The sequence below is a fragment of the Pseudomonas sp. ICMP 8385 genome (assembly GCF_002699915.1).
Classification (GTDB): Bacteria; Pseudomonadota; Gammaproteobacteria; order Pseudomonadales; family Pseudomonadaceae; genus Aquipseudomonas; species Aquipseudomonas gessardii.
The window spans coordinates 1-56,218 of sequence record NZ_LKBY01000110.1 but is presented as its reverse complement, the minus strand read 5'-3'; the positions used below and the strand labels follow the sequence as shown (position 1 = coordinate 56,218).

The 56,218-nt window shown below is 60.0% G+C and carries 53 protein-coding genes (1 of these 53 cut by a window edge); 21 read left to right on the top strand and 32 right to left on the bottom strand.

Annotated features, from left to right (window positions below):
- Positions 1 to 1,761: the 3' portion of a hybrid sensor histidine kinase/response regulator gene (locus tag AO268_RS19800; protein WP_076963859.1), read on the top strand. It extends 369 nt beyond the left edge of the window; the window shows 1,761 of its 2,130 coding nt (coding positions 370-2,130); its start codon lies off the left edge, out of view; the stop codon is at positions 1,759 to 1,761.
- A 150-nt stretch (positions 1,762 to 1,911) separates the two neighbouring features.
- Positions 1,912 to 2,133: a DUF465 domain-containing protein gene (locus AO268_RS19795; protein ID WP_076965357.1), complete on the top strand. Its 222-nt coding sequence runs from the start codon at positions 1,912 to 1,914 to the stop codon at positions 2,131 to 2,133.
- A gap of 78 nt (positions 2,134 to 2,211) precedes the next feature.
- Here AO268_RS19795 and solA read toward each other — a convergent pair whose 3' ends face one another.
- From solA to AO268_RS19765, 6 genes are all read right to left on the bottom strand, one after another.
- A complete protein-coding gene (solA, locus tag AO268_RS19790) occupies positions 2,212 to 3,366 on the bottom strand; it encodes an N-methyl-L-tryptophan oxidase (RefSeq protein WP_076965355.1) in 1,155 nt (384 codons plus the stop codon).
- Between the two features lie 907 nt (positions 3,367 to 4,273).
- The gene (locus AO268_RS19785) at positions 4,274 to 5,143 is read right to left on the bottom strand and encodes a methyltransferase domain-containing protein (protein ID WP_099169579.1); all 870 of its coding nucleotides are present in this window, start codon (positions 5,141 to 5,143) and stop codon (positions 4,274 to 4,276) included.
- Between the two features lie 5 nt (positions 5,144 to 5,148).
- A complete protein-coding gene (locus AO268_RS19780) occupies positions 5,149 to 5,961 on the bottom strand; it encodes a pyrroline-5-carboxylate reductase family protein (protein WP_099169578.1) in 813 nt (270 codons plus the stop codon).
- 460 nt (positions 5,962 to 6,421) lie between these two features.
- Entirely contained in the window at positions 6,422 to 7,792 is a 1,371-nt protein-coding gene (gene hglS / locus AO268_RS19775; RefSeq protein ID WP_076964596.1) for a 2-oxoadipate dioxygenase/decarboxylase HglS, read from the bottom strand.
- Positions 7,793 to 7,970: 178 nt separating this feature from the next.
- Positions 7,971 to 8,285 carry an SCP2 sterol-binding domain-containing protein gene (locus AO268_RS19770; protein ID WP_099169577.1) on the bottom strand — a complete coding sequence of 105 codons (315 nt, stop codon included), beginning with the start codon at positions 8,283 to 8,285 and terminating at the stop codon, positions 7,971 to 7,973.
- 56 nt (positions 8,286 to 8,341) lie between these two features.
- Positions 8,342 to 9,052, bottom strand: a complete 711-nt coding sequence (locus AO268_RS19765; RefSeq protein WP_099169576.1) for a histidine phosphatase family protein — start codon at positions 9,050 to 9,052, stop codon at positions 8,342 to 8,344.
- 261 nt (positions 9,053 to 9,313) lie between these two features.
- On the opposite strand from AO268_RS19765, the gene sohB reads away from it, so the two are divergent.
- Positions 9,314 to 10,336 carry a protease SohB gene (gene sohB / locus AO268_RS19760; RefSeq protein ID WP_076964593.1) on the top strand — a complete coding sequence of 341 codons (1,023 nt, stop codon included), beginning with the start codon at positions 9,314 to 9,316 and terminating at the stop codon, positions 10,334 to 10,336.
- Between the two features lie 70 nt (positions 10,337 to 10,406).
- On the opposite strand, the gene AO268_RS19755 is transcribed toward sohB, so the two are convergent.
- Positions 10,407 to 11,933, bottom strand: coding sequence for an MFS transporter (locus AO268_RS19755; RefSeq protein ID WP_076964592.1), 1,527 nt, complete (start codon positions 11,931 to 11,933; stop codon positions 10,407 to 10,409).
- Positions 11,934 to 12,083: 150 nt separating this feature from the next.
- On the opposite strand from AO268_RS19755, the gene AO268_RS19750 reads away from it, so the two are divergent.
- Positions 12,084 to 12,998: a LysR family transcriptional regulator gene (locus tag AO268_RS19750; protein WP_099169575.1), complete on the top strand. Its 915-nt coding sequence runs from the start codon at positions 12,084 to 12,086 to the stop codon at positions 12,996 to 12,998.
- Here AO268_RS19750 and dhaL read toward each other — a convergent pair.
- The 7 genes from dhaL to AO268_RS19715 all read right to left on the bottom strand — a co-directional run bounded on the left by dhaL (position 12,955) and on the right by AO268_RS19715 (position 20,318).
- Positions 12,955 to 13,602 (bottom strand): dihydroxyacetone kinase subunit DhaL, encoded by a 648-nt coding sequence (gene dhaL, locus AO268_RS19745; RefSeq protein WP_076964590.1) that lies wholly within the window; start codon positions 13,600 to 13,602, stop codon positions 12,955 to 12,957. The two genes, AO268_RS19750 and dhaL, sit on opposite strands and share 44 nt — an antisense overlap.
- A gap of 3 nt (positions 13,603 to 13,605) precedes the next feature.
- Positions 13,606 to 14,607, bottom strand: coding sequence for a dihydroxyacetone kinase subunit DhaK (locus tag AO268_RS19740; protein WP_076964589.1), 1,002 nt, complete (start codon positions 14,605 to 14,607; stop codon positions 13,606 to 13,608).
- A gap of 152 nt (positions 14,608 to 14,759) precedes the next feature.
- Entirely contained in the window at positions 14,760 to 15,875 is a 1,116-nt protein-coding gene (locus AO268_RS19735) for an MDR/zinc-dependent alcohol dehydrogenase-like family protein (RefSeq protein WP_099169574.1), read from the bottom strand.
- Between the two features lie 26 nt (positions 15,876 to 15,901).
- Positions 15,902 to 16,657: an SDR family oxidoreductase gene (locus AO268_RS19730; RefSeq protein ID WP_099169573.1), complete on the bottom strand. Its 756-nt coding sequence runs from the start codon at positions 16,655 to 16,657 to the stop codon at positions 15,902 to 15,904.
- 136 nt (positions 16,658 to 16,793) lie between these two features.
- A complete protein-coding gene (locus tag AO268_RS19725; protein WP_099169572.1) occupies positions 16,794 to 17,801 on the bottom strand; it encodes a substrate-binding domain-containing protein in 1,008 nt (335 codons plus the stop codon).
- Positions 17,802 to 17,856: 55 nt separating this feature from the next.
- Positions 17,857 to 18,834, bottom strand: a complete 978-nt coding sequence (locus AO268_RS19720) for an ABC transporter permease (protein ID WP_076964585.1) — start codon at positions 18,832 to 18,834, stop codon at positions 17,857 to 17,859.
- Positions 18,831 to 20,318, bottom strand: coding sequence for a sugar ABC transporter ATP-binding protein (locus AO268_RS19715; RefSeq protein ID WP_076964584.1), 1,488 nt, complete (start codon positions 20,316 to 20,318; stop codon positions 18,831 to 18,833). Before AO268_RS19715 ends, AO268_RS19720 begins: the two co-directional genes overlap by 4 nt.
- Before the next feature lie 282 nt (positions 20,319 to 20,600).
- On the opposite strand from AO268_RS19715, the gene rpiB reads away from it, so the two are divergent.
- From rpiB to AO268_RS19695, 3 genes are all read left to right on the top strand, one after another.
- Positions 20,601 to 21,062 (top strand): ribose 5-phosphate isomerase B, encoded by a 462-nt coding sequence (rpiB, locus tag AO268_RS19710; protein ID WP_076964583.1) that lies wholly within the window; start codon positions 20,601 to 20,603, stop codon positions 21,060 to 21,062.
- Between the two features lie 63 nt (positions 21,063 to 21,125).
- Complete coding sequence (locus AO268_RS19705) at positions 21,126 to 22,106, top strand: sugar-binding transcriptional regulator (protein WP_029293725.1); 981 nt, start codon at positions 21,126 to 21,128, stop codon at positions 22,104 to 22,106.
- 421 nt (positions 22,107 to 22,527) lie between these two features.
- Positions 22,528 to 24,090, top strand: a complete 1,563-nt coding sequence (locus tag AO268_RS19695; protein ID WP_099169571.1) for a TerC family protein — start codon at positions 22,528 to 22,530, stop codon at positions 24,088 to 24,090.
- Here the strand turns inward: AO268_RS19695 and AO268_RS19690 are convergent.
- Positions 24,087 to 24,449: a thioredoxin family protein gene (locus AO268_RS19690; protein WP_099169570.1), complete on the bottom strand. Its 363-nt coding sequence runs from the start codon at positions 24,447 to 24,449 to the stop codon at positions 24,087 to 24,089. The two genes, AO268_RS19695 and AO268_RS19690, sit on opposite strands and share 4 nt — an antisense overlap.
- Positions 24,450 to 24,754: 305 nt before the next feature.
- Between AO268_RS19690 and AO268_RS19685 the strand changes: the two genes are divergently transcribed.
- From AO268_RS19685 to AO268_RS19650, 8 genes are all read left to right on the top strand, one after another.
- Positions 24,755 to 25,600 carry a transporter substrate-binding domain-containing protein gene (locus tag AO268_RS19685; RefSeq protein WP_099169569.1) on the top strand — a complete coding sequence of 282 codons (846 nt, stop codon included), beginning with the start codon at positions 24,755 to 24,757 and terminating at the stop codon, positions 25,598 to 25,600.
- 52 nt (positions 25,601 to 25,652) lie between these two features.
- Positions 25,653 to 26,315: an amino acid ABC transporter permease gene (locus tag AO268_RS19680; protein WP_057440843.1), complete on the top strand. Its 663-nt coding sequence runs from the start codon at positions 25,653 to 25,655 to the stop codon at positions 26,313 to 26,315.
- 12 nt (positions 26,316 to 26,327) lie between these two features.
- A complete protein-coding gene (locus tag AO268_RS19675; protein WP_076964577.1) occupies positions 26,328 to 26,978 on the top strand; it encodes an amino acid ABC transporter permease in 651 nt (216 codons plus the stop codon).
- A complete protein-coding gene (locus AO268_RS19670) occupies positions 26,975 to 27,742 on the top strand; it encodes an amino acid ABC transporter ATP-binding protein (protein ID WP_076964576.1) in 768 nt (255 codons plus the stop codon). The genes AO268_RS19675 and AO268_RS19670 overlap by 4 nt, the downstream gene beginning before the upstream one ends.
- A gap of 15 nt (positions 27,743 to 27,757) precedes the next feature.
- Entirely contained in the window at positions 27,758 to 28,147 is a 390-nt protein-coding gene (locus AO268_RS19665) for a RidA family protein (protein WP_076964575.1), read from the top strand.
- Positions 28,148 to 28,492: 345 nt separating this feature from the next.
- A complete protein-coding gene (locus tag AO268_RS19660; protein WP_076964599.1) occupies positions 28,493 to 29,257 on the top strand; it encodes an IclR family transcriptional regulator in 765 nt (254 codons plus the stop codon).
- Positions 29,258 to 29,274: 17 nt separating this feature from the next.
- Positions 29,275 to 30,483, top strand: a complete 1,209-nt coding sequence (locus AO268_RS19655; protein WP_076964574.1) for an amino acid deaminase — start codon at positions 29,275 to 29,277, stop codon at positions 30,481 to 30,483.
- A gap of 117 nt (positions 30,484 to 30,600) precedes the next feature.
- The gene (locus AO268_RS19650; RefSeq protein WP_099169568.1) at positions 30,601 to 31,509 is read left to right on the top strand and encodes a sugar kinase; all 909 of its coding nucleotides are present in this window, start codon (positions 30,601 to 30,603) and stop codon (positions 31,507 to 31,509) included.
- Between the two features lie 157 nt (positions 31,510 to 31,666).
- On the opposite strand, the gene AO268_RS19645 is transcribed toward AO268_RS19650, so the two are convergent.
- The 12 genes from AO268_RS19645 to AO268_RS19590 all read right to left on the bottom strand — a co-directional run bounded on the left by AO268_RS19645 (position 31,667) and on the right by AO268_RS19590 (position 47,791).
- Entirely contained in the window at positions 31,667 to 31,942 is a 276-nt protein-coding gene (locus tag AO268_RS19645; RefSeq protein ID WP_029293742.1) for a peptidylprolyl isomerase, read from the bottom strand.
- 41 nt (positions 31,943 to 31,983) lie between these two features.
- Positions 31,984 to 34,533 (bottom strand): PAS domain-containing hybrid sensor histidine kinase/response regulator, encoded by a 2,550-nt coding sequence (locus tag AO268_RS19640; RefSeq protein ID WP_099169567.1) that lies wholly within the window; start codon positions 34,531 to 34,533, stop codon positions 31,984 to 31,986.
- Between the two features lie 145 nt (positions 34,534 to 34,678).
- Positions 34,679 to 36,631 carry an acetoacetate--CoA ligase gene (locus AO268_RS19635; protein ID WP_099169566.1) on the bottom strand — a complete coding sequence of 651 codons (1,953 nt, stop codon included), beginning with the start codon at positions 36,629 to 36,631 and terminating at the stop codon, positions 34,679 to 34,681.
- A 172-nt stretch (positions 36,632 to 36,803) separates the two neighbouring features.
- Positions 36,804 to 37,577 carry a 3-hydroxybutyrate dehydrogenase gene (locus AO268_RS19630; protein ID WP_076964570.1) on the bottom strand — a complete coding sequence of 258 codons (774 nt, stop codon included), beginning with the start codon at positions 37,575 to 37,577 and terminating at the stop codon, positions 36,804 to 36,806.
- Between the two features lie 7 nt (positions 37,578 to 37,584).
- Entirely contained in the window at positions 37,585 to 38,976 is a 1,392-nt protein-coding gene (locus AO268_RS19625; RefSeq protein WP_076964569.1) for a GntP family permease, read from the bottom strand.
- 276 nt (positions 38,977 to 39,252) lie between these two features.
- On the bottom strand, positions 39,253 to 40,659 hold the full coding sequence (locus tag AO268_RS19620; protein WP_076964568.1) for a sigma-54 interaction domain-containing protein: 1,407 nt from the start codon (positions 40,657 to 40,659) through the stop codon (positions 39,253 to 39,255).
- Positions 40,660 to 40,675: 16 nt separating this feature from the next.
- Positions 40,676 to 42,265 carry an ABC transporter ATP-binding protein gene (locus AO268_RS19615; RefSeq protein WP_099169565.1) on the bottom strand — a complete coding sequence of 530 codons (1,590 nt, stop codon included), beginning with the start codon at positions 42,263 to 42,265 and terminating at the stop codon, positions 40,676 to 40,678.
- 14 nt (positions 42,266 to 42,279) lie between these two features.
- Positions 42,280 to 43,302, bottom strand: a complete 1,023-nt coding sequence (locus AO268_RS19610) for an ABC transporter permease (RefSeq protein WP_099169564.1) — start codon at positions 43,300 to 43,302, stop codon at positions 42,280 to 42,282.
- A complete protein-coding gene (locus AO268_RS19605) occupies positions 43,302 to 44,363 on the bottom strand; it encodes a microcin C ABC transporter permease YejB (protein ID WP_099169563.1) in 1,062 nt (353 codons plus the stop codon). Before AO268_RS19605 ends, AO268_RS19610 begins: the two co-directional genes overlap by 1 nt.
- Positions 44,363 to 46,222, bottom strand: coding sequence for an extracellular solute-binding protein (locus AO268_RS19600; RefSeq protein WP_076964564.1), 1,860 nt, complete (start codon positions 46,220 to 46,222; stop codon positions 44,363 to 44,365). The genes AO268_RS19605 and AO268_RS19600 overlap by 1 nt, the downstream gene beginning before the upstream one ends.
- Before the next feature lie 135 nt (positions 46,223 to 46,357).
- Complete coding sequence (locus AO268_RS19595; RefSeq protein ID WP_099169562.1) at positions 46,358 to 46,639, bottom strand: peptidylprolyl isomerase; 282 nt, start codon at positions 46,637 to 46,639, stop codon at positions 46,358 to 46,360.
- 81 nt (positions 46,640 to 46,720) lie between these two features.
- Positions 46,721 to 47,791: a 3-deoxy-7-phosphoheptulonate synthase gene (locus tag AO268_RS19590; protein WP_099169561.1), complete on the bottom strand. Its 1,071-nt coding sequence runs from the start codon at positions 47,789 to 47,791 to the stop codon at positions 46,721 to 46,723.
- A gap of 644 nt (positions 47,792 to 48,435) precedes the next feature.
- On the opposite strand from AO268_RS19590, the gene AO268_RS19585 reads away from it, so the two are divergent.
- A complete protein-coding gene (locus AO268_RS19585; RefSeq protein ID WP_076964562.1) occupies positions 48,436 to 48,885 on the top strand; it encodes a GNAT family N-acetyltransferase in 450 nt (149 codons plus the stop codon).
- Positions 48,886 to 48,921: 36 nt separating this feature from the next.
- On the opposite strand, the gene AO268_RS19580 is transcribed toward AO268_RS19585, so the two are convergent.
- On the bottom strand, positions 48,922 to 49,161 hold the full coding sequence (locus AO268_RS19580) for a DNA-binding protein (protein ID WP_076964561.1): 240 nt from the start codon (positions 49,159 to 49,161) through the stop codon (positions 48,922 to 48,924).
- A gap of 81 nt (positions 49,162 to 49,242) precedes the next feature.
- Here AO268_RS19580 and AO268_RS19575 point away from each other — a divergent pair, with 81 nt between their 5' ends.
- The 4 genes from AO268_RS19575 to pgsA all read left to right on the top strand — a co-directional run bounded on the left by AO268_RS19575 (position 49,243) and on the right by pgsA (position 52,834).
- A complete protein-coding gene (locus tag AO268_RS19575) occupies positions 49,243 to 49,608 on the top strand; it encodes a helix-turn-helix domain-containing protein (protein ID WP_076964560.1) in 366 nt (121 codons plus the stop codon).
- A 151-nt stretch (positions 49,609 to 49,759) separates the two neighbouring features.
- Positions 49,760 to 50,401, top strand: coding sequence for a response regulator transcription factor GacA (gacA, locus tag AO268_RS19570; RefSeq protein WP_029293774.1), 642 nt, complete (start codon positions 49,760 to 49,762; stop codon positions 50,399 to 50,401).
- Positions 50,402 to 50,417: 16 nt separating this feature from the next.
- Positions 50,418 to 52,241, top strand: a complete 1,824-nt coding sequence (gene uvrC, locus AO268_RS19565; RefSeq protein ID WP_076965275.1) for an excinuclease ABC subunit UvrC — start codon at positions 50,418 to 50,420, stop codon at positions 52,239 to 52,241.
- A gap of 32 nt (positions 52,242 to 52,273) precedes the next feature.
- Positions 52,274 to 52,834: a CDP-diacylglycerol--glycerol-3-phosphate 3-phosphatidyltransferase gene (pgsA, locus tag AO268_RS19560; protein WP_029293776.1), complete on the top strand. Its 561-nt coding sequence runs from the start codon at positions 52,274 to 52,276 to the stop codon at positions 52,832 to 52,834.
- Positions 52,835 to 53,485: 651 nt separating this feature from the next.
- Here the strand turns inward: pgsA and AO268_RS33245 are convergent.
- The 4 genes from AO268_RS33245 to AO268_RS19540 form a co-directional block, all read right to left on the bottom strand.
- On the bottom strand, positions 53,486 to 53,869 hold the full coding sequence (locus AO268_RS33245) for an HAD hydrolase-like protein (RefSeq protein WP_242627634.1): 384 nt from the start codon (positions 53,867 to 53,869) through the stop codon (positions 53,486 to 53,488).
- Positions 53,866 to 54,090, bottom strand: coding sequence for an HAD hydrolase-like protein (locus AO268_RS33240; protein WP_257154416.1), 225 nt, complete (start codon positions 54,088 to 54,090; stop codon positions 53,866 to 53,868). The genes AO268_RS33245 and AO268_RS33240 overlap by 4 nt, the downstream gene beginning before the upstream one ends.
- Before the next feature lie 86 nt (positions 54,091 to 54,176).
- Positions 54,177 to 54,506 carry a DUF202 domain-containing protein gene (locus AO268_RS33830; protein ID WP_076965270.1) on the bottom strand — a complete coding sequence of 110 codons (330 nt, stop codon included), beginning with the start codon at positions 54,504 to 54,506 and terminating at the stop codon, positions 54,177 to 54,179.
- A 10-nt stretch (positions 54,507 to 54,516) separates the two neighbouring features.
- The gene (locus tag AO268_RS19540) at positions 54,517 to 54,897 is read right to left on the bottom strand and encodes a YidH family protein (RefSeq protein WP_076965271.1); all 381 of its coding nucleotides are present in this window, start codon (positions 54,895 to 54,897) and stop codon (positions 54,517 to 54,519) included.
- A gap of 383 nt (positions 54,898 to 55,280) precedes the next feature.
- Between AO268_RS19540 and AO268_RS19535 the strand changes: the two genes are divergently transcribed.
- The gene (locus AO268_RS19535; protein WP_083743138.1) at positions 55,281 to 55,706 is read left to right on the top strand and encodes a cupin domain-containing protein; all 426 of its coding nucleotides are present in this window, start codon (positions 55,281 to 55,283) and stop codon (positions 55,704 to 55,706) included.
- The last annotated feature ends 512 nt before the right edge of the window (positions 55,707 to 56,218 follow it).

Genomic DNA, 56,218 nt, shown 5'->3' with positions numbered 1-56,218 from the left:
GGTCGCCCCGAAGACTTGTGGCTGGACCTCTATTACAGCCCAGTGGCCGGTGACGACCAGCAGCCGGCCGGGGTGCTGGCGATTGTGGTGGAGACCACCGAGCACGTACTGTCCGAGCGTTTGCGCCAGGAAGCCGAGGGGGCTTACCGCGTGGCCGACGAGCGCTTGCAACTGGCGCTCAATGCCGGGGCGCTGCTGGGCTCCTTTGTCTGGGATGTGTTGCCCGACCGGCTGTCGGGTGACGAGCGTTTCGCCCGCACCCTGGGCCTGACCATGGCCGACGTGGAGCAAGGCCTGCCCATTGCCGTGGCCACCCAGGTCATCCATCCCGATGACCTGGTGCGGGTCAACCGCCTGATTGCCCGCACCCTGGAAGCCGGTGGCCCGTATAACGTCGAGTTTCGCGTGCGACGCCCCGACGCCAGCTATCTGTGGGTGCTGGCCAGCGGGCGTTGTGAGCTGGATGCGGGCGGGCAGCCGCTGCGCTTTCCCGGGGTGATCATCGATATCCATGTACGCAAGATCGCCGAAGAGTCCCTGCTCAAACTCACCCATAACCTGGAGCAGCGCGTCGCCGCCGAAGTCCAGGCGCGTTCGGCCGCCGAGGACCAATTGCGCCAGTCGCAAAAGCTCGAAGCCATTGGCGGGCTGACCGGGGGCGTGGCCCATGACTTCAATAACCTGCTGCAGGTGATTGCCGGCAACCTGCACCTGCTGGCCCGCCATGAGCGGGACAACCCCCAGGTACAACGGCGCGTCGGTGCCGCCCTGGCTGCCGTCGAGCGCGGCGCCAAGCTGTCCTCGCAACTGCTGGCCTTTGCCCGGCGCCAGCCGCTGTCACCGGCGGTGTTCAACCCCCGGCGCATTTATGAAGGCCTGGGTGAATTGCTGCAGCGGGCCCTGGGGGAAACCATCCAGATCGATGTGCAATTGCCGCAAGACCCCTGGTGCATCCATGTCGATCGCAATCAATTGGAAAACGCCGTGCTCAACCTGGCGATCAATGCCCGGGATGCCATGAAGGGCGAGGGGGTGATCCGCATCACCGGTGAAAACATCAGCCTGTCGCCCGAGGAGGGCTGCCGCAACGGGATTGCCTCCGGCGAATATGTACGCCTGTCGGTCAGCGACACCGGGGCCGGCATGCCGCCGGCGGTGCTGCGGCGGGTCTTCGAGCCGTTCTTCACCACCAAGCCTGACGGCCACGGCACCGGCCTGGGCTTGAGCATGGTGTTTGGTTTCGTCAAGCAAAGTGGCGGGCATGTGCAGATCAGCAGCGAGCCAGGCCAGGGCACCGTGGTGCAGATGTACTTCCCCCACAGCCTTGAACCGGAAAGCCAGGAAGCCCCACCCTGTGAGGCCCTGCAAGAGGGCGGCCGGGAATCCATCCTGGTGGTGGAGGACAACGAAGGCGTACGCGGCGCGGCGGTGGAATTGCTGCAACAGTCCGGCTACACGGTGCTCACCGCCGAGGATGGCGATGACGCCATGCTGATGCTGCGCACCGGCTTGCGGCCCGACCTGATCTTCACCGATGTGGTCATGCCCGGGCGGATCAAAAGCACCGACCTGGCCCAGTGGGCCAAGGCGCAACAGCCGCCGGTTGCGGTGTTGTTCACCTCCGGGCATACCCGCGACATTCTTTCCAGCGACCACCTGTTGGGCAACGACATTCATCTGCTGGGCAAACCCTACCGCCCCGAAGACCTGGCGCAACAGGTACGCTCGGTACTGACCGCACGGGTAAGCCACGGCGATTGAGCATTTGCCAAGGTGCCGGCGATAACCTGGCAAGACCTGAACATTGCCCAGGCGCCGGGCCAGGGGAATTGACCTTGAGCATGACAAGAGGCCCATGGATGGGCTAGCTTCAAGGTGTACCAGTCATTGATTAACTTGCGGAGGTACTTCATGCCAGTGAAACATGATCTTTATCAGGATTTGGGGTTGAGTAAGGAAGATGTCGAAAAACGCCGAGCAGAGAAGCCTCATCTGAATGCGTTATTTGACAAATACAAGACTGTCGATGAATTGGTGTTAAGCGCCGAAAGGGCCGCCGGCAACGATGATGATTTGAAGAAACTGAAGGAAAAACGCTTGTTGATCAAAGACGAAATTACCAAGCTGCTTTGATACACGAAGTGGAGTCAGTCAGGGGGCGAGAACGTCGCTCCTTGACGGCTTAATGTTTTTCAACAGTTGCAGTATTTTTTAGTTCCAAAAACGTGTTGGGGAGAATTCTGAAATTGATACGCTTGGATCCTGTCCGTTGACCAAGTGTGCAAGAGCATCACCTATAGCAGTTGCAAACTTGAATCCATGTCCTGAACATGCGGATGCAAAATACACCGAGTTCAGTTTAGTGGAGGCGCCGATCAAAAAAGATTCATCCTTGCTCATGGTATAGAAGCAGTTTTTTGCTCGTGCTGGTAAACGTTCAAGATCAGGCAATAGGGGGCTGACAATGGTAGATATTTCTTCTATCGATTGCTGCGAGATCTGGACTTCCATCCACGAGGGATGTGTCGGGATCTGTTGCCGATTATGAAATCCTATCTTTACACCAGGTTCATTGCTGACAATTGAGGGCACTCCGTACAGTAGATGACCATGTGAGGACTCATAGAGAAAGACTGGAAAATTTTCAGGAGAAAAAATATTTTCCGATCCTGTTTTTGGAGTGAACCAGTAAACAGGCAGCTTTCTGGTTTCTAGGTAATCCTTTAGCTCGGGTAGCAGCTGTTCAGCAATCCAAGGGCCGGTCGTAACAATTACTGATTTTGCAGTATAAGAATTACCATTCTTGGTTTTCAATGTTGCACCCGCACCATTGTTTTTTACAGACACAACACTTTCGCCGAATAGTGTTACGACGCCTTGATGCACTGCCTCATTTAACATTGTCAATCTGGCGTCACAGGCGGAAATTGCGTAGGCACCTGGTTCGTATAGAGCTTCAAAGTTATGGGGTATATTAAATGCTGGAACATGCCGGCAGACTTTATCTGCGGTCAATAGGCTGTGTTTTATTTGAGAAAGTTTGGCTGTTCTCGTACTTCCTTTCACCACGCGACTGTCGCTGTGTCCAATAAAAATACCGCCGGTTCTAAATAAGAGTTTTCTTTGAGCTACGGCCTCCAACTCATTCCATAGCGTATCTGCATGGTTGAGAAGAGGAAGGTATTTTTCTCCCTCCCAATAAGCGCGGCGAAAAATTCTTGAGCTGCCATGAGACGATCCGAAGCAGTGAGTGGGTCCACCAGCATCGACTCCCAACACACGTTTACCTTTCGATGCCAATCGCCACAGCGCAGACGCCCCAAAAATTCCAAGGCCAACGACTATTACATCATAATAATTTTTCATTTGATCGAGCTCCTTTGTTGAGATCGAGTGTCGGCGCATTCGTAAAGAAATAGAGAAACTAATATTCCAAATGTTACTAAAAATAAAGACAAGGATCCTATTGAAATAGATTGTCTGTAAAAAAATATGGCAACAAAAAATTGTGTGATAGGGAGCATAAACTGAAGAAAGCCAGTCGTTGCAAGGAGGAGTCTTTTTGCTGCGTAAGCGAACATCGCTAAAGGTATGACTGAGACACATCCGGCGAAGAGAATCAACCATCGAAAACGATATGTGGTATTTTCGGGCCACACCAATGACCAGTCAAGTATAATCCATGCCAATAAAATTCCGATACTCAAAAATAGAGTTTCTATTAGAAGCCCACTTATAGAGCTTAATGAGGTGGCTTTTTTTGTACATGTGTATAAGCCCCAAGATATAGCTATTGCTGAATATACCCAGTGATTGAGTTCGCTGTCGTATAAAATTAGCAGTGTGGCTGAGGCAGATATTGTGATAATTGAAAGGATTTGAGTAGATCTAAGTGTTTCATTGTAAATAAGTACACCTATGCCTATTGATAGGAATGGGGCTAATAAGTATCCGAAACCGCTTTCTAAAATATGTCCATTTACTGAAGCCCATATAAACGTCCCCCAGTTTATACTCAGGAGTATGGAGGCGCCGAAGTGTAGGCTTAGAGTTTTTATTTTTAGTTTTTTAAATTCTTGAATTTTTCTTGTCCAGGAAATAATAAGTGCTAGCGTGATTAGGGAAAGCAATATTCGACAAGCAACAAGTGTCAAGGGCGAGAAAACGCTTAGCTCCCGCCAATAGAGTGATGAAAGTCCTAAGAGTATATTTGCAGCGCTAGCACAAAAGAGTGCCCATATGTATGTGGCTAAATAGAGCGATGAGGGGGTGTTCATTTTTCAGATGATCTATGAGAAATTTCAATTATTTCGTACGACCAGTATATTTTCCCTTGTCTGTCAATTGTGTAATTCGCCAAGCCTTTTCTAGACCACTCCTCAAACTCGATTTTTAAATTTTTTTCGAGTTTCTGCCATTGGGCTGAATAGTAAAGTAGAGGGAGTGTGTATCGTTCAATTAGTTTGTATTGTAATAATGGAGTTTTGTTGTTTTTGTCATTGTATTTTTTAAATATGTCATCTATTCCTACTAGAGAGTTGAGACCGATAATGGCTCTGCCGCCAATGCTAAGGTATCTCGGGAGGTCTTCGAGGAAGCGTGTTATGACGTCATCGCCATAAAACATTGCGCGAGCAGAGAGCTCTCCTTTGCGCTCCAAACCCTCTAGAATCTTGATTAGTGAGGTGGATGGTGTACGCCAACCTGGAGGGTTAAAGGCAATAGTTTGAAATTTCTGTTGCGGGATTTTTTCAAAAAGATTACTTATGTGGAATGTAATTTCGCTGGTTTTAAAATTAATTTTTTCATGTGTTTTTGCTTGATTAATAGATGCCTTGCATATGTCCGTTGCAATAATTTTTTTGTTGCCGAGTTTTCTCATCAGTAATGCATGTGCGCCACTTCCCGTTCCAATATCTAGAAAGCTACCATTCAAAGTAATAGCATCTGATGTGCGAACCAGATAGTCACCAAGTTTTAAGCCGGCTAAGCTTATTTTAAATACGTTGAGAGTGTTTAAAAAAATTAGTCTTTGTCCAAGGCCAAAATAGACTTCGTAAGTGGAAGGCTGGCTGTTTAAATAGTGAAATCCGTCACTGGGTTGAGACCATCCAGGTACACCGTGATCAATAAGTCCCAACATGTGTTTTATCTCCCTTCGCCTATTTTTTTGGACTGTGCACAAGCCTTGTTTAGACCTTCGATGACAAGATTGCTTAATTTATTTTTGTCAAAGTATTTAATTGCTTGCTCGGTTGTACCTTTGGCTGTCATTACAAGCTTGCAAATGTTCAGAGGGGAATTTTTGTTTTCAGCTAGTAGAGTGGTGGTGCCTCGAATTATTTGAGTGGTTATAAGTGATGCGCTTTTTTTATCGAAACCATTGCTTGTTGCAAAATTTAATAAGGAAGTTGCGAAATAGGCGACGTAAGCAGGGCCTCCACCGACTAATGCCGTGGCACTATCAATTAAATATTCTTTCTTTAACAGGAGACATTTTCCAAGGCTGGAAAATAATTGGTTGGTCAATGCTCTGTTTGTATTTGTGGTTTTCTTTGAGTAGTAAAGAACAGTCATTCCATCTAGTTTTGCGCAGGAGATGTTTGGCATGGCACGACAAATTTGTGTTGTGTAAGTAGCCTTTTTTAGTGTTGATATGGTAAGTCCAGCCATAACTGAAATTACCAAGCCTGAATAATTTTTAATTTTTTCACAGTTTTCTGTAAAAGAAAAAAATGCTTGAGGAGGAATAGCTAACAATAAGATTTTTGTGTTTTTTAGTTCTGGTATGCTCTCTTGTGTGCATATTCCATTAGCAGTAATACTGGCGCGCCGAATGGGGTTGGGCTCGATTACGATTATAGAGATATTGAGGTTGGAATTTTTTAGTCCGAGTGCGAGTGCACTCCCCATGTGTCCTGCTCCTACGATTACGATGCTTATCTTTGATGGTGTGTTCATAAAAGCCTCCGGTAGTGAATAAGAGCCTCTATGTACTAGCTGGTTTGATGAGCATCGTCTCGGATTGGATTTATATCAAATCAAAAGCGTCCTAAATCGTTGTAGTACTTTTCCGGTCGCGTATATGATCGTTTTAATACATGGCGAATTAGCAGGCGATTATAACCATTACCGTCTTGCGGAGTGTTGTCTGCGTACGATGAGGTATAGATTTCTATAAGGTTTCCCTCGTTGCGGGAAAGCTTGCTCGCGCTGCGCAGCAGTCCCAAAACATTCCAAAGTGCAGGAGGCTGCCTGACGCGGGCAAGGGGGCAGAGTCGATAAGAGAAGGCTCCATATTTCTTCAGAATTGCCCCAAGGACAGCCGCCTCGCCACTGCCTATTATCCCAACCGTTCGCCCGGCCCTGGGGCAAGTTGACTACGCATGGAATGCGTTGTGGTGTCGGGCGAACTCTTTTTCTAGGTGCGCAGCGCCTGTAGGCAGGTGTCGATCGAGCGCTGCTGGGTGTCTGCATACAGCTGCAACTCATCCAGGGTCTGGCGGCCCAGGGCCTGTTCAAACTCAGCCTGGTTGGCGTTGGCCGTGTAGTGATTCTGCGCGGCATCGCCTAGGTTCGACTGGAAAATCCCCGCCGCGCTGACCGGCAGGAAATCCTCATACACCAACGGTTCGATATCGACGTAACCCGCCTCGACCAATGCGTCCAGGCTCTGTGGCGCGCCCTTCCCGGCGGCACGGCCCTTGTCGGTCACCCCGTAGCGAAAGAACGCCAACCCTTGCTCGCGCATGGCTCGGTGATTATCCGGGAAGGCCTGGAAGTGTTGCTCCATCAGGTCGGTGTAGCGCTGGGCGTTGGCTTCATTGGGAAAGGCGCCCAGTTCGTCCCGGGCGGCGTTGAGCAACTGATCATAGAGCGCCCGGCCCTTGGGGGTCAGGGCCACGCCGCGTTGTTCGATCTCGCCAAAGCGTGCGCTGTGGCTGCCCTTGGCATCGGTAAAGGCAATGGCTTCGTCGAGGGCCTTGAAGCTGGTCTGGCGCAGCAGGATCGGGCATTGGCGGCGGGGTGGGCCTTCGATCACGGCTTTGGGGGTGATGCCTTTGCCGGGCATGTCGGCTTGTACGCGGTCGATGTCCAGGGTGCGTGGGGTCAGGTGATTGATGTGCGGGCCCTTGAAGGCCACCACGTCGGCAATCAACCGGTGCTGGTCGCTGAGTTGTTGGTACTGGGCCGCGCTGACCGTGGCGGTGTGGTGCCAGCGAAAGGTTTCCAGGGCTTGTTGGATAAAGGCCTGGGCATCGCTGGCATTGAGGCCGCCGTCGGCTTCGGCCTGCTCGATCAGGGCCAGGGCGCGTGGGGTGAAGATCGAACGCTTGGCCAGGGCGGCTTCGGCAAAGGCCCGCAGTTCAAGGTTTTCGATCAGTTCCAGGCGCAGCAGCGAGGTGAAGACCCGGAACGGGCTGGTCTGCAAGGCGCTTTCATGCACGGCGCGAAAGGCCGTGGCATGCACCGGCACGCCGGCCGGGGTGAGGTCGTAGTAGCCCACCGGCTGCATGCCCATCACCGCAAACAGGCGGCGGATGGTTGCCAGTTCATAGGCGCTGCCCAGGCGGATGGCACCGTGGCGTTCCCTGTCCAGGCGCTGGATTTCGCCGGTGCGTTGCAGTTGCCGCGCCAGGGCGGGGTCGCTTGCCAGCACCCGGGCATTGGTGTCGGCCACCAGTTCCAGCAGTGCGCCATACAGCGGAACTTCCTCGCGGTACATGTCGGACATGGCCCGGGAGAAGTCTTTGCGGATGGCATCGGGGCTGATAAGACGCGGGGTCGGCATAGAGAATTCCTGGCGGCGATAACGGTGGTGTGGGCCGTGAGCCAGATTTTGTTGGGCGTGGCCCGTGGGCGCAAATGAAGATTCCTCTGGACTTCATTCTGCAAATGAATGAGCGCCACCGGCACATACAAAAATCCCGCCTGGGTAGGCGGGATTGGTCAACCCAGATTGCCCTGGATCAGGCCGGGAACAGCTCGCTGAGTTTCATCGCCAGCATCATGTTGCCTTCGGTGCGCAGCTTGCCGCCCATGAAGGCCTGCATGCCGTCGGTTTCGCCGCTGACGATCCCTTTCATAGTTTCAGCGTCCATCACCAGAGTCACCTGGGCGTCAGGGTTCACGCCTTCTTGCAATTCGCAAGTGCTGTCCTTGACGATCAGCGAGAAGTTCTGGGTCTCGTCGATACGGAAACCGAACACCAGGTCCAGGCCGTCGGCAGCGCCTGGGTTGAATTTGGCTTTCATTGCTTCTACGGCTTTAGCTACGTCAGTCATGGTTCGATCCTTTTATGGGTGGTGCCAGTGACCTTGGGGTCACGGTTGGCCGCAATTCATCGGAAAGTGATGAGCTGCGGCGCCTTCAACAGTTGCAAGTGGGTATGGCTGTTGAAGGAAGCCAGCGCCACTTCGCGACCACGGAACTTCAAGTGGTTGAGCGAGGTGTTGACAATCTGCCAGTTCAGCTCGAAAGCCTGGGCGGCAGGCATGCGGGTAATCAGGTGGAGCAGGGCGGTGATGGTGCCGCCGGAGGTAAATACCGCGATCTTGTGGGCATTGTCGGCACTCTCCAGCAGGCGCTGCAAGCCACCCTGGACGCGCTCGACAAACCCCAGCCAGCTTTCCAGGCCGGGGGGGTCGTAGGTGCCGCTCAGCCAGCGCTCGATGATCAGGGCAAAGATACGCTGGAACTCACCCCGGTTCTGCGGGGCGTTGCGCAGGGTTTCCAGGGCTTGCGGCTCGCTGCCGAGCAGGTCTGGGAGCAGGGCGCGGATGATCGCGTCGGCGTCGAATTCGTTGAAGGCGCTGTCGATTTCCAGGGGCGGCACCGGCAGGCCCTGGGCGCCGATGGACTCGAACGTGGCGTTGGCCGTGTGCTGCTGGCGCCGCAGGTCGCCCGACACACAACGGTCGAACGTCAGGCCCAGGTCGGCCAGGTGGCTGCCCAGTACCTGGGCCTGCTGCACACCGACGGGCGACAGGACGTCATAGTCGTCTGCACCGAAGGAGGCCTGGCCATGTCGAATCAAATAGATGCTGCCCACGTCCGTTCACCCGGTACGTTGAAAGTCTGGCGAGGTTATGAGGATGCCGGGAAGCTGTCAATGAAAAAACATACGCTTGTTTTAAAAGCTCGTTAGAGGCTGATATCCCTGTGGGAGCTGTCGAGCGGTGTTTGTTGGATCATTACGCGCGCATGATCCTTTAGAGTCCCGTTTCAAGGGGTTTCAGCTCTGGCCCGCCGGCAGTCCCGCCGGTATGCTGGGGCAATCCGCGCCTGGCGCACCGTTTCTGTAAGGAGTCCCATGGAGTTTCTGGCTGAGTATGCAAGTTTTCTGGCTAAAACCGTTACGTTGGTCGTCGCTATCCTGGTGGTGCTGATCAGTTTTGCAGCGTTGCGCAGCAAGGGCCGGCGCAAGCAGGCCGGGCAGTTGCAGGTCAGCAAGCTCAATGATTTCTACAAGGGCCTGCGCGAGCGCCTGGAGCAGACCCTGCTCGACAAGGACCAGCTCAAGGCGCTGCGCAAGTCCCAAAGCAAATCCGAGAAAAAACAGAAGAAAACCCCCGAGGCCAAACCGCGGGTGTTTGTGCTGGATTTTGACGGGGACATCAAGGCCTCGGCCACCGACAGCCTGCGCCATGAAATCACCGCGCTGCTGAGCCTGGCCACACCCAAGGACGAAGTGGTGCTGCGCCTGGAAAGCGGCGGTGGCATGGTCCACAGCTATGGCCTGGCGTCGTCGCAATTGGCGCGGATCCGCGAGGCGGGTGTGCCGTTGACGGTGTGTATCGACAAGGTCGCGGCCAGCGGCGGCTACATGATGGCGTGCATCGGCGAGAAGATCATCAGTGCGCCATTTGCCATCCTCGGCTCGATTGGCGTGGTGGCCCAGTTGCCCAACGTCAACCGCCTGCTGAAAAAACACGATATCGACTTTGAAGTGCTGACGGCTGGCGAGTACAAGCGCACCCTCACCGTGTTTGGCGAAAACACCGAGAAGGGCCGGGAGAAGTTCCAGGAAGACCTGGATATCACCCATCAGTTGTTCAAGAACTTCGTGTCGCGCTATCGCCCGCAACTGGCGATTGATGAAGTGGCTACCGGCGAAGTCTGGCTGGGCGTCGCGGCGCTGGACAAGCAACTGGTGGACGCGCTGCAGACCAGTGACGAATACCTGGCCACCAGGGCCAAGACCGCCGAGCTGTTCCACCTGCACTATGCCGAGCGTAAAAGCCTGCAAGAGCGGGTGGGCCTGGCGGCCAGCGGCTCGGTGGACCGAGTGTTGCTGGCCTGGTGGAGCCGCCTGACCCAGCAGCGCTTCTGGTAACCCCCGCCCTGTAGGGCACGGCTTGCCGGCAATGACGATCTTCTGCTCGCCATCGCTGGCAAGCCGGCGCCTACAAGGGGTTGCGTTGCTCCGGCAGCAGCGGCACCGGATGCCGCATCAGCAGGCCCACCACCAGCGCCCCCAGCAGCCCCAATAGCCCCGCCACCCATAACACCCTGGCAAACCCACCGACAAACGCCTGCCACGCCAAGGGTTGCACCAGCCCCTGCGCCGACTCCGGCAGCAGCGCCATGGCCGCAGGCATATCCCCAGCCACCACCCGCGAGGCAATCCCCGGCACCTGGGCCTGCCATTGCGTGCCAAGGCTGGTTTGCAGCAGATGCTCGCTATGGCTGGCCAACAGCGCCCCGTATACCCCGACCGCCAACATGATTGCGCTGAAACGCATGGTGGTACTCATGCCCGACGCCATGCCCGCGCGGTCCCTTGGCACGCAGGCCATGATGTTTTTCTGGGTATCGCCATTGAGCAGGCCGGCACCGGCACCGGTCACGGCTATCGCCAGGGCGAACGGCAGGTAACCGCCGGCAGTCACTGCCCAGGCGCTGAGCAGGTTGCCGCTGCCCACCAGGGCCAGGCCGGCCGCCATCATGGTTGCAGGAGCGAAGCGGCTGGCCAGGCGTGCGCCGATACGCGGGCAGATCAGCATGGTCAGGGCAAACGGCAGCATCCCCAGGCCCGAGGCAATCGCGGAAAACCCCAGGCCGTTTTGCAGGTAGAACGGCAGCAGCGTCATCATCACCTGGGCACAACCGGCATAGGCAAACATCCCCAGCAAGGCCCCGATAAATCGCGGGTACTGGAACAGTTGCAGGTCCACCATGGGCCGGCGTTGCAAACGCTCCACCAGCACAAACAGGCCCAGCAGGAACGCGCCGCCGAGCAACCGCGCATAGGTCAACGGGTTGTCCCAGCCGATCCGGTTGGCTTCGATCAGGCCCCAGATCAGGCACAGCAGGCTGGCGCTGAAGGCCAGACTGCCCCAGGGATCGAGGCGTGCCGCTTGGCTGTCGCGCGATTCCGGGATGGCGTGCAGGACCAGCGCCAGCAAGGCCAGGCCCACCGGCAGGTTGAGGTAGAAAATCCAGCGCCAGCCCATGTAGTGGGTAATCAGGCCGCCAAGGGTCGGGGCAGCGGTCATCGCCACGCCCATGCAGGCGCCCCAGAACGCCCAGGCCTTGGCCCGTTCCAGTTCATCATGAAAGGCATGGCCGATGGAGGCTAGGGCCGAAGTCAACAGCAACGCGGCCCCGACACCCTTCACGGCGCGGGCGATATCCAGCAGCAGTACGCTGGGCGCGGCGCCACAGCCCAGGGAGGCGAGGATAAAAATACCCAGGCCCCACACCAGGGTTTTCTTGCGGCCGAAGCGGTCGGCAATGCTCCCGGCCGGCAGCAGCAGGGCGGCAAACGCCAGCATATAGGCGCTGACGACCCATTCGATATCGGCGAAATTGGCCCCCAGGTCGCGGGCAATGGTCGGCAGGGTCACGGCGACGATGTTGGTGTCGAGGACAATCAGCGAACAAACCCCGGAGGCGGTCAACAGGGTAAGGCGTGGGCTGACCTGGCTCATGGCATGATTACCTGGCAGGCAACAGATAAGCTGGATTTGACGGGCATCACGAGGACTCTCTACTGTGGGCGTCCTGTCAGCTTATCGTCGGCGCTTATCAGTTCTGTTAGCCGAGGCGAGACACTTCATTACCTTTGAGCTAATCCTGTTATGGAAATACGTCATTTCCGCTACTTCCTGGCCGTTGCCCGGCACCGCAACTTCACGCGTGCCGCCGAGCAGCTGGATATTGCCCCGCCCACCTTGAGCCGGCAGATCCAGGATATGGAGCGCACCCTGGGCACCCGCCTGTTTATCCGGCGCCAGCGTGACGTCAGCCTGACGGAGGCGGGCACTGCGCTGTTGGCTGAAGCGGAAGCCACCGTGCGCCAGTTCGAGTTTGCCCAGCGCAATGCCCAGCGCGCCGGGCGTGGCGAGATCGGTCATATCGAATTGGGCTATGTGGCGTCGGCGGTGTATTCCGGGGTGCTGCAACGCCAGGTACAGGGGTTCTGCGCGCAGTTTGCCGATGTCAGCCTCAGCGTGCGGGAAAGCCCCATGGCCCTGCTGCCGGGGCTGGTGGCCGAAGGGCGCTACGACATTGGCTATATCCGCTCGCCCATGACCTTGCCCGATGGCGTGGAGGCGCTACGCCTGGGCAGCGAAGGTTTTGTCCTGGCGCTGCCCCAGGGCTCGTGGCTGCTGGGCTTGAAGGCGATCACCTGCGCGCATTTGCAGAACGAGACCTTCATCCTGCCCGAGCAAATCAGCGGCACCTTGCAGGTGGCCGCACAAGGCGGTTATGCCCCGCGCCTGGGGCCGCAGCCGGGCGGCCTGGTGGCGGTGATTGCCCTGGTGTCGCTGGGGCAGGGCGTGGCGGTGGTGCCGGAGTCGGTGGTGGGGCATGTCAGCCTGCCGGGTGTGCACTACCGCACCATCGAGGGCAGCGATGCCTCGTCGTGGCTGTCGCTGATTTACCGGCGCTTTGAAAAGGCCCCGGCGGTGGCGCGGTATATCCAGCACGTCAAGCACAAGCTCGTGCCTACGGGGCCAGGCGGGGTTGGATCGAGTCCGCCAACTGCGTGAGGATCAGGCAGCACGACACCGCCCCGGCATCCAGTACCCCCAGCGAGCGCTCACCCAGGCGGCTGGCCCGGCCGATCCTGGCCACCAGGTCCCTGGTTGAGTCGCGGCCCTGGGAGGCCGCGCGTTTCATTGCTTCCAGGGCTTCGCTGAAGGACGCACCACTGGCCTGGGCCCGCTCAAATGCTTGCACCGCCGGGATCAGGGTGTCCATCAGGCACTTATCTCCGACGCCGGCTTCGGTGATGTCCTGCAACGAGGTCAGGCCACCGCGCAACAAGTGGGCGAAGGTCGCCGCATCGATGTCTTCGCTGCCGCGCACCTCGTCGGCCATGCCGATAAACAGGCTGCCATACAGCGGGCCCATGGAGCCGCCGATGCCTTCCATCAGGCTCAGGGTCAGTTCGTCCAGGGCCTCGGCCAGGGTCAACTGCCGGCCTTCGATCGTACGGCCGCAATGGGCAAAGCCCTTGGCCATATTGATGCCATGGTCGCCATCGCCAATCGCGCCGTCGACTTCGCTGAGGTATTCACGGTTGGCGACGATCACGCTGACCAGGTCAGCGACAACCGCGCTGCCGTCGTGGGTAGAGAAAGACTGGCTCATGGTTTATTCCGCCTGGGTCATGCCGATGGAGCGGCAAGGTTGGTCGATCAGGGTTTTCAGCTCGGCATCCAGGCCCAGCAGGGTCAGGGTCACGCCCATCATTTCCAGGGAGGTGAAGTAGTTGCCGACATAGCAGCGATGAATCTTCAGGCCCTTGGCCTTGAGCTGGCTTTCGACTTCGGCGTAGAAGATGTACAGCTCCATCACCGGTGTCGCGCCCAGGCCCGAGACCAGCACCACCACGCTGTCATCCTGGCTGAAGTCGCGGTCGGCGAGGATCGGTGCCAGCATGCGCTCGGCCATGGCGGCGGCGGGTTCGATCGGGATTACCTCGATCCCCGGTTCGCCATGATGGCCGATGCCCAGTTCCATCTGGCCGTCCGCGATCTGGAAGTTCGGCTTGCCCACCGCTGCAATGGTGCAGGGCGTCAGGCCGATACCGATGGAGCGGCAGTGATCGACCGCCTTCTGTGCGACGCGGATCACTCCATCCAGGTCATAGTGCTGCGCGGCGGCGGCCCCGCCGATCTTCCACATAAAGATTTCCCCGGCCACCCCGCGCCGCTTGGCGATCTCGGCCTTGGGCGCCGAGGCTACGTCATCGTTGGCAACCACGGTGCGGATCCGCATGTCCTTGCTGGCGGCCATTTTCATCGCCAGCTTCACGTTCATATTGTCGCCGGCATAGTTGCCATACAGGCAGGCCACGCCGGCACCGTGATCGGCGACCCGGAAGGCATCGAAAAAACTCTTGGCGGTGGGCGACGAGAAGATTTCGCCGACGGCCACCGCGTCCACCAGGCCGGGGCCGACGTAGCCGAGGAAGGCCGGCTCATGGCCGGAGCCGCCCCCAGTGACGATGCCCACGCGGCCTGGGCCGGAGGGCTTGGCCTTGCTGATCACACGGGGGTTGCTGTCGCTTTGGCGCAGCTCGGGATGGGCGACCAGAATGCCGCGCAGCATGTCCTCGACCACTTGGTCCGGATCGTTGATGACTCGATTCATAACGCGGGTTCCTGTTCTTGTTGTCTTGGGCGCAGTCATTCAAGTGTAGGAGCGGGCTTGCCCGCGATGGCGGTGTGTCAGAAGACACATGAGTTGGCTGACCCACTGCCATCGCGGGCAAGCCCGCTCCCACATTTGGATGTGTGTTGGGTTCAGGGTTCGAGCACGACCTTCAAGGACTTGTCCCCGCGCTCCATCACCGCAAACGCCTCCTTGAAATCCGCCAGCGCAAACTTGTGGGTCACTACGTCGCGCATGTCGATCTTGCGCTTGCCGATAAAGTCGATGGCCCGCGGGTACATGTATGGGCCCAGGTGTGAGCCGAGCACGTCCAGTTCCTTGCGGTCGCCAATGATCGACCAATCTACCGTGGCCTCGTCGTTGAATACGCTGAATTCGACGAAACGCCCCAGCTTGCGCAGCATCGCCAGGCCCTGGTTCACCGCCTTGTGGTGCCCGGTGGCTTCGATATAGATATCGCAGCCATAGCCGTCGGTGATGTCGCGGATTTTTGCCAGTGCATCGACCTCGGCCGGGTTCCAGACCTCATCGGCGCCCATGCGCAGGGCCAGTTCGGCGCGTTCGGGTTTCATGTCGAGCACGATCAGGCGCTTGGGGTTGCGCATGCGTACCGCGCCGATGATCCCCAGGCCCAGGGTGCCGGCGCCAGCTACCACTACTACATCGTCGAAATCCACATTGGCCCGTTCCGCCGCGTGCAGCGAGCAGGCCAGGGGTTCGATGAGGATCGCTTCGTCTGGCGCGATGGAGTCGGGCACCTGGTGAATGATGCCTTCCTTGGTGAAAATCATGTACTGGGCCATGGCGCCCTGGACGTTGTTCTGGAAGCCGTAGAGGTCGTGTTTCTGACACATCCAGTACTGGCCGTGGTTGCAGAAGCGGCAGCCCCAGCACGGCACGATCTGCTCGGAAATCACCCGGTCGCCGACCTTCACCCCACGCTTCTCGGCGCCCGGGCCCAGGGCGACCACGCGGCACACAAACTCATGCCCGGGAATCATCGGCGGCTTGACGTAGCGCGGCTGCTCGGCGTCGCCCCAGAACGACGGCGCGCCGCGGTAGGTCTTGATATCGCCCATGCAGATGCCGCACAGCTCGACCTTGGTCAGGATCTCGTCGGGGCCTGGCGTCGGTACATCGACGGTTTCCAGGCGATAGTCTTCCGGGCCATGGCAGACCACGGCCTGCATGGTCTTGGGGATTACCGGGTGGAGTTGTTCGGCGGTACGTTCGGTAGCGGTGGACATGACAGACCTCACGACGAATAGATGGATTACTGAATGCTGTAGCCGCCGTCGATCACCATGTTGGCGCCGGTGATCATCTGGGCTGCGTCGCTGAGCAGGTACAACGCCAGCCCGGCGATTTCATCCGGCTGGGCAAAACGGCCCGCCGGGATCTGCAATTTGGCCCGTTCGCCCACATCGCCGGCCCAGGCTTTCTTGCCCAGGGCGGTCTCGACGATGGTGGGGGAGATGGCATTTACCGTGATGTGTGGCGCCCATTCCATGGCCAGGACCTTGGTCATGCCGACAATCGCAGCCTTGCTCGCGCAATAGGCCACATGCCGATCCAGGCCGATCACCGCCGCCTGGGACGCCAGGTTGACGATGCGCCCGCTGCCCTGGGCGAGCATATGCCGGGCGCAGGCCTGGGCCACGAAAAAGCTGGCCTTGAGGTTGATCTCCAGGGTGATGTCCCAGGCGTTTTCGCTGACATCGATGGCCTTGTCCAACATCACCACGCCGGCGCTGTTGACCAGGCAGTCCAGGCGCTTGAAGTGCGCGACCACGTAGTCGATGCTGCTCTGCACCTGGTCGAGCTGGCGCAGGTCGACGGCCAGGCCCAGATGCCCGTTGCCCAGGCTGGCGGCGATTTCAACCACGGCCGGATCACGGTCGAGCAGGGCCACGCGCACGCCACGCTCCACCAGCAAGTGGGCACACGCCAGACCGATCCCCGCAGCCCCGCCGGTGATCACGGCGCAACGACCGGTGAGGTCGAAGGCTTGGTTCCAGAATCCAGACATTGGTTTAACTCCATTCTCAAAAACAGTGGAGATCGGATGTGGGAGCTGGCTTGCCTGCGATGCGGGCACCTGGGTCTGTCAGGGATACCGAGGTGATGCAATCGCAGGCAAGCCAGCTCCCACATTGACCGCGTTGCTATTTAGTACCGCTGACCTGCTGGTACAGCGCATCCGCATTGGCATTGGTCACCGGCACCCACGGCAGGATGTAGTTCTTCGCGGTGCCGTCGCCCCAGGTTACGTCCTTGGCATAGCGCTCCCAGATCACCGACTTGGGTTTGTAGTCTTCACCCGCCAGTTGCCGCAGGGCTACGTCCAGTGCGCCCTGGGACTGGGCCTGGGCGTCTTGCAGGAAGGTGGTGACTTCATCTCTTTTGGCTGCCTGAATGGCGTCGGGCATGCCGTCGATGGAGGTGACGGGCACCTCTTTGGAGGTCAGGCCATGGGATTTGAGGGCCTGCACGGCGCCCAGAGCCATGTCGTCGTTTTGTGCGATCACCCCGTTGATGCCCTTGGGGTGGGCGTTGAGCCAGTCCTCGGTCAGGCTCAGGGCCTGGGCGCGGTCCCAGTTGGCGGTCTTTTTCTCGATGATCTTGATCCCGGGGTGCTTGCCCAGCACTTCCAGTTCGCCTTTTTCGCGGTCGATCTGTGCCGACTGGCCAATCGGGCCCTGGATGATCACCACATTGCCCTTGCCCTGGAGCTTGTCGACCATGGCCTGGGCCTGCAGGCGCCCGCCCTCGACATCATCGTTACCCACGTACGGCACGTTGGCATCGGCGACTTTGGTGTTGGAGGCGATCACCACCACATCGTTGGCCATCGCCTGCTTCACCGTGCCCACCCCGGCCTTGGTGTCGATCGGCACGAAGAGGATCGCGTCGTAGCGCTGGGTGACCATGTTTTCGATCTGGTTGTTCTGGGTCAGCGCGTCATAGTTGCCGTCGAACACGGTCAACTGCACGGTGCCGTCCTTGACTGCCGGATGTTCCTTGAGCTCGCGCACCCAGTTCTGCATGAACTGGCCCTTGAGGCCGTACACGGCGGCGCCGACTTTGTAGGTCTTGCCATCGGCGGCCAGGGTGATGCTGCTGGCGAGCAGGGAGAGGGCCGCCACGGCGGCAAACGATGTAGCGAATTTCATGATGAGAACCCCGTTTATTGTTGTGGTCGTTCAGTTCGGATCAGAGCAAAAGCGACTAGCGTTTTTTCTTGCGCCACACGTCAATCAACACCGCGAGCACGATGATCAGGCCCTTGGCGACCTGCTGGTAATAGGAGGACACACCGAGCAGGTTCAGGCCGTTGTTGATCACCCCGATCAGCAGGGCGCCGAACAGCGTGCCGACGATGGTGCCGACGCCGCCGGACAAACTGGTGCCGCCGATCACCACCGCGGCAATCGCATCCAGCTCATAGGACATGCCGGCCTGGGGCAGGGCGGAGGTGGTGCGCGCCGACAGCACCACACCCGCCAGGCCGGCGAGCAGGCCCGAGACCACGTACACCGAGAACGTCACCTTGCGCACGCCAATCCCCGAGGTGCGCGCGCTTTTTTCGTTGCCACCCACCGCGTACACGTAGCGCCCGTAGGTGGTGTAGCGCAGCACCATCCAGAAAATCAGCGCGACCACGGCAAAGATGATGATCGGTACGCCAATCGGCCCAAGCTTGCCGATGCCCAGGGCCAGGTAGGCGTCCGGCAGGTCGGTGACCGGGCTGCCGTCGTTGAGGATAAAGGTCATGCCCCGGGCAATACTCAGCATGCCGAGGGTGGCGACAAAGGGCGGGATCGACAGGTTGGCCACCATAAAACCGTTCACCACCCCCAGCATCGCCCCGGCAAACATCCCGGCGCTGACCGCCGCCAGCAGGCCGTAGCCCTGGGTCGCGACCAGGGCGCTGCACAGCCCGGCAAAGGCGAGGATCGAACCCACCGAGAGGTCGATGCCCTTGGTCAGGATCACATAGGTCATGCCCACGGCCAGGATGCCGTTGATCGAGGTCTGGCGCAGGATGTCCATCCAGTTGCGCCAGGTCATGAAGTATTCGCTGGAAAACGCCATGACCACGCACAGCAGGATAAACACCAGCGGCAGGCCAAAGCGGTCGAGGGAAAGCCGCAGGCGGCTGCGCGAAGGGGTGGTCAGCGGGGCGGCAAGGGTTTTGGCATTCATGAGGCAAGACTCAACAAGGCTTCCTGGGAAAGGGCGGTGTCGCTGCTGATAGTCACCAGCCGGCCGCCCTTGAAAATCGCGATACGGTCGCTTAGGTGCAGCAGTTCCGGGGCTTCGGACGACACCACGATGGCCGCGCCACCGGCGCGCACGAACTGGTCGAGCAAGTGATAGATCTCCTGCTTGGCGCCTTCATCGATACCCCGGGTCGGCTCATCGCACAAAAGGCACACCGGTTGGGTCGACAGGCACTTGGCAAGCACCACTTTCTGCTGGTTGCCACCGCTCATGGAGGCCACTGGCAGGTTCAGGGAGGTGGTCTTGATCTGCAGGCGCTTGACCATGTCCGCCGCCAACTGGTTTTCCTTGCGTGCATTGATCAGCGACCAGTTCGACAGCTGCTTGTACGCCGACAACGCGATGTTCGAGAGGATGCTGGAGCTGAGCACCAGGCCGCTTTCCTTGCGGTCTTCGGTGACCAGGGACATGCCGGCGCGGATGGTCGCCTTGGGCAGGCCGATGGGCATCGGCTTGCCTTGCAGGGTGACGCTGCCGGCGTCCGGGGTGGTCAGGCCGTAGATGCAATTGAGGAACTCGCTGCGCCCCGAGCCCATCAGGCCGTAGATGCCGAGGATTTCGCCCTGGCGCACTTGCAGGCTGATGTCCTGGAACTCGCCGCTACGGCTCAGGCCCTGGACGTCCAGGCAGCACTCGGCGGCGCTTGCGCGGCCGACCTTGTGATCGATGCGCGTCAGCTCCTGGCCGACGATACCGCGCACCAGGTGGGCGCGGTCGATATCGGCCATGCGCCCGCTTTCGACGAAGGCGCCATCGCGCAAGATGCTGTAGTCGTCGGCAATCTGTGCTAGCTCGCTGAGGCGATGGGACACATACACGATCCCGGCGCCACGGGCGGTGAGGCGGCGGATGGCCTTGAACAGGGTCTCGGCTTCGCGCTCGCCGATGGCGGAGGTGGGTTCGTCCATGATCATCACCTGGCAGTCATGGCTGAACGCCTTGGCGATCTCCACCAGTTGGATCTGCGCCACGCTCAAGCGATGCATGGGCGTGGTGGCTTCGACGTCGAACTCCAGGCTTTCCAGGAGTTCGCGGGTGCGTAGGTGTAGTGCCTTGCTGTCGACGATGCAGCCGACGCGCCGTGGTTCGCGGCCCAGCCAGATATTTTCGGCGACGCTCATGTAGGGGATTGGTTCCAGCTCCTGGGTGATCATCGCGACCCCCGCCGCCAATGCTTCGCTGGGGCGATGGAAATGCACGGGGGCGCCATTGAGCAGGATGCTGCCGGCGTCACGCTGGGTGATGCCCATCAAGATACTGAGGAACGTGGATTTGCCGGCGCCATTGCCGCCGCACAGGGCATGCACACTGCCGGCCCGCAGCGAGAGGCGGCCGTCACGCAGGGCGGGAATGCCCGCGTAGGCCTTGGCGACGTGTTCAGCCTGGAGCAGTAATGGCGTGGCCATCGGCGTGTCCTCGTGCTGTGAGTTCTTATTAGGTACACAGTCGTGTTGCTGCGTGATCATATGTGTACCAAATGAAATTCTGATCAGTCAATCTCTTTCACTGAAAACTTGTAGTTGCCTGCATTTTATTGATGGGTGGCGTTTTAGAGGGGGTTGACTGGTGGGTCAGTTAAAACGTACTTGACAGTTGCGGAGGAATATCCGAGAAATGACTGATAGAAATTTCATTGAGTGATCATATGATCAGTCTTAAGCGTCACCATGACAGCGGAGCCTAATGCCATGAACACACCTTTTCCGGTGGCTATCGGATGCGACGAAGCGGGTTTTGAGCTCAAGGAGCTGTTGAGGCGCCATATCGAGGCGCTGGGGTATCCGGTGACCGACTTTGGCACCCATTCCACGGCGCCGGTGCTCTACCCGGATATTGCGCTGGCGGTGGCCACGGCCATCAATGCCGGGCAACAGCGCCTGGGGGTGCTGGTGTGTGGCACGGGCATTGGCATGGCCATCTCGGCCAATAAAGTGTTGGGCATTCGCGCGGCCCAGGCCCATGACACCTATTCGGCGGAGCGCGCGCGCAAGAGCAACGATGCGCAGATCCTGTCCATCGGTGCGCGGGTGGTGGGGGCGGAGCTGGCCAAGAGCATCGTCACCGCGTTTCTGGCCTCGGAGTTCGAGGCGGCGCGTTCCGGGGCCAAGGTCGAGCGCATCAATGCCATTGAGCGTGATGGGCATCAGTAGTGGACGTGGCGGGGCAAGAGTCGGGAGAATGCGCCTTTGACGCCGAAACGGAAGCCCGTCCCCATGAGTGACAGTACCCTGCGCACCGCCAGCGATATCGATCTGATGACCGAAGTGGCGATGCTCTATTACCTTGAGAACGTCACTCAGGAAGCCATCGCCAAGCGCTTTGACCTGTCCCGGGCCAAAGTCAGCCGGCTGCTCAAGCGCGCGCGCGATGAAGGGATTGTCGAGGTGCGGGTGTTGCAGCATCCGGCGATGAACAACGAACTGGAACAGGCGCTGGTGGAGCGTTTCCAGTTGGATCGCGCGTTGATCGCGGTCGACCACAGCGACGCCGACACCCAGCGCTCCGCCGTGGCCAGCCTGGTGGCCAACTACCTGAACAAAACCCTGGGCGACGGCATGATTGTCGCCGTGGGCATGGGCCGTAATGTCGGGGCCGTGGCCGATAACGTGTTTTTGCCGGTGACGCGCAACTGCACATTTGTCTGTGCCATCGGCGGTTCGCTCAAGGCCGGCGAATACATGAATCCCGACCATATCTGCCGCCGCCTGGCCCTGCGCTTTGGCGGCGAGAGCGAAAGCCTGTACGCCCCGGCGCTGGTGGCCAACCCGGAACTGCGCAGCGTGCTGATCAGCAACGACACCGTACGCTCCACCCTCGACCGTGCACGGCGTGCCGATATGGCGCTGATCGGCATTGGCGACATGAGCGAGAACAGCAATATGGTGCGCATGGGCTGGTTCTCCCCCCAGGAAATCGCCCAGGCGCGCTTGTCCGGCACGGTGGGCGACATGATGGGCTACGACTTTATCGACATCCACGGCCAGCCGGCGGTCAACGCCATCCAGGGGCGGGTGATCGGCTTGACGGTGCAGGAGTTGTTCCGCATTCCCGATGTGGTGGCGATTGCCAGTGAAAACACCAAGGCCGCCGCGACCCTGGGGGCGTTGCGCTCGGGGGTGATCAATACCCTGGCGACCACGGTGACCAATGCCCACACCATCCTGGCGCTGGACGACGCTACCCGTAAAACTTGATACAACACGGGTCGAAATGTGGACACTGGTTTGTGTGTGGGCTGGCTTGTGTGGGAGCTGGCTTGCCTGCGATGCAGACACCTCGGTGCATCAGTTAGACCGAGGCGATGCTATCGCAGGCAAGCCAGCTCCCACACAAGCCCACAGCACATGTTTTCGGGCATCTGCTTTTACAGATCTTGTAATAGTTTTAAATTGTAGGAAATTTGTATTTCCACTGTAGGATTAAAGTCCTTTTTTCACTGCAGGACTTGCATGAACACCCTCTCGGAGCCCCCCAGTCGTCTTTCCCCAAGACCGCTACTGCCGCCGTTCCCGCTCAAACATCCTCTATTCAGACTGCTAACCTTTTCCCGGTCACCCGACCGCGTCTTGTTGTGCCCGGCATTCTGAACATCAATAAAGAGACAGAGACTTCTATATGGAATGGTTAGCGGATCCAACGGCCTGGCTCGGCCTGTTGACCTTGATTGTGCTGGAACTGGTGCTGGGTATCGACAACCTGGTGTTTATCGCGATCCTGGCGGACAAGCTGCCACCGGAGCAGCGCGACCGTGCGCGGTTGATCGGTTTGTCCCTGGCACTGCTGATGCGCCTGGGCCTGTTGGCGAGTATTTCCTGGTTGGTGACCCTGACCCAGCCGTTGTTCGAGGTGTTCGACAAGAGCTTCTCCGGGCGTGACCTGATCATGTTGTTTGGTGGTGTGTTCCTGTTGTTCAAGGCCACCATGGAATTGCATGAACGGCTCGAAGGGCACGTTACCGAACGCACCGGCAATGCGGCCTACGCGATGTTCTGGCCGATCGTGGCGCAGATCGTGGTGCTGGACGCAGTGTTCTCCCTGGACGCGGTGATTACTGCGGTCGGCATGGTGGATGAACTGGCGATCATGATGATTGCGGTGGTCGTGTCCATCGGTGTGATGATTGTGGCCAGCAAGCCGCTGACCCGTTTCGTCAATGCGCACCCGACGGTGATCATGCTGTGCCTGGGCTTCTTGATGATGATCGGTTTTGCCCTGACCGCCGAAGGCCTGGGCTTCCATATCCCCAAAGGCTACCTGTACGCGGCCATCGGTTTCTCGATTTTGATCGAGGTGTTCAACCAGATCGCCCGGGCGCGCCGCAAGAAGTCGGCGCAGGGCCTGCGGCCGATCCGTGAGCGTACCGCCCATGCGGTGATGCGCCTGTTGGGTGGGCGCAGCCTGGCGGTCGAGGAAGTGGGTGAAGACGTGACCGACCTGTTGGGCGACCCACAGGGCCAGCAAGGCCCGCTGTTTGACCGGCGTGAGCGCGTGATGATCAGCGGTGTATTGCAGTTGGCCGAACGGCCGATCCGCAGCTTGATGACCCCGCGAGCGAATGTCGACTGTATCGACTTGGCCGACGACCCGGAGACGATTCGCCTGAAGCTGATGCACTCGTCCTACTCGCGCTTGCCGCTGATCCGCAATGGCGCGGTGGATGAGCCCCTGGGCTTCGTGCACAAGAAGGAGCTGCTCAAGGAGTACCTGGCCGGCAATGAGCCGAACCTGGAACACCTGGCGCGACGGGCGATCAACCTGCTCGACAGCTTCTCGATCCTCAACGCCCTGGAGCAGATGCGCCAGGAGTCGACGCACATTGCCTTCGTGATCAACGAATTCGGCGACTTCATGGGGGTGTTGAGCATGACCGACATCCTGGAGTCCATCGCCGGTGAGTTGCCGGACGCCAGCGAAGTCGAAGGCCCGGACATCGTCGAGGAACAGGGCGGTTACCGCGCCAACGGTGCGTTGAACCTGAACCTGATTCGCCAGCGTACCGGCTTTCAGGCGGTGGCCACCGAGGATTACCAGACCCTTGCCGGGCTGGTCATGAGCCTGCTGGACCGCCTGCCGGCGGTGGGTGACAGCCTGGAGTACGAAGGCTGGCGCTTGACCGTGGCGGCAGTGGAGGAGCGCCGGGTGACGCAGGTGCTGTTGACCCCTATCGCGGCGGGTTAACGGGGCCTGGCCCTTTTGGTCGGCACGCCACGGGTGTGCCGCTCGAAGGTTTTCTTCAGGGTCTGCTCCTGGGTCTCCCAGGGGCCGAACCCCTTGAGTTTCTCCAGCAGCCTGCCGTTTTTCAGGATCAGCAGCGTCGGTGTGCCGGTGACCTCGGGATGCCGTGGGGTCTGGCTCGTATCGAGGACATAAAGGGCTGCCTGGCGGCGATAGCGGCTGGCCACTTTGCTGAACAGTGGCTTGGCCGCGCCGCACGCCGGGCACTGGGGCGATACAAAGAGCATGAACACCGTGCGGGGTGTCTGCAGCGCCCGTCTATACGCATCCGCGTCGTCGATCACCGTGTTGATCAACCCCATGACACTCTCCTTATAGGCCTGTGGCCAAACCCTAAGCCGGGTGGGCCAGGCGGTCTACTGTCAGAATTCACAGGTAGCGCACGCCAATGTGACGGATCGCTACGGATTGGGGTGCACGGTAGCAGTGTGCCTGCTGTCACGGGCGGGGCCCGGGTTGTCGGTGTATTTCTATCTATCTGATTTAAAACAACTTTAACCCTCCAATATTCTTCTGTTACGGGCTGTGGCACACTTTCTGCTTTTTATTCCGCTATTGCATACCTTATTCCGGTATAGCGGAATAAATAACCCTTGGAGTGCTTGCCATGCATCGCCGACCCTCCCTGTTAAAAGCCGGTGTTTTTCTCTTTGTCGCCGCCGTGTCCCTCGCCAGCCAGGTACAGGCCGACAGCAAGCTCGATGACGTGCTCAAGCGTGGGCATCTGATTGTCGGTACCGGCAGTACCAATGCGCCGTGGCATTTCCAGGGCGCGGATGGCAAGTTGCAGGGGTTCGATATCGATATCGGGCGCATGGTCGCCAAGGGCCTGTTTAACGATCCGAGCAAGGTCGAGTTTGTGGTGCAGTCGTCCGATGCGCGCATCCCCAACCTGTTGACCAACAAAGTCGACATGAGCTGCCAGTTCATCACCGTCACCGCCAGCCGCGCGCAGCAGGTGGCGTTTACCCTGCCGTACTACCGCGAAGGCGTGGGCCTGCTGTTGCCGGCCAACAGCCAATACCAGCAAATCGAAGACCTGCAGGCCGCGGGCGATGGCGTCACCGTGGCGGTGCTGCAAAACGTCTACGCCGAAGAACTGGTGCACCAGGCGCTGCCCAAGGCCAAGGTCGACCAATACGACAGCGTCGACCTGATGTACCAGGCGGTGAACTCCGGGCGTGCCGACGCCGCTGCCACCGACCAGTCCTCGGTCAAGTACCTGATGGTGCAGAACCCCGGGCGCTACCGCAGCCCGAGCTACGCCTGGAGCCCGCAAACCTACGCGTGCGCGGTCAAACGTGGCGATCAGGACTGGCTGAACTTCGTCAACACCGCCCTGCATGAAGCCATGACCGGCGTCGAGTTCCCCACCTACGCGGCCTCGTTCAAGCAGTGGTTTGGCGTCGATCTGCCGACCCCGGCGATTGGTTTTCCGGTGGAATTCAAATGATTGTCGAGCGCGGGGCGTCGCAACGGGCGCCCCGCTCAAGGTAGTGCCGAGCATGAACTATCAGTTGAATTTTGCCGCAGTCTGGCGCGATTTCGACACCTTGCTGGCGGGGCTCGGCCTGGGCCTGCAACTGGCCTTGCTGTCGATTGCCATCGGCTGCGTGATCGGCCTGTTGATGGCTTTTGCCATGCTGTCCAGGCACCGTGCGCTGCGGATTCTGGCCTCGGTGTATGTGACGGTGGTGCGCAACACGCCGATCCTGGTGCTGATCCTGTTGATCTACTTTGCCTTGCCCAGTTTGGGCATCCGCCTGGACAAGATCCCCTCGTTCATCATCACCCTGTCGCTGTACGCCGGGGCCTACCTGACCGAAGTGTTCCGTGCCGGCCTGTTGAATATTCCCAAGGGCCTGCGCGAAGCCGGCCTGGCGATTGGCCTGGGGGAGTGGCAGATCCGCGCTTACATCACGGTGCCGGTGATGCTGCGCAACGTGCTGCCGGCGCTGTCGAACAACTTTATCTCGCTGTTCAAGGACACCTCCCTGGCGGCGGCGATTGCCGTGCCGGAGCTGACCTATTACGCCCGCAAGATCAACGTCGAAAGCTACCGGGTGATTGAAACCTGGCTGGTGACGACCGCGCTCTACGTGGCGGCCTGCTATCTCATCGCCATGCTGCTCCGATACCTGGAACAGCGCCTGGCGATCCGTCGCTAAGAGGGGGTCTCCATGGATTGGCTGCATGAGTTGTGGATTGCCCGGACAACCCTGTGGGCCGGGTTCCAGACCAGCGTGTATTGCTCGGTGCTGGCGATTATTTTCGGCACCCTGATCGGCATCGTCGCCGGGCTGGTGCTGACCTACGGCAAGTTCTGGATGCGCGCGCCATTTCGCCTGTACGTCGACCTGATCCGCGGCACTCCGGTGTTTGTGCTGGTGCTGGCCTGCTTCTATATGGCGCCGGCGCTGGGCTGGCAGATCGGTGCGTTCCAGGCCGGCGCCCTGGGCCTCACGCTGTTTTGCGGCTCCCATGTCGCCGAGATTGTGCGCGGTGCGCTGCAAGCCATTCCCCGTGGGCAACTGGAGGCCGGCAAGGCCATTGGCCTGAGTTTCTACCAGTCCCTGGGCTATGTGCTGTTGCCCCAGGCGTTGCGGCAGATTTTGCCAACCTGGGTCAATTCCTCCACCGAGATCGTCAAGGCCTCGACCCTGCTGTCGGTGATCGGCGTTGCCGAGTTGCTGTTGAGCACCCAGCAAGTCATCGCCCGGACCTTTATGACCCTGGAGTTCTACCTGTTCGCCGGTTTTCTGTTCTTTGTCATCAACTACGCCATCGAGTTATTCGGGCGCTACATTGAAAAACGGGTGGCCTTGCCATGAATCAACCCTTGCTCAACATCAGCGGCCTGCGCAAGCAATACGGCGCGGTGGAAGTCCTCAAGGGCGTCGACCTGTCGCTACAGCGCGGCAATGTGGTGACGTTGATCGGCTCCAGCGGCTCGGGCAAGACCACGCTGCTGCGCTGCGTCAACCTGCTGGAGGAGTTCCAGGGCGGGCAGATCACCCTCGATGGTGAGTCCATTGGCTATCGTGAAATTGCCGGCAAGCGCGTGCGCCACCCGGAAAAACTCATCGCCCAGCACCGCGCCATGACCGGCATGGCGTTCCAGCAATTCAACCTGTTCCCCCATCTGAGCGCGTTGCAAAACGTCACCCTGGGCCTGCTCAAGGTCAAGCATATGGGCAAGGACGAGGCAGTGGCCCTGGCGGAAAAATGGCTGGAGCGCGTCGGCCTGCTGGAACGGCGCAACCACTTCCCCGGTCAGTTGTCCGGCGGTCAGCAACAGCGGGTGGCGATTGCCCGGGCGATTGCGATGAACCCCAGCCTGATGCTGTTCGACGAAGTGACCTCGGCGCTGGACCCGGAGTTGGTCGGCGAAGTGCTCAGTGTGATCAAGGGCCTGGCGCAAGAGGGCATGACCATGTTGCTGGTGACCCACGAAATGCGCTTTGCCTACGAGGTCTCGGACACTATCGTATTTATGAACCAGGGGCGGATTGAAGAGCAGGGGCCGCCCCAAGACATCTTCGAGCGCCCGCAATCGCCACGCCTGGCGGAATTTCTGAAAAATATTCGGTTTTAATCAAGGAGCAACTTTATGAGCATTACTCGTTACGGCGCCGGCAGCACCGCCGGTGGTGGCCAACCCCGCCCATTCGCCCGTGCGGTGGAGGCGGATGGCTGGTTGTACGTGTCGGGCCAGGTGCCGGCGGTGGACGGTGAGATCATCAATGGCGGGATTGTCGAGCAGACCCACCAGACCATGAAGAACGTCGTGGCGATCCTTGCAGAGGCCGGCTATGGGCTCAAAGACGTGGTCCGGGTCGGTGTATGGCTGGAAGACCCCCGGGATTTCTGGAGTTTCAACAAGGTCTTCGGCGAGTACTTCACCCCCGAACACGCCCCGGCGCGGGCCTGTGTGCAGGCGAACATGATGGTCGATTGCAAGGTTGAGATCGATTGCGTGGCCTACAAGAAAAAAGGCTGAATGCCTGACTTCAAGACCACACAAATCCAATGTGGACTGGGTTTGGGTGGGAGCGGGCTTGCCCGCGATAGCATAGTGTCAGTCGCTAAATAGTTGGCTGATACACCGCTATCGCGGGCAAGCCCTAATGCCAGTCAGTTAAGCGGATTCTGCTTTCTGTAGGAGCGAGCTTGCTCGCGAAGGACGTCAACGATAACGCGTGTTTGCTAGGTAAACGCGGCGCTCTCAAGTTCTCCGCGAGCAAGCTCGCTCCTACAAAAAGGCTTAACTGACTGGCATTAGGGCAAGCCCGCTCCCACAAAAGCCCTGTTCTTACATGGACCTCTTACGCTAATGAAGACCGCCATGACCGAAGACACCATCAAACGCCGCGCAAAGGGCCTGGACCGGGCGTTCGATATCCTTGATTTTCTCAAGGAAGTCGGCCAGCCCCTGCGCCCCAACGATATTGCCAGTGGTATCGGCAGCCCCAAGTCCACGGTCTACGAACTGGTCGCCTCCCTGCTGGAACGGCGGATTCTCGAAGCCGTGGGCAAGGACGGGCATGTGTACCTGGGACGCCAGTTGTACTTCCTCGGCCAGGCCCACTTGCGCCATTTCGACCTGACCCGCGAGGCCGATCACGCCTTGCAGGCGATCGTCAGGCAAACCCGCGAGACCGCGCAAATGTGCCTGCTCAACGGGCGCAAGTACACGGTGGCGTTGATGCGCGAGGGCGAGCGGCATTTCCGGATTTCTTCGGATATCGGTGAAAACGCGCCGATTCCCTGGACCGCTTCCGGGCGCTTGTTGCTGGGGCATTTGAGCGACCAGCAGATCATCGAGCTGATCGACCACGACGACTTTATCCTGCCGGATGGCCAGCGCCTGCCCCTGGCGACCTTCCTCGGGCAGATTCGCCAGGCCAGCCTCGATGGTTTCTTTTCCTTCGACAGTGTCGCCGACACCTTTACCCACTGCTTTGCCGCCCCGGTGCGCGATGCCCAGGGCGTCGCCATTGCGACCCTGTGTATCGTCGCCCCACGGGCCGACGCCAAGAACAATTACGACGACTACCGCCGGGTGCTGATCGAAAGCGCCAACACCCTGGCCCGTCGCATCAACGAATAGCGAAACGGAGTAACCCCATGTCTGCCTTCAATGCCGTTGAAAAAGGCGCCGCCGCCAGCGGTGCCCACCTGGTACGCGACGTCAGCCTGCCCGCCCTGGTGCTGCACCGCGCGGCACTGGAACACAACATCCGCTGGATGCAGGATTTTGTCAGCCACAGCGGCGCGCAACTGGCGCCCCATGGCAAGACCAGCATGATGCCGGCGCTGTTCCAGCGTCAGTTGGCGCAAGGCGCCTGGGGCATCACCCTGGCCACCGCGGTGCAGACCCGCGCGGCCTACGCCGGTGGGGTGCGTCGGGTGTTGATGGCCAACCAACTGGTGGGCGCGCCGAACATGGCGCTGATCGCCGAGCTGCTGGCCGACCCCGGCTTTGACTTCCATTGCCTGGTCGACCACCCGGACAACGTCGCTGACCTGGGCGCATTCTTCGCCGCCCGTGGCCTGCGTCTGAATGTGATGATCGAATACGGCGTGGTCGGCGGCCGCTGCGGTTGCCGCAGCGAGCAGGAGGTGCTGGACCTGGCGCGGGCGATCAAGGCCCAGCCGGCCCTGGCGCTTACCGGGATCGAAGGCTACGAAGGGGTGATCCACGGTGAGCATGCCATCCGCGGTATCCGCGAGTTTGCTGCGTCCCTGGTGCGCCTGGCGGTGGCGATGCAGGACAGTGGCGCCTTCGACCTGGGCAAGCCGATCATCACTGCCTCGGGTTCGGCCTGGTATGACTTGATCGCCGAGTCTTTCGCCGCGCAAAACGCCGAGGGGCGCTTCCTCAGCGTACTGCGCCCCGGCAGCTATGTGGCCCACGACCATGGTATCTACAAGGACGCGCAATGCTGCGTGCTGGACCGGCGCAGCGACCTCAGCGAAGGCCTGCGCCCGGCCCTGGAAGTCTGGGCCCATGTGCAATCGTTGCCGCAGCCGGGGTTTGCGGTGATCGCCCTGGGCAAGCGCGACGTGGCCTACGACGCCGGCTTGCCGGTGCCACTCAAGCGCTACAAGGCCGGCGTGCTGCCGGCGGTGGGCGAGGATGTGAGTGGCTGCAAGGTCACGGCGGTGATGGACCAGCATGCATTTATGACGGTGGCGCCGGGGGTTGAGTTGCGTATTGGCGACATCATCGCCTTTGGCACTTCGCACCCATGCCTGACCTTCGACAAGTGGCAGGTAGGGTGCCTGGTGGATGAGCAGCTGCAGGTGGTCGAGGCATTGCAGACCTGTTTCTAGACCGCGTCGCGGCCATCGCAGGCCAGCCAGCTCCCACATTTGAATGTATTCAAAAATCCAAATGTGGGAGCTGGCTTGCCTGCGATGAGGCCCTAAAACTCACCCGAGAATCCGAACATGAACCCACACCCGCGCATCGCCCTGATCGGCGAATGCATGATCGAACTGCAACACCGCGCCGACGGCAGCCTGCAACAGAGCTTCGGCGGCGACACCCTGAACACCGCCGTCTACCTGCGCCGCGAACTGGGGGCCAGCAGCACGGTGGATTACGTCACCGCCCTGGGCGATGACCGTTTCAGCGATGCCATGTGCCAGCAATGGGCCGCCGAAGGCCTGGGCCTGGACAGGGTCCAGCGCTTGCCGGGGCGCCTGCCGGGTTTGTACTGCATCCAGACCGATGCCCAGGGCGAGCGCAAATTCCTCTACTGGCGTAACGAAGCGGCAGTGCGCGATTGCTTTACCACGCCTGGGGCCGAGCCGGTCCTGGCGGCCTTGCCGGGCTATGACGTGCTGTATTTCAGCGGGATCACCCTGGCGGTCTTGGGCGAAGTGGGGCGCGTACGCCTGCTGGCCGCCCTGGTTGAGGCTCGCCAGCGTGGCGCCCGGGTGGTGTTCGACAACAACTACCGGCCGCGTCTGTGGGCCAGTGTCGAGGCTGCTCGCGAGGCCTATCGGCAGGTGTTGGCACTGGTGGATATGGCCTTGCTGACAGAGGATGACGAGCGTGCGTTGTTTGGCTATGCCGACAGCGAGCAGGTGTTGGCGGCCTATCCGGGGATCGAGGAGGTGGTGCTCAAGCGTGGGGCGGATGATTGCCTGATCCGTTGCGGTGGCGAGCGTTTTGCGGTGCCGGCGCGGGTGGTCGAGCAGGTGGTGGATACCACGGCGGCGGGGGATTCGTTCAGCGCGGCGTATCTGGCCAGCCGGCTCAGGGGTGGTTCGCCGCAGGAGGCAGCCTTGGCGGGGCATCGGTTGGCGAGCCAGGTGATCCAGCTTCCGGGTGCGCTGATTCCCAGGGTATGAGGCCGCCTGCGGCGGATCGCGGGCAAGCCCGGCTCCCACAGTGATCGTTCCCACGCTCCGCGTGGGAATGCAGCTACGGACGCTCCGCGTCCCAGAAGCGGACGCAGAGCGTCCAGTGAGGCATTCCCACGCGGAGCGTGGGAACGATCAGGGTGATTTAGTCGCGGTAGAACACCTGCACCAGGTGATACCCAAACTTGCTCTTGATCGGTCCATGCACTACCCGCAGCGGTTTCTTGAAAATCACCGCATCGATCACCCCCACCATCTGCCCCGGCCGTACTTCACCCAGGTCGCCGCCGCGCTTGCCGGACGGGCAGGTGGAGAACTTCTTGGCCAGCACATCAAAGGCTTCGCCCTTGGCAATACGCTGCTTGAGCTGTTCGGCTTCTTCGCTGGTTTTAACCAGGATATGGCGGGCTTGGGCTTTCATCGGGCAGTTACCTTGCAACGGTCGGGCTTGAAGGCGCGGGATTATGCATCAACTTGGCCTTTGGCGCCGATCATGCTGCGGATTTTCGTGGCCAACTGATCGATGGAAAACGGCTTGGCCACCATGTCCATGCCTTCATCCAGGAAACCCTGACGCTCGGCGGCGGTCTCGGCGTAGCCGGTCATGAACAGCACCTTGAGCCCGGGGCGGTGCTGGCGGGCGATTTCCGCCAGTTGCCGACCGTTCATGCCGGGCAGGCCGACATCGGTCACCAGCAAGTCCACCCGCAGGTCAGATTCCAGCAACGGCAGGGCCGCCCGCGCATCGGCAGCCTGGTGGGCGGTGTAGCCCAGTTCATCGAGCAGGTTGACCACCAGCATGCGCACGGCGGCATCGTCCTCGACCACCACCACGGCTTCGCCATCCAGCGCCACGGGGGCCTCCACGGGGATCTGCGGCAGGACTTTCTCCAGGGCGGTGCCATGCAGGCGCGGCAGGTACAGGCGCACACAGGTGCCGCGGCCCGGCTCGCTGTGGATCGTGACGTGGCCGCCGGATTGCTGGGCAAAGCCATAAATCATCGACAGCCCCAGGCCCGTCCCCTGGCCGATGGGCTTGGTGGTGAAAAACGGGTCGAAGGCCTTGGCCAGGATCTTGGGGGTCATGCCGGCGCCGTTGTCGCACACGCCCAGCATCACATAGTCGCCGGCCTTGACCGGTTCCAGGGTGCTGATGTCGCTGCCGTCCAGGTAGCTGTTGGCCGTCTCGATGCTCAGTTGCCCGCCATCGGGCATGGCGTCGCGGGCGTTGATTACCAGGTTGAGCAGGGCGTTTTCCAGTTGGCTGGCGTCGGTGTTCACCGGCCAGATATCGCTGCCCAGTTGCACCTTGAGGTCGATATGGGCGCCTTTGGTGCGGCGGAACAGCTCTTCGAGGGACGTGACCAACTGGTTCGGATCCAGGGGCTGGCGATCAAGGGACTGGCGCCGGGAGAAGGCCAGCAGGCGATGGGTCAGCGCGGCTGCGCGATGGGCCGAGGCCACGGCGGCGTCGGTGAAGCGACTAATCTCATCGCTGCGCCCGGCGGCGATGTAGCGCTGCATCAGGTCCAGGCTGCCAATGATCCCGGTGAGCATATTGTTGAAGTCATGGGCGATCCCGCCGGTGAGCTGGCCGAGCGCTTCCATCTTTTGCGCATGGCGCAGCGCGTCTTCGGCGCGTGCGCGCTCGAACATCTCGTTTTGCAGGCGCTGGTTGGCTTCGGCCAGGGCCTGGGTGCGCTGGGCCACGCGTTCTTCCAGGTTGTCGTTGAGATGGCGCAGCGCCTCTTCGGTGAGTTTGCGTTCGGTCTCATCGATCACAAAGATATAGAAGCCATTGACCGAGCCATCGGCGCTGAAGCGGGGCAGGTACTTCATCAGCGCATGCCGGGGCCGGCCATCGCAATGGGGGGTGACGGTGACAAAGCTGCAGGCCTTGCCCTTGAGCGCGGCGGCGATTTTATCGGCGCGCCCGGCATAGAGCTTGTCGCCGAGGACTTCGCGGATGGTCTTGCCATACAGTTCTTGCGGGGTCAGGCCGTACCAGTCGAGGTAGGCGCTGTTGTTCAGGCGAAAGCGTTCTGTGTGGTCGACATAGCCGATCAGCACCGGCATGGCGTTGATGATCAGTTGCAGCTCGGTCTGGCTCTGGCGCAGGGCTTGTTCGGTGTGCTTGCGTTCGGTCAGGTCCAGCGCCGCGCCAAGGAAGCGCACCGGTCGGCCGTGGTGGTCCTTGTAGCAGCGACCACGGGCAAACACCCAGCGCACCTGGCCGTTGGCCTGGAGCAGGCGATATTCCTCGGCGTACTCGGTGCCATGGGTGATGCAATGCTTGATGCTGCGGGCGATCAGGCCGCGGTCTTGCGGGTGCACGCCTTGCAGGTAATCACTGATGGGCAACTGTTGGGCCTGGCACGGATCAACCCCGTGCAACTGGGCAAAATGGTTATCGGCGATAAAGCGGTCTTCGCTGATATCCCAGTCCCAGGTGCCCACCGCATCGGTGGCGGCCAGGGCCAGTTGCAAGCGTTGCTCGGTGTTGTGCTGGGCCTTGAGGCTGGCTTCGGAACGTTGTTGCAGCTCCTGGGCCAGTTGCCGGCGTTCGTTGGTTTCAATTGCTGTCACCAGGATCCCGGCGACCTGGCCCTGTTCGTCGCGGATCGGGCTGTAGGTCAGGTCCAGCCAGATCTCGGTGTCGCGGTGGTTGCGCTGCAGGACAAAGCGCTGTTCGGTAAAGGTGCGCACCTGGCCGCTCAGGACGGCGCGGTAGATCGGAGTGGTGAAGTGTTGCAGCTCCGGCCAGGCCCGGTGCGTCGGCTGGCCGAAGGCCTGGGGGTGCTTGTTGCCAGCCAGCAGGGCGAAGCCATCGTTGTAGAGTTGCGTGAGTTCGGTGCCCCACAGCAACAGCATCGGCATCGGTGAATGGATGACGATATCGATGGCCGTGCGCAGGCTTTGTGGCCAGTGGCTGGCATCACCGAGGGGGCTTGCGGCCCAGTCCAGCCGTGCGATCAGGGCCGCGGCCTCGCTGCCGGTGGGTGATCCGTTCATGTAAGTGCCTTGCGCGTAACGCTTGAAGAATGAAAAAAGCCGAAGACTCCGTGGTACGGAAACGGCTGGTTACCCCTCGAAAAATAGCATGCTTGAGGGGTTTTTCTTCAAGTGAGTGCGTCAAAGCTGAAACCTTTCATCTTTTTTACCCCAGCTCGGGGCGGTTGCGAAACTGCTCCAGGGCTTGGGGGTTGGCCAGGGCATCGGTGTTCTTCACCGGTTCGCCGTGCACGACATTCCTGACCGCCAACTCGACGATCTTGCCGCTGAGGGTGCGCGGAATGTCAGTGACGCTGAGGATCTTCGCCGGCACGTGGCGCGGCGTGGTATGGGCGCGGATCACATCGCGGATCTGTTGCTCAAGGGCGGCGTCCAGGTGTTCGCCGTCATTGAGGCGTACAAACAGCACCACGCGCACATCGTCCTGCCAACGTTGGCCGATGGCCAGGCTTTCTGCGACCTGCGGGACCTTTTCCACCTGGCGGTAGATCTCCGCCGTGCCGATGCGCACGCCGCCGGGGTTGAGCACCGCATCCGAACGACCATGGATCAACAGGCTGCCATTGGCGCGCTGCTCGGCATAGTCGCCCTGGGCCCATACGCCGGGGAACTGGCTGAAATACGAAGCGCGCAGCTTTTCCCCCAACGGGTCATGCCACAGGCCGATGGGCATCGCCGGGAAGTGCCGGGTACACACCAGTTCGCCTTTTTCACCGACCAGCGGCCGGCCCTGGTCGTCCCACACTTCGATGGCCATCGCCAGGCTCTTGCATTGCATTTCGCCGCGGCGTACCGGCAACACCGGGTTGCCGATAACAAAGCAGGAGACGATGTCGGTGCCCCCCGACATCGACGACAGGCACAGCTGCTGCTTGATCTCGCGGTACACGTAGTCGTAGCTCTGGGGCGACAGTGGCGAGCCGGTCGAGATCAGGCCCTTGAGGCTGCCCAGGTCATGGCTGCAGCGTGGTTGCAGGCCGGCCTTTTCCAGGGTGGCGAGGTATTTCGGGCTGGTGCCGAACACGCTGATGCGTTCCTGGTCGATCAGGTCAATCAGGCGCGCGGGGCCCGGATGAAACGGCGAGCCGTCATACAGCACCGCCGTGGCGCCGATGGCCAAGACCGAGACCAGCCAGTTCCACATCATCCAGCCGCAGGTGGTGTAGTAGAACAGGCAGTCGTCGCGCGACAGGTCGGCGTGCAGGCCGTGTTCCTTGAGGTGGGTCAGCAGCACGCCGCCGGTGCCGTGGATGATGCATTTGGGCACGCCGGTGGTGCCACTGGAGTAGAGGATGTACAGCGGGTGGTCGAAGGGCACGGCGACAAACTGCGGTTCGCCGTCGGGGCAATAGAAGTCATCCCACAGGGTGACGTTGGCCGGGGTCTGGTAGTCGTCGACATGCGCCTCGGGCCGGGCGTAGGGCACGATGATCAGCTGTTGCAGGGACGGCAGGCGCTCGAGGATTTCATTGAGCTTGGCGCTCTGGTCGATCAGCTTGCCCGCGTAGCGATAGCCGGCGCAGGTGATCAGCACCTTGGGTTCGATCTGGCCGAAGCGGTCGATCACCCCCTGGGTGCCGAAGTCCGGCGAGGAGCAGGACCAGATCGCCCCCAGGCTGCTGGTGGCGAGCATGCCCACCAGGGTTTGCCAGGTATTGGGCATGCACGCCGCCACCCGATCACCCAGGCCCACGCCCGCCGCTTGCAGGCTGCGCTGCAGGCCGGCGACGTGGCGGGCCAGTTCGGCATAGGTCAGTTGTTCGCGCTGGCCGTCTTCGCTGATGGCGACCACCGCCGGGTGCTCATCGCGGCGGCGCAGCAGGTGTTCGGCAAAGTTCAGGGTGGCGCCGGGAAACCACTGGGCGCTGGGCATCTGCGCGCCTTCCACCAGCACGGTGCTGGGCGGCGTACGAAACTGCACGTCGAAGAACTCGACAATCGCCGCCCAGAAGGCCGGGCGCTGGTCGATGCTCCATTGGTGCAGGGTGGGGTAATCGTTGATCTGCAAGGCGTGGCGATCATTGATAAAGCGCCGGAACTGGTCCATCCGGGTGGTGTGGATGCGTTCCGGGCTGGGTTGCCAGAGGATATCGGACATGGCGCACTCTCTTGTTCTTGTATGAAATCCGCCAGACAACACACATCCAAACTGTGGGAGCTGGCTTGCCTGCGATAGCGGTGGATCAGTCATGCATGAGTTAACTGGCCCACCGCTATCGCAGGCAAGCCAGCTCCCACATTTGGATCTTCTTTGTTGGGGCGATAGGGGGTTACTGGGCCAGCCACCCACCATCAATATTCCACGCCGCGCCACGCACCTGGCTGCCGGCCTCGCTGCACAGGAACAGCACCAGCTCGCCCAGTTGCGGTGGGGTGACGAACTCCAGGGACGGCTGCTTTTCAGCCAGCAGGTCATGCTGGGCCTGCTGCGGCTCAACGCCTGTGGCGATGCGGTCATCGATCTGCTTCTGCACCAGCGGCGTCAACACCCAACCCGGGCAGATGGCGTTGCAGGTCACGTTGCTGGTGGCGGTTTCCAGGCCGACGACCTTGGTCAGGCCGATCACCCCGTGCTTGGCCGCCACATACGCCGCCTTGCCCACCGAGCCGACCTGGCCGTGCACCGAGGCAATATTGACGATCCGCCCCCAGCCTTTGGCCTTCATGCCCGGCAGGCTCAGGCGGGTGCTGTGGAACACCGACGACAGGTTGATGGCGATGATCGAGTCCCAGCGCTCTACCGGGAAGTCTTCCACCGCGGCCACATGCTGGATGCCCGCGTTATTCACCAGGATGTCGATGCCGCCGAACTCGCGCTCGGCGTAGGCGACCATCTCGGCGATCTGCGCCGGGTCGCTGACATCGGCCGGGTGATGACCGACCTTGCCGCCAAACGCCTGCACCTGGGCGATCACCGCGCTGGCATCGCCGAAGCCGTTGAGGATCAGGTTGGCGCCGGCCTTGGCCAGGCTCAGGGCAATCCCTAAGCCGATGCCACTGGTAGAGCCGGTGACCAGGGCGGTCTTGCCGTTCAATGTCGTCATGAAAACCTCACACAATGCCGGTGGCGTAGAAAGTACCGATCACCACGAACACCGCGAGGGTCTTGATGATCGTGATGCCGAAAATATCCTTGTAGGCTTCGCGGTGGGTCAGCCCGGTGACTGCCAGCAGCGTGATGACCGCGCCGTTGTGGGGCAGGGTGTCCATGCCGCCACTGGCCATGGCCGCGACCCGGTGCAGCACTTCCAGGGGGATATTGGCGGCATGGGCTGCGGAAATAAAGCTTTCGGACATGGCCGCCAGGGCGATGCTCATGCCGCCGGAGGCAGAGCCGGTGATACCGGCCAGCAGGGTCACGGTAATCGCCTCGTTGACCAGCGGGTCGGGGATGCCCTTGAGCCAGTCCGCTAGCACCAGGAAGCCCGGCAGCGAGGCGATCACCGCGCCGAAGCCGTATTCCGAAGCGGTGTTCATCGCCGCCAGCAGTGCGCCGCTGACCGCGCTTTTACTGCCTTCGGCCAGCTTGCTCTTGATCGCCGAAAAGCCAAACACCAAGACCATGATGATCCCCACCAGTAACGCGGCCTGCACCGCCCAGATCGCGGTGAGCTTGGCGATTTCCGTGGTCACCGGCGCGCTCATGCCCGGCAGGGCAAGGCTGTGGGTCTTGCCGTACCACTGCGGGATCCAGTGGGTGAACAGCAGGTTCATCACCCCCACCAGGATCAATGGCGACAGGGCGATCCACGGGTTGGGCAGGCTCAGGTCTGCGGCGGTTTCCGGCTCGTTGCGCAAGTCGGTGCCATAGCCTTCACCGGCACGTTGGGCCTTGTTGCGCTGGCGCGCCAGGTACAGCATGCCGACGCAGAACACAAAAATGGTGCCGATCAAGCCCAGCCAGGGCGCGGCCCAGGCGGTGGTGTTGAAGAAGGTGCTGGGGATGATGTTCTGGATCTGCGGCGTGCCGGGCAGGGCGTCCATCGTGAACGAGAACGCACCCAGGGCAATGGTCGCCGGGATCAGGCGCTTGGGGATATTGCTCTGGCGGAACATTTCGGCGGCGAACGGGTACACCGCAAACACCACCACAAACAGCGATACACCGCCATAGGTCAGCAATGCGCAGACCAGCACGATCACCAACATTGCCTGGCGGGTGCCGAGCAAACGGATGGCGGCCGCGACGATCGAGCGCGAAAAGCCCGACAGCTCGATCAGCTTGCCGAACACCGCGCCGAGCAGGAACACTGGGAAGTAGAGTTTGATAAAGCCGACCATTTTTTCCATGAACACCCCGGTAAAGGCAGGGGCGACAGCGGAAGGGTCGGTGAGCAACACGGCGCCAAGGGCGGCGATGGGGGCAAACAGGATGACGCTATAGCCACGGTAGGCAGCCAGCATCAGCAGCGCAAGCGCCGCCAGGGCAATGATCACACTCATGGTGTGTCTCCATCGGATTGTTATTGTTGTGGGTAGAGCTTGTAGGAAGGGGCTATAGCGGGAAGCGTGCCAACTCTTTAACTTATTGATATATATAGATATTTAAAGTTTATATTGAAGCCGTGTCTCTATATCAAGACAAATGCAGATCAAATGTGGGAGCGGGCTTGCCCGCGATGGCGGTCTACCTGGCATGGATTTGTTGCCTGGCACACCGCTATCGCGGGCAAGCCCGCTCCCACAGGGGATTGTCTTGGTATTGAGAGTTTTGTCTCTCTATTGAGACTGCTCGATGCCCAGCGCCACCATCTTCTTGTACAGCGTCGAGCGACCGAGCCCCAATCGCTTGGCTGCCTCCACCACATTGCCCTCGCACTGGCGCAACGCCGCAGCAATCAACTGCCGGTCGAACCGCTCCCGCGCCACGCTGAAGGTTTCGACCTCCATGGGCGCCACGGCGCTGCGCTCCACTGGGCTGAAGGTGCCAATTGCTGCACGGATCTCCCGCGCATCCAGCACCAAGTCATCGCTGAGCAGCGCCGCCCGTTCCAGCACATTACGCAGCTCGCGGATATTCCCCGGCCAGGCATGCTCGGCCAGCAACGCCAGGGCTTCACGGTCCAGTTCATGCTGGCTGCGCAGTTCTTCGAGGATGGCCTCGCTCAACGCCGGAATATCATCCAGGCGTTCGCGCAGGGGCGGGACCTGGATCGGCAAGACGTTGAGGCGGTAATACAAGTCGGCGCGAAACTCGCCGCGCTTGATCGCGGCTTCCAGGTCGGTGGACGTTGCGGCGATCACCCGCACATCGCTGTGGATCATCTCGTTGGAGCCCACCGGCTCAAATTCTTTCTCCTGCAGCACCCGCAGCAGTTTGCTTTGCAGCGGCAATGGCATGTCGCCGATTTCATCGAGAAACAACGTCCCGCCCTGGGCGAGCTGCAACTTGCCGGCGCGGCCCTTGCGGTCGGCACCGGTAAATGCGCCGGGCGCGGTGCCGAAGAATTCGGCTTCCAAAAGGTCATGGGGGATGGCGGCACTGTTGATGCTGACAAAGGCTTTGTTGGCGCGTGGCGAGGCACCATGGATGGCCTGGGCCAGGAGCTCCTTGCCGGTGCCGGTTTCGCCCAGCAGCAACACCGGCGACTCGGCACTGGCGCTGCGCCGCGCCCGGCGCTTGACCTCCAGGCTGGCGGCGCTGGTGCCGATAAAATGCGCGAAGTTGTATTTGCTCTGGCGTGAGCGCAACAGCGAGCGGGTCGAGGCCAACTCCTGTTGCATGCTCAGGTAGCGCTCGATCATCGGCGAGAGGTTGCGCAACTCATCGAACAGGGCAAAGCCGATGGCGCCGATGACCTTGCCGGAATCGTCGTGGATCGGCAGGCGCATCACCACCAGCGGGCCTTTGGGCGTGTCCTGGATATCCAGGAGGATCGGCTGGTCGGTGCGTACCACCTGGCGTAGCAGGCTGTTGGAGATCACCTGTTCGCACGGCTGGCCGATGGCCTGGTCGGCGCTTTTCAGGCCGAAGCGCTTGGCGTAGCGTTCGTTCATCCACACGATATTGGCGTCGCGGTCGACAATCACCGTGCCTTCGCTGGACTGCTCGATGATCTCGAACAGGGACTGGATCGCCAGGCCACGAACGTGCGGGTAGTCCTTGAGGCTTTCGGTCGTGTTCATGCTCGGGGCGCCAGATTTATTGAGTGAAGGACAGGGGAGCCTGTGCGGCGGCCAGCAGCTCCTGGGTGTAGGGATGCTGCGGCGCGGCAAACACCGCCTGGCTCGGACCGCGCTCAACCACCCTGCCGTCCTTGACCACGATCATATCGTGGGCCATGGCCCGCACCACGGCCAGGTCATGGCTGATAAACAGGTAGGTCAGGCCGTACTTTTCCTGGAGTTCACGCAGCAGCGCCACCACTTGTTTTTGCACGGTGCGGTCCAGGGCCGAGGTGGGCTCGTCCAGCAGCATCAGCGCCGGGCGCAGCACCAGGGCGCGGGCGATGGCGATGCGTTGGCGCTGGCCGCCGGAGAACTCGTGGGGGTAGCGATGGCGGCTGGCCGGGTCGAGGCCCACATCCTGCAGCACCTTGATCACCTGCGCGTCACGCTCTTGCAGGCTGCACGGCGCGTGCACTTCCAGGCCTTCGCTGATGATCTGTTGCACCGACATGCGCGGGCTGAGGCTGCCGTAGGGGTCCTGGAACACCACCTGCATCTGTTTGCGCCAGGGCCGCATCTGCTTCTGGCTCAGGCCATCGAGGGCCTCGCCCTGGAAGCGGATGCTGCCGCTGGAGTCGAGCAGGCGCAGGATCGCCTGGCCGAGGGTGGACTTGCCGGAGCCGGACTCGCCGACGATCCCCAGGGTTTTGCCCCGTTGCAGGTCCAGGCTGATGCCGTTCACCGCTTGCAGGTACTGCTTGCGCCGCAACAGCCCGCCACCGATGGGGAAGCGCACACTCAGGTCGTTGACCTGCAACACCGTCTCGCGCACATCCTGGCACAGTGCCGTGCCGACCGGTTCGGCATCCAGCAGCAGGCGGCTGTAGGGGTGTTGCGGCGCATTGAACAGGGCCTGGCAGTCGGCCTGCTCGACAATTTCCCCGGCCTGCATCACACACACGCGCTGGGCAATGCTGCGCACCAGGTTGAGGTCATGGCTGATCAGCAGCAAGGACATGCCCAGGCGTTGCTGCAAGGATTTGAGCAGCAGCAGGATCTTGCGCTGCACCGTCACATCCAGCGCGGTGGTCGGCTCGTCGGCGATCAGCAGTTCCGGCTCGCAGGCCAGGGCCATGGCAATCATCACCCGTTGGCGCTGGCCACCCGACAACTGATGGGGGTAGGACTTGAGGCGCTCCTGGGGGTTGCGGATGCCCACCAGCTCCAGCAGTTCGAGGATGCGTGCCTGCGCCGCCTTGCCGCCCAGGCCCTTGTGCAGCAGCAGGGTTTCGCCGATCTGCTTTTCGATGCTGTGCAAGGGGTTGAGGGAGGTCATCGGCTCCTGGAAGATCATCGCGATGCGGTTGCCCCGCAGTTTTTGCAGGGTGCCGGCGTCGGCGCCGAGCAGTTCCTGGCCGCGATAGCGCACGGAACCGGTGCTAGCGGTGCCGGCCTGGGGCAGCAGTTGCAGGATCGAATGGGCGGTCACCGACTTGCCCGAGCCCGATTCGCCCACCAGCGCCAGGCATTCGCCACGGCGCACGTCCAGGCACAGGTTGCGCACCACGGTCTGGCCGCTGAAGGCGACGCACAGGTCGCGGATCTCGATCAGGTTGTCAGTCATGGATGCATCGCCCTTTATGATCGTGGGTCGAAGGCGTCACGCAACGCCTCGCCGATAAATACCAGCAGCGACAGAATCAGCGCCAGGGTGAAGAAGGCCGTGAGCCCGAGCCACGGCGCCTGCAGGTTTTGCTTGCCCTGGGCGATCAATTCGCCGAGGGAGGCGCTGCCCGCCGGCATGCCAAAACCGAGGAAGTCCAAGGCGCTGAGGGTGGAAATCGCCCCGGTCAGGATAAAGGGCAGGTAGCTCAGGGTGGCGGTCATGGCGTTGGGCAGGATATGCCGGCGGATGATCTTGCCGTCCCCCAGGCCCAGGGCGCGCGCGGCCTTCACGTATTCCAGGTTGCGCCCACGCAGGAACTCGGCGCGCACCACGTCCACCAGGGCCAGCCAGGAAAACAGCGCCATGATCCCCAGCAGCCACCAGAAGTTCGGTTCGACAAACCCCGAGAGAATGATCAGCAGGTACAGCACTGGCAGCCCCGACCACACTTCAAGGATGCGCTGGCCGAGCAGGTCGACCCAGCCGCCGTAATAGCCCTGCAAGGCGCCGGCGGCAATGCCGATGATGGCGCTGATTGCGCTCAGGCCGAGGGCGAACAGGATCGACACCCGCGCGCCGAAGATCACCCGCGCCAGCACATCGCGGGACTGGTCGTCGGTGCCCAGCCAGTTCACTGTGGACGGCGGGCTGGGGGCAGGGCGGGTCAGCTCGTAGTTGGGCGTGTCATCGCTGAAGGGGATCGGCGGGAACAGCATCCAGCCGCCGTCTTTGTGGATCAGTTGCTGCACATAGTCACTGCGGTAGTCGGCCTGGAACGGCAGTTGCCCGCCGAACTGCTGCTCGGTGTAGCGCTTGAACACCGGGAAATACAACTGGTCCTGGTAACTGAGCACCAGCGGCTTGTCGTTGGCGATCAACTCGCCGCCCAGGGTCAGGATAAACAGGCCGATAAACAGCCACAGCGACCACCAGCCCCGGCGGTTTTGCTTGAAGCGCTCGAAGCGGCGACGGGCCACGGGAGACAGATTGAGCATCAGGCGTTCCTCGCGGCGAAGTCGATACGCGGGTCCACCAGGGTGTAGCAGAGGTCGCCGATCAGTTTTATCAAGAGGCCGAACAGGGTGAAGATAAACAGCGAGCCAAAGACCACCGGATAGTCCCGCGACACCGCCGCTTCGTAGCTCATGCGGCCCAGGCCGTCGAGGGAGAAAATCACCTCGATCAGCAGCGAGCCTGCAAAGAACACACTGATAAACGCCTGGGGGATCCCGGAGATCACCAGCAGCATGGCGTTGCGAAACACATGGCCGTAGAGCACGCGCCGTTCGCTCAGGCCCTTGGCCCGGGCGGTGACTACGTATTGGCGGGTGATTTCATTGAGGAACGAGTTTTTGGTGAGGATGGTCAAGGTGGCGACCCCGCCGATCACCAGGGCGCTGACCGGCAGCACCAGGTGCCAGAAATAATCGGCGATCTTGCCCAGTGTGCCCAGTTGCTCGAAGTTCTCCGACACCAGGCCGCGCACCGGGAACCAGTTCAGGGTAGTGCCGCCGGCAAAGACCACGATCAAAAACATCGCAAACAGGAAAGCCGGCATCGCGTAGCCAATGACAATGGCGGTGCTGCTCCACACATCGAAACTGCTGCCGTGGCGCACCGCCTTGCGGATCCCCAGGGGGATCGACACCAGGTAGGTGATCAGGGTGGCCCAGAGGCCGAGGGAAAGGGTCACCGGCATCTTTTCCAGGATCAGGTCGGTCACCGTGGCGCCGCGAAAGAAGCTGTTGCCGAAATCCAGCCGGGCATAGTTCTTGAGCATCAGCCACAGGCGTTCGGGTGCGGATTTGTCGAAGCCGTATTGTTTTTCGATGTCCTTGATCAGCTTGGGGTCGAGGCCACGGCTGGCGCGCGAGCCACTGCTGACGCCGTCGCCGGCCGAGCCGCCGACGCTGCCGCCGCCAATGCCCTGCAAGTGGGCGATGGCCTGCTCCACCGGCCCGCCGGGCGCGGCCTGGACGATCACAAAGTTCACCAGCAGGATGATCACCAGGGTCGGGATGATCAGCAGCAGACGCCGCACGATATAGGCAAACATCAGCGGGCACCTCGCGGCTGGCTCAGTTCGGCTTTCATCTGTTCATTGGTCAGGGGCGTCGGGCTGACTTCCCACCACGACTCCAGCGCCTCGTCGTTGCTGGCCTCGATGGCCGGGCGACCGAAGCGGTTCCACCACGCGGCCGAGGCGCCGTGTGGGTAGTAATTGGGGATCCAGTAATAATTCCATTGCAACACCCGGTCCAGGGCGTGGGCGTAGCTGAGCATCTGCGCCTGGGTGGTGGCGCGCACCAGGCCGGTGACCAGGGTGTCTACCGCCGGGTTTTGCAGGACGATGTAGTTGTTGGCGCCCGGGTCGAACGCCGACGAGGAGCCGAAGTAGTTGTACAGCTCCATGCCCGGCGAGGTGGTGACCGGGAAGCCGGTGACGATCATGTCGTAGTCCCGGGTCATCAGGCGGTTGACGTACTGGGATGAGTCGATGCGCCGGATGTTGAGGGTGATGCCGATCTGCGCCAGGTTGCGTTTATAGGGCAGCAGCAGGCGTTCGAGGCCGTTCTGCACATTGAGGAAGGTGAACTCCAGGGGCTCGCCGGCAGCGTTCACCAGCTTGTCGCCCTTGGGGGTCCAGCCGGCGTCTTCCAGCAGGGCCAGGGCTTGCAACTGTTTGTCGCGGATCATGCCGCTGCCGTCGGTGGTCGGCGCCTTGAACACCTGGGTAAAGACTTCGTCGGGGATCTGCCCGCGCAAGGGTTCGAGAATCGCCAGCTCCCGGGCGTCGGGCAGTTGGGTGGCGGCCAGCGGGCTGTTGGAAAAGTAGCTTTGCTGGCGGATATACAGGTTGCGCATCATCTGCCGGTTGGCCCACTCGAAATCCCAGAGCATGGCCAGGGCCTGGCGCACGCGGCGGTCCTGGAACATCGGTTTTTGCATATTGAACACATAGCCCTGGGCCGGCTGCGGGGCTTGCTTGGCCAGGTGCGCGCGTTGCAGGCGGCCATCGTCCAGGGCCGGGCCGTTGTAGCCGATGGAATAGCCGGTGGCGGAGAATTCGCGGTTGAAGTCGTAGGCGCCGCCGCGCAGGACCTGGCGTGCAACTTCGGTATCGCCAAAGTATTCCAGGCTCAGGTGATCGAAGTTGTACAGGCCGCGGCTGACGGGCAAGTCCTTGCCCCACCAGTCGGGGTCGCGCTGGAAGGTGATGGTGCTGCCGGCATTGATCTTGCTGACCTTGTACGGGCCGCTGCCCAGGGGCGCTTCATAGCCGCCGCCATTGGCAAAGTCGCGGCTCTTCCACCAATGTTCGGGGAACACCGGCAGGGTCGCGACATCCAGGGGCAGGGTGCGGTTTTCATTGCTGGAGAAGTCAAAACGCACTTGCCCCGGGCCTTCGACCTCGACGTGCTTGACGTCGGCGAACAGCGTGCGAAAGCGCAGGCTGCCCTGGGTCATCAGCAGGTTGAAGCTGTAGCGCACATCTTCTGCGGTGATGGGCGTGCCGTCGGCAAACCGCGCCTTGGGGTTGAGGAAAAACCGCAGGTACAGGCCGTCTTCGGCGCGTTCCATCTTTTGCGCCACCAGGCCGTAGACGGTATAGGGCTCATCCAGCGAGCGGTAGGCCAGGGGCGAGTACACCCAGCCGTCCACTTGGCTGACGCCGATGCCTTTGTCGATATACGGCAGCACATGGTCGAAGCGCCCGACTTCAATGGCCGAGCGCTTGAGGCTGCCGCCCTTGGGCGCGTCGGGGTTTACATAGTCGAAATGGCTGAAACCGGCAGGGTATTTGGCGGGTTCGCCGTAGACGGTCAGTGCATGTTGCGGGGCGGCGAACGAGACAGCACTCGCCAGCAGCAGGGCCAGGGTAGAGCCAACCAACGTGAGGAAGTCCAGTCGCATTATCAGCCTTGAGCGCCGGGTGAAGAAGGAAGGGGACTTGTACCCTAACCGCGCACGGGTCGCCAGTCTCCCTGCTGGGGCGCAAACACAACGGCCCACCAAAAGGTGGGCCGTTATGTTTTGCAAAAACGTGGATCAGTCCTGGCGGCTGGTCACTTCCAGCAGGTGATAGCCGAACTGGGTTTTCACCGGGCCTTGCACGGTGTTGACCGGGGCGCTGAACACGACAGTGTCGAATTCCTTGACCATCTGACCAGGGCCGAACGAACCCAGGTTGCCGCCATCACGGCTCGATGGGCAGCTGGAGTTGGCTTTGGCGATTTCTGCGAAATCAGCGCCGCCTTCGATCTGGGCTTTGAGTTCGTTGCACTTGTCTTCGCTGGCAACCAGGATGTGACGGGCGGTGGCTTTGGCCATGGTGGATAACTCCTTGAATTAAAAAAGGTGAGCCTACCGGATTCAGGCGGTTATTTCCTGGCAAAGTTCCACTGATTTACATCAGGCGTGATCGCGCAGGCGTGTGGCCGCTTCACGCAGCAACTGCTCGGTGCCGTCCCAGCCCAGGCAGCCGTCGGTCACCGAAACGCCGTAGCGCATCGACGGGCTGAGCGGCTGGCAGCCTGCGAACAGATGGCTCTCCAGCATCATGCCGATCAGCGAGGTGTCGCCCTGCAAGCGCTGCTCCAGCACGTCATTGAACACCGCCGGCTGGCGCATCGGGTCCTTGCCGCTGTTGGCGTGGCTGCAATCGACCATGAGCCGCGTGGCCACTTTGCTTTTGGCCAGGTCGGTCTTGACCTGGGCCACGCTCTGGCGGTCGTAGTTCGGGCCACGGTGGCCGCCGCGCAATACCAGGTGGGTATCGGCGTTGCCCGGGGTCTGGATGATCGCCGGATGCCCCTGGCTGTCGACGCCGAAGTGGCGGTGCGGGTGGGCCGCCGAGCGCATGGCGTCACAGGCAATGGCCACGCCGCCATCGGTGCCGTTCTTGAAGCCGACGGGCATGCCCAGGCCGCTGGCCATTTCCCGGTGGATCTGCGACTCGGTCGTGCGCGCGCCAATGGCGACCCAACTGAGCATATCGTCGAAGTAGCCGGCGGCCATCGGTTGCAGCAGCTCGGTGGCGACCGGCAAACCCAGGCGCAGCATTTCACGCATCAATTCCCGTGACAGGGTGAGGCCGGCGGCCATGTCGTCGCTGCCATCCAGGTGCGGGTCGTAGGCCAGGCCTTTCCAGCCGATGGTGGTGCGCGGTTTTTCGACGTAGGCGCGGATCACCAGCAGCATCTGGTCGCTGACGTCATTGGCCAGTTTCTTCAGATTGCGTGCGTATTCCATGGCGGATTCGGGGTCATGGATCGAGCAGGGCCCGACGATGACCAGCAGGCGCGAGTCTTCACCCGTGAGAATCGCGCGGATCGCCTGGCGATGAGCATTGACTTGCTCGCTCAGGAACGGGCTCAGGGGCAATTGCTGCTTGAGCTCAAGGGCGCTGGGCAAACGCTGGGTCAGCGCTTCATTGGCGCTGGACAGGGTGGTAACGGGCAGGGCGGCGATGGACGAGTTCATAGTTTTTGCTTCCTGGGCAAGCGGCGGGCTGTTCCCGCACGCTCTGCCCTACTGGGGTGTTCGACAATTGGCCGTATTGGCGGTGTGTGTTGGCTTGCCACCAATAGGTGACCGATCGGAGGCGGCAGGCTGTCCCGAACGGAGCTTGCTAAATCGCCAGGCGGTGCAGGTGTCGTAACGGTAATAAGTGGTGAAGTTCATGGTGTGGTTTCCTTTAAGTTCGGTGTGTTGCAAAAAGTGTTCAGGGCTGAAAAAACAAAACCCCCGGTCGGGGAGCCGACCGGGGGTTAGATTTCTCTGGTAGGCGACCCCTTGAGTAGTGGGCGCCGATTTCAGGTATCAGGCGCGCCAGTGGCTAAACCAATACCCAAAATAAAAGCTGACCAGTGCGCTCAAACCGTTCACGCGGGTAGCCACGACCGAACGCTGTGCGTTGGCGGTAGGGCGAGCCTGGATGAGGGTGAGTGGCAACATGGTGTTTCTCCAAATGATGGGATGGAGCTTAACTGAGGCCTGTAGGTGGATTCAATCAGTAATTTCTATCGTGAGGAGGGGCTTAGCACTATGGCGGATGTCCCGATATGCTGGAGGATACTCACAATGATTGCCTGGATGCGACCTGTGACGCAATGGAGCCCACTGCTATGGCATTCACCCTCAAGGCTGCATCGGATCAGCACCTGGCCTTTGCACGCAGCCTGACGCATCAGGCCATGGGCCATTACTATCGGCAATACCATCTGACGTGGTCTGACAAAGGCTTCGATACCGCCTGGGCCGGGCGGGAAAACTGGTTGATTTGCCAGGATAACAGGCCGGTAGGGTTCGTCAGCCTGAGCCGGGATGATAAGGCGTTGTACATTCGCGAACTGCACCTGCTTGACGCTTTTCGCCGTCAGGGCGCGGGCAGTTGGGTGTTGGAACGGATGATCGCCAAGGCCCGGGCCGAAAGCCGGGATTATTTGCGATTGACGGTATTCAAGACCAACCCGGCAAAAAGGCTGTATCAGCGCCAGGGGCTGAGTATTGTCGGTGAGGAGGGCTGTTTCTGGCAGATGGAGTCTGTTTGTTTGTCAGCGCAGTCGTCTCGGTAAACCTCGCGCTCGACTTGAATCGGTGCATACTGCTCCTTAGGAGCCAATCTCCTGATCATTACTTGGGCTTTGTGTCTCGTTAAGGATGATCCCCTCTTTCATGCCCAAAAGGACCGCCACCTTATGGGCTTCTCCACGCCGCCCCTTTTTGCGCCCAGCGAGCACTTGATAGGTGGTTGCCGGGTCCACGCCATGTTCCCTGGCGAATGCCTGGACCGATTTGCCTTGATGTTCCAGCCAGGCTTTGGCTTGTGCAGCGGTACGAATTCCGGGCATAGTTCAAAACCGTTCAAGTTTGTGTAAAACGAGATGACATCGTCACCTCTTGGGGTGTACCAGAAGGGATAATACATCCAAATGAGTGGAATTGGTTCGCGCTTAAGGCAAGAAAGAGAGCGACTTGGCTTGTCGCAAAAGGTTTTTGGTGAAATAGGAGGCGTGGAAGCAAACGCACAAGGCAAATATGAAAACGGTGGCCGCGCGCCAAAGGCCGATTATTTGTCCCGGGTCGCTGAGAAGGGCGTCGATATCCTGTTCGTCTTGACGGGCAGCCCAACGCCTATCCAGTTGGACAACCTGAGCCAGATCGAAGAAAAGGTGCTGGGCAACTACCGGGCGATGTTTAAAGAGGACCAGGACGCAATCCGCAGGCTGACCAGCACCCTGGCAGAGCATTCCTCTGTGGTGAATGGAAAATCCCGGCCGATCCCCAAGGAATCCTGACCTTTTACCCAGGAAACAACCCCGCCTGCCGTTCGGCAGGCGTTCGTAGTGTATTGAAACTCTATATATATGACGCGTTCAGCTAGGTCTGTGCCTTGGTTTTTTGCTAAGGTGTTCAGCAACCTATAAGACCATTTCGCGAGGTGTCTGCTTGATTAGGGTGCTAGTAGTCGATGACCATGATCTCGTTCGTACAGGCATTACACGAATGCTGGCTGACATCGATGGCCTGCAAGTGGTCGGCCAGGCTGAGTCGGGAGAGGAATCCCTGATCAAGGCGCGTGAATTGAAGCCCGATGTGGTGTTGATGGACGTCAAGATGCCGGGGATTGGCGGTCTTGGCGCTACCTGCAAGTTGTTGCGCAGTCATCCAGATATCAAGGTGGTCGTGGTCACTGTCTGTGAGGAAGACCCTTTTCCTACCAGGCTTCTTCAAGCGGGCGCGGCAGGTTATTTGACCAAAGGTGCGGGCCTCGCAGAAATGGTCCAGGCCATCCGCCTGGTATTCGCCGGCCAGCGCTACATCAGCCCGCAGATTGCCCAGCAGTTGGCGATCAAGTCGTTTCAGCCGGTCAGCGACTCGCCGTTTGATGCCTTGTCCGAGCGCGAGATTCAGATCGCCTTGATGATTGTCGGCTGCCAGAAGGTCCAGTCGATTTCCGACAAGCTCTGCCTGTCGCCGAAAACCGTGAACACCTACCGTTATCGAATCTTCGAGAAGCTGTCCATCAGCAGTGATGTTGAATTGACCTTGCTGGCGGTTCGCCACGGCATGGTGGACGCCAGCGCCTGAAATGCAAGCCACTGAAATAACCGCCGCGTTTGATCCCAGTGCATTTCTAGCGACCTGCAGTGGCCGGCCTGGCGTGTATCGCATGTTCGACAGCGAAGCGCGCCTGCTGTACGTCGGCAAGGCCAAGAACCTCAAGAAGCGCCTGGCCAGTTACTTTCGCAAGACCGGCCTGGCGCCGAAGACCGCTGCGCTGGTGGGGCGTATCGCCCAGGTCGAAACCACCATCACCGCCAATGAAACCGAGGCGCTGCTGCTTGAGCAGACGCTGATCAAGGAATGGCGGCCGCCCTACAATATTCTGCTGCGTGACGATAAGTCCTACCCGTACGTGTTTCTGTCGGACGGCGATTTCCCACGCCTGAGCATCCATCGCGGGGCGAAGAAGCACAAGGGCAAATATTTTGGCCCTTACCCCAGCGCCGGAGCGATCCGCGAGAGCCTGAGCCTGCTGCAAAAGACCTTTTTTGTACGTCAGTGCGAAGATAGCTTCTACAAGAACCGTACCCGCCCATGCCTGCAATACCAGATCAAGCGTTGCAAGGCACCCTGTGTCGGGCTGGTCGAGCCCCAGGAATATGCCGAAGACGTGCGGCACTCGGTGATGTTCCTCGAAGGGCGCAGCAATGCCCTGGCCGACGAACTGTCCGGCGCCATGGAGCAGGCGGCCAGTGTCCTGGACTTCGAGCGGGCCGCCGAACTGCGTGACCAGGTGTCCCTGCTGCGGCGGGTGCAGGACCAGCAAAGCATGGAAGGCGGCACCGGTGACGTCGACGTGATTGCGGCCTTCGTCAACCCGGGCGGGGCCTGCGTGCACCTGATCAGCGTACGTGGCGGCCGGGTGCTGGGCAGCAAGAACTTCTTTCCCCAGACCGGAATCGAGGAGGAGGTGGCCGAGGTCATGGCCGCGTTCCTTGGCCAGTACTACGTCAGCAGCCCCGAGCGCGACTTGCCGGGCGAGTTGATCGTCAACGTGGTGCACGAAGACTTCCCCGCCTTGATTGATGCGATCCACGCCCTGCGCGGCCGCGAGCTGGACATCAGCCACCGGGTGCGCGGCACGCGGGCGCGTTGGCAACAACTGGCGGTGACCAACGCCGAACAGGCCCTGAGCGCGCGCCTGGCCAACCGCCAGCATGTGGCCGCGCGCTTTGACGCGCTGGCCGATGTGCTCAAGCTCGACGAGCCGCCGCAACGCCTGGAGTGCTACGACATCAGTCACTCCAGCGGCGAGGCGACCGTGGCGTCCTGCGTGGTCTTCGGCCCGGAAGGCCCGATCAAGTCCGATTATCGACGCTATAACATTGAAGGCGTCACCCCGGGCGACGACTATGCCGCCATGCACCAGGCCTTGACCCGGCGCTTCAGCAAACTCAAGGACGGCGAGGGCAAGCTGCCGGATATCCTGCTGGTGGACGGCGGCAAGGGCCAGCTATCCATGGCCCGTGACGTGCTCAACGAACTGGCGGTGCCCGACCTGATCCTGCTCGGCGTGGCCAAGGGCGCGACGCGCAAGGCCGGTTTTGAAACGTTGTACTTGAATGATGCAGCCCATGAGTTCACCTTGAAGGGCGATTCACCGGCATTGCACCTGATTCAGCAGATTCGCGACGAAGCCCATCGTTTTGCCATTACCGGTCATCGTGCCCGACGTGGTAAAACCCGGCGTACCTCCACCCTGGAAGGGGTGGCGGGTGTAGGGCCAAAGCGACGGCGCGAACTGTTGAAACATTTTGGCGGATTGCAGGAATTGTCCCGTGCCAGCATTGAAGAAATAGCCAAAGCCCCTGGAATCAGTAAAAAGCTCGCTGAGTTGATTTATGCAAACCTACACAGCGAGTAGAATGCCTTCTCACCTCGTAGCCAGTTGTGCCGATGAATATCCCTAATCTGATCACCGTTCTACGCGTCCTGCTCATTCCGATTTTCATTTTGTTGTTCTACCTGCCCTATGAATGGAGCTACATGGCCTCCAGTTCGGTCTTCGCTTTTGCGGCCGCAACCGACTGGCTGGATGGTTACCTGGCACGACGCCTGGAGCAGAGCACGCCGTTTGGCGCGTTCCTCGACCCTGTGGCCGACAAACTGATGGTCGCCGTGGCACTGGTGTTGTTGGTGCAAGAGCACGGCAACCTGTGGCTGACCCTGCCGGCCGCCGTGATCATCGGTCGCGAGATCGTCGTCTCGGCCCTGCGCGAATGGATGGCCGAAATCGGCGCACGCGCCCATGTGGCCGTGTCCAACATGGGCAAATGGAAAACCGCCGCGCAGATGCTGGCGCTGGTCATCCTGCTGGCCAACCCGTCTAACTTCACTTTCTGGGTGCTGCTGGGCTACGCCTTGCTGCTGATCGCCGCCGGCCTGACCCTGTGGTCCATGCTGCAATACTTGCGCGCCGCCTGGCCCCATCTGCGCACGACCGTGGAAAAGAAATAAAACTTTTTTGAATCAAGGGGTTGACGGGTGCTGAGGATTCTATAGAATGCGCATCACCAANGAATAGCTCAGTTGGTAGAGCACGACCTTGCCAAGGTCGGGGTCGCGAGTTCGAGTCTCGTTTCCCGCTCCAAATATTGCGCTGCAGAGTTCCACTAAATTCTGTAAGCGATTGAAATCAGGACCTTCGGGTCCTTTTTTCGTTCCGGCAGGAACCACTGAAATCCAGCTCCATCCAGTGCTTTAAGTCCCGATTTAAGTCCCGAATGAGGATTTTGGATTTGGATGTGCACTGAATCGGTTTTTTGCTGGAGCAGTTAGGATAGCGAGACGAGCATCCGGTCCTGACTCTGTTCAGGAGCTCGCTATGGCGCTCTGAGATACGACCGTTCGGCAAGCCTGAAAACTACATGATGGGCGACACGGATGGGCTTGCGCTCAACGTGACCGCCCGCGGCAGGAAAATCTGGCGTTTTAGATACTGCTGGGCTGGCGGCGGTGGGGGTCATGTCGCTCCTTATCAAGCTGCGGGCAGCAGACCGTCAACTACGGTGGGTAATTCCCAGGGTGTATCGGCGGCCAGGGCCCCACTGTTTTTCAATTCATCGACGGCCCCATAGCCCCACAGTGCACCCACCGGAATCATTGCATTTAGCTGCGCAGCCTGCAGTCATCACGTTTGTCTCCACTCATGAAAACGCTAGATGGGGGCTTCGCAAGGGATGCTAGCAGCGTCTTCATCAGATCAGCCTTGTCATCCAGGTTACCGTCGGGCGAAGTGCCGAAGATCGACTGGAAAGCATTGAACAATCCGTTGTAGGTAAGCATTTTTTCAGCAAACTCTTGTCGTTTCGAGGTCGCAATAAAGAGCGAGTAATGACGGTCCGAAAAATGACTGAGCGCATTGCTGATGCCTGTGTACGGAAAGCTTTTGTAGAGCCCTTGCTCCCTGTAGTGGGAGCGGTACAGGTGGACGTACTCGTCGACTCGATCGTCTGCGAAAGGCGCCAAAAGTTCTGCGACAATTTGGTTCATTGGGGGGGGCCAAATAACTTCTGCGTCTCGGCGCCGGGAATAAAATCATGGCCCATTTGACGGATGGCATACGTCAAATTCTCAAGGATTCCGGGAGCCGAGTCGAGGACAGTACCGTCCATATCGAAAATAATGATGGTGGAATCAGTCACATGTTGACCTCCTGATAGCGAAGGGGCTTCTTCAAAGGGGCTGACGCCTGACAGTAGTTTCAAACTCATTGACGACTGCTCCATCGTTTCAGCCTGTGCCTCAAAGCCATGGGGCAGTTGTTCAAGCTTGGCGGGAAGCTCCCCAGTGTTGACCTTTACAACATACCCCACAATGCTGCACTACTTAACATTGCAACGCCCAGCCCTAATATCAGCACCTCGCCTAGCCGTGGAGCTGAGCTTTCTCCACGTATGTGCTGCGCTGACTGGCGATAGCCGTCGATGATTAATAATGAGTAGATAGAGCCGATACACAGAGCCATAAGCATTAGCGTCATCATGGGAATGTCGCGGGCCAGGGGATGACGAAATACGATGCATCCAAGTACCAAAGTAGAGAGTACGGTGCGTTCCCAGGTCAGCGCAGTGCGTTCGGGCTGTAGGCCCCGGTCGTCATGTAGGGGAGGGGTGGCAGAGCTCGACACGCAGGTGGCCTCAAGGCAGTAACAGTATGGTTGAAACTATCAGGCCGAATAAACCCAGTATTGGTGCCAGGATTGGGTACGGAAGAGATTGGCGGCGACGTAGGGCGCGCTCCACATTGAGCCAGCGTAGGGTTGCGTTAACGCTAACTAGCAGCGCCATACCAGTGAGTGTATATGACAGCAGCATTTGCAGGCGCCCGGCAAATAGATCTAGCGGGAGCGCATCCAGTGCAATTCCGCTGGCCAGAAGCGCAATGGCCGTACGGATCCAGGCAAGGAAGGTTCGTTCATTGGCTAGCGTGAAGCGAGGATCGGGTTCGCATCCATCGGCAAGTGCGAAAGCCCTACGGAACCTGACTTTAAGGGATTTTTCATCGATTTGATGCAACATGGCAAAAAACCTTCCATTCGGTTCCAGTGGGTCGTGTCGTGCAGTCGAAGACCGTCTGCCTTGTCATTTTGAGCGAATTTTTTTTTGAAACTAGAGCATATTTTGGTAAACCATATTCAATTTTTGGTAGCTTCATAATAAAAAAGTACAATTTTAATCAAATATCTGCATAGCAAGAGCTGAGGGGATTTATCTAATGTCTTTCTTGATTAAGAACGGCATCGGAGTGCTTGTCGAAGAGCAGTTATCAGTAGGCGCTCTGATTGCCCGGAAAGGTCATGGTGTATGGATTTTACTTGAGTGAGGTGTGGAATATGGAGTCAGGAATAATACGCTCAGACCGAAACGTGCCACTACCTTTCGGTGTTGACGAAATAAAGTCTATGATTGGCCGTAAAGTTTGGAATGTGCTGGGTACTTCTTATTGGCCGATTCTCGGCGGAGATGAGCAGAGTAGTTTTGCTTGGTTGACCTACGATCCTCCTGGCAGCTTTATACCGCCGCATACTCATCCGATACAGGATGAGCACGTATTTGTTCTGGAGGGTGAGTATGCACTGTATAAAGATGGTGAGTGGATGACTGCCAAGCCTGGCGATTATGTTTGTTGGCAACGTGGTTCGACTCATGCGTATCGCATCGATTCGGATAAACCTGCTCGTGGACTGTTCTGGGTTAGTCCGGGTAACGACCTGTCCAGCCTCTTCGATGAATTGCACAATCAATCCAGTCCCGAAGAAGTGGTAAGACTGTCAGCTCTGCGCAATATCGTATTCTCGAAGCCAGGTACAGCCCCGAACTTTGAATGATCTACAGGCTCAGCCGCCCAGGGACGGCGGCTGTGGTCGAAGAGTAAGTTCGGTGTGAATTTCCCTTATTTATTCATCCCTAAAATTAGAGATTAATTCGCAACGGTCAGCTTATTTTTGAGCGCTTAAAGTTCTTGCTCTGACCGTTCATTCTGGCCGTCTCCGCCGCCCGGAATGCGCTCGTGATTGTTGCGCATAGGGCTTGAAGTGGCCTTTATCATAAAGTCGCAAGCGAAAAAGAATAAAGAACAAGAGAAAACTGCATAGTGGTAAGTTGTTTCTTGGATTACATTTGATCTGGCATTAACCATTTTTCTTATTAACTAGAACAAGAAAGGTAGTCGGATGAGCCAGGTAAATCATTCTGGGATGACTGTTCACACTCTCGGCACTGGTGGTGGGCCAGTGGTTTCAGCTAGGGATGGTCTGAAGTAGCCATGTATTTCCCCGGCATACCACCTAGCGCAACTTTTAAACTCGCCAAATGATCAAAAAACAATCAATTCGACGAG

Bases quoted from the DNA above. Each gene is read 5' to 3' on its own strand.
- AO268_RS19795 (WP_076965357.1), top strand. From the start codon at position 1,912: ATGCCAGTGAAACATGATCTTTATCAGGATTTGGGGTTGAGTAAGGAA.
- solA (WP_076965355.1), bottom strand. From the start codon at position 3,366: ATGAAAAATTATTATGATGTAATAGTCGTTGGCCTTGGAATTTTTGGG.
- AO268_RS19785 (WP_099169579.1), bottom strand. From the start codon at position 5,143: ATGTTGGGACTTATTGATCACGGTGTACCTGGATGGTCTCAACCCAGT.
- AO268_RS19780 (WP_099169578.1), bottom strand. From the start codon at position 5,961: ATGAACACACCATCAAAGATAAGCATCGTAATCGTAGGAGCAGGACAC.
- hglS (WP_076964596.1), bottom strand. From the start codon at position 7,792: ATGCCGACCCCGCGTCTTATCAGCCCCGATGCCATCCGCAAAGACTTC.
- AO268_RS19770 (WP_099169577.1), bottom strand. From the start codon at position 8,285: ATGACTGACGTAGCTAAAGCCGTAGAAGCAATGAAAGCCAAATTCAAC.
- sohB (WP_076964593.1), top strand. From the start codon at position 9,314: ATGGAGTTTCTGGCTGAGTATGCAAGTTTTCTGGCTAAAACCGTTACG.
- AO268_RS19755 (WP_076964592.1), bottom strand. From the start codon at position 11,933: ATGAGCCAGGTCAGCCCACGCCTTACCCTGTTGACCGCCTCCGGGGTT.
- AO268_RS19750 (WP_099169575.1), top strand. From the start codon at position 12,084: ATGGAAATACGTCATTTCCGCTACTTCCTGGCCGTTGCCCGGCACCGC.
- dhaL (WP_076964590.1), bottom strand. From the start codon at position 13,602: ATGAGCCAGTCTTTCTCTACCCACGACGGCAGCGCGGTTGTCGCTGAC.
- AO268_RS19740 (WP_076964589.1), bottom strand. From the start codon at position 14,607: ATGAATCGAGTCATCAACGATCCGGACCAAGTGGTCGAGGACATGCTG.
- AO268_RS19735 (WP_099169574.1), bottom strand. From the start codon at position 15,875: ATGTCCACCGCTACCGAACGTACCGCCGAACAACTCCACCCGGTAATC.
- AO268_RS19730 (WP_099169573.1), bottom strand. From the start codon at position 16,657: ATGTCTGGATTCTGGAACCAAGCCTTCGACCTCACCGGTCGTTGCGCC.
- AO268_RS19725 (WP_099169572.1), bottom strand. From the start codon at position 17,801: ATGAAATTCGCTACATCGTTTGCCGCCGTGGCGGCCCTCTCCCTGCTC.
- AO268_RS19720 (WP_076964585.1), bottom strand. From the start codon at position 18,834: ATGAATGCCAAAACCCTTGCCGCCCCGCTGACCACCCCTTCGCGCAGC.
- AO268_RS19715 (WP_076964584.1), bottom strand. From the start codon at position 20,318: ATGGCCACGCCATTACTGCTCCAGGCTGAACACGTCGCCAAGGCCTAC.
- rpiB (WP_076964583.1), top strand. From the start codon at position 20,601: ATGAACACACCTTTTCCGGTGGCTATCGGATGCGACGAAGCGGGTTTT.
- AO268_RS19705 (WP_029293725.1), top strand. From the start codon at position 21,126: ATGAGTGACAGTACCCTGCGCACCGCCAGCGATATCGATCTGATGACC.
- AO268_RS19695 (WP_099169571.1), top strand. From the start codon at position 22,528: ATGGAATGGTTAGCGGATCCAACGGCCTGGCTCGGCCTGTTGACCTTG.
- AO268_RS19690 (WP_099169570.1), bottom strand. From the start codon at position 24,449: ATGGGGTTGATCAACACGGTGATCGACGACGCGGATGCGTATAGACGG.
- AO268_RS19685 (WP_099169569.1), top strand. From the start codon at position 24,755: ATGCATCGCCGACCCTCCCTGTTAAAAGCCGGTGTTTTTCTCTTTGTC.
- AO268_RS19680 (WP_057440843.1), top strand. From the start codon at position 25,653: ATGAACTATCAGTTGAATTTTGCCGCAGTCTGGCGCGATTTCGACACC.
- AO268_RS19675 (WP_076964577.1), top strand. From the start codon at position 26,328: ATGGATTGGCTGCATGAGTTGTGGATTGCCCGGACAACCCTGTGGGCC.
- AO268_RS19670 (WP_076964576.1), top strand. From the start codon at position 26,975: ATGAATCAACCCTTGCTCAACATCAGCGGCCTGCGCAAGCAATACGGC.
- AO268_RS19665 (WP_076964575.1), top strand. From the start codon at position 27,758: ATGAGCATTACTCGTTACGGCGCCGGCAGCACCGCCGGTGGTGGCCAA.
- AO268_RS19660 (WP_076964599.1), top strand. From the start codon at position 28,493: ATGACCGAAGACACCATCAAACGCCGCGCAAAGGGCCTGGACCGGGCG.
- AO268_RS19655 (WP_076964574.1), top strand. From the start codon at position 29,275: ATGTCTGCCTTCAATGCCGTTGAAAAAGGCGCCGCCGCCAGCGGTGCC.
- AO268_RS19650 (WP_099169568.1), top strand. From the start codon at position 30,601: ATGAACCCACACCCGCGCATCGCCCTGATCGGCGAATGCATGATCGAA.
- AO268_RS19645 (WP_029293742.1), bottom strand. From the start codon at position 31,942: ATGAAAGCCCAAGCCCGCCATATCCTGGTTAAAACCAGCGAAGAAGCC.
- AO268_RS19640 (WP_099169567.1), bottom strand. From the start codon at position 34,533: ATGAACGGATCACCCACCGGCAGCGAGGCCGCGGCCCTGATCGCACGG.
- AO268_RS19635 (WP_099169566.1), bottom strand. From the start codon at position 36,631: ATGTCCGATATCCTCTGGCAACCCAGCCCGGAACGCATCCACACCACC.
- AO268_RS19630 (WP_076964570.1), bottom strand. From the start codon at position 37,577: ATGACGACATTGAACGGCAAGACCGCCCTGGTCACCGGCTCTACCAGT.
- AO268_RS19625 (WP_076964569.1), bottom strand. From the start codon at position 38,976: ATGAGTGTGATCATTGCCCTGGCGGCGCTTGCGCTGCTGATGCTGGCT.
- AO268_RS19620 (WP_076964568.1), bottom strand. From the start codon at position 40,659: ATGAACACGACCGAAAGCCTCAAGGACTACCCGCACGTTCGTGGCCTG.
- AO268_RS19615 (WP_099169565.1), bottom strand. From the start codon at position 42,265: ATGACTGACAACCTGATCGAGATCCGCGACCTGTGCGTCGCCTTCAGC.
- AO268_RS19610 (WP_099169564.1), bottom strand. From the start codon at position 43,302: ATGCTCAATCTGTCTCCCGTGGCCCGTCGCCGCTTCGAGCGCTTCAAG.
- AO268_RS19605 (WP_099169563.1), bottom strand. From the start codon at position 44,363: ATGTTTGCCTATATCGTGCGGCGTCTGCTGCTGATCATCCCGACCCTG.
- AO268_RS19600 (WP_076964564.1), bottom strand. From the start codon at position 46,222: ATGCGACTGGACTTCCTCACGTTGGTTGGCTCTACCCTGGCCCTGCTG.
- AO268_RS19595 (WP_099169562.1), bottom strand. From the start codon at position 46,639: ATGGCCAAAGCCACCGCCCGTCACATCCTGGTTGCCAGCGAAGACAAG.
- AO268_RS19590 (WP_099169561.1), bottom strand. From the start codon at position 47,791: ATGAACTCGTCCATCGCCGCCCTGCCCGTTACCACCCTGTCCAGCGCC.
- AO268_RS19585 (WP_076964562.1), top strand. From the start codon at position 48,436: ATGGCATTCACCCTCAAGGCTGCATCGGATCAGCACCTGGCCTTTGCA.
- AO268_RS19580 (WP_076964561.1), bottom strand. From the start codon at position 49,161: ATGCCCGGAATTCGTACCGCTGCACAAGCCAAAGCCTGGCTGGAACAT.
- AO268_RS19575 (WP_076964560.1), top strand. From the start codon at position 49,243: ATGAGTGGAATTGGTTCGCGCTTAAGGCAAGAAAGAGAGCGACTTGGC.
- pgsA (WP_029293776.1), top strand. From the start codon at position 52,274: ATGAATATCCCTAATCTGATCACCGTTCTACGCGTCCTGCTCATTCCG.
- AO268_RS33245 (WP_242627634.1), bottom strand. From the start codon at position 53,869: ATGAACCAAATTGTCGCAGAACTTTTGGCGCCTTTCGCAGACGATCGA.
- AO268_RS33240 (WP_257154416.1), bottom strand. From the start codon at position 54,090: ATGAGTTTGAAACTACTGTCAGGCGTCAGCCCCTTTGAAGAAGCCCCT.
- AO268_RS19540 (WP_076965271.1), bottom strand. From the start codon at position 54,897: ATGTTGCATCAAATCGATGAAAAATCCCTTAAAGTCAGGTTCCGTAGG.
- AO268_RS19535 (WP_083743138.1), top strand. From the start codon at position 55,281: ATGATTGGCCGTAAAGTTTGGAATGTGCTGGGTACTTCTTATTGGCCG.